The 53,244-nt window shown below is 68.0% G+C and carries 62 protein-coding genes (2 of these 62 only partly in view); 15 read left to right on the top strand and 47 right to left on the bottom strand.

The window, feature by feature from the left end:
* The 11 genes from AC07PU_RS16570 to AC07PU_RS16520 form a co-directional block, all read right to left on the bottom strand.
* On the bottom strand, positions 1 to 212 hold the 5' end (the start) of the coding sequence (locus tag AC07PU_RS16570) for an ROK family protein (protein ID WP_057593974.1). It extends 958 nt beyond the left edge of the window; the window shows 212 of its 1,170 coding nt (coding positions 1-212); its start codon is at positions 210 to 212; its stop codon lies off the left edge, out of view.
* A gap of 253 nt (positions 213 to 465) precedes the next feature.
* Entirely contained in the window at positions 466 to 885 is a 420-nt protein-coding gene (locus tag AC07PU_RS16565; RefSeq protein ID WP_057593975.1) for a F0F1 ATP synthase subunit epsilon, read from the bottom strand.
* A 12-nt stretch (positions 886 to 897) separates the two neighbouring features.
* Complete coding sequence (gene atpD / locus AC07PU_RS16560) at positions 898 to 2,298, bottom strand: F0F1 ATP synthase subunit beta (RefSeq protein WP_093350318.1); 1,401 nt, start codon at positions 2,296 to 2,298, stop codon at positions 898 to 900.
* A gap of 153 nt (positions 2,299 to 2,451) precedes the next feature.
* Positions 2,452 to 2,859: a hypothetical protein gene (locus tag AC07PU_RS16555; RefSeq protein ID WP_093350315.1), complete on the bottom strand. Its 408-nt coding sequence runs from the start codon at positions 2,857 to 2,859 to the stop codon at positions 2,452 to 2,454.
* An 89-nt stretch (positions 2,860 to 2,948) separates the two neighbouring features.
* On the bottom strand, positions 2,949 to 3,824 hold the full coding sequence (gene atpG, locus AC07PU_RS16550) for a F0F1 ATP synthase subunit gamma (protein WP_057593978.1): 876 nt from the start codon (positions 3,822 to 3,824) through the stop codon (positions 2,949 to 2,951).
* 21 nt (positions 3,825 to 3,845) lie between these two features.
* The gene (gene atpA / locus AC07PU_RS16545) at positions 3,846 to 5,399 is read right to left on the bottom strand and encodes a F0F1 ATP synthase subunit alpha (protein ID WP_093350313.1); all 1,554 of its coding nucleotides are present in this window, start codon (positions 5,397 to 5,399) and stop codon (positions 3,846 to 3,848) included.
* A 50-nt stretch (positions 5,400 to 5,449) separates the two neighbouring features.
* A complete protein-coding gene (locus AC07PU_RS16540) occupies positions 5,450 to 5,980 on the bottom strand; it encodes a F0F1 ATP synthase subunit delta (protein WP_093350310.1) in 531 nt (176 codons plus the stop codon).
* Between the two features lie 7 nt (positions 5,981 to 5,987).
* On the bottom strand, positions 5,988 to 6,458 hold the full coding sequence (locus AC07PU_RS16535; RefSeq protein ID WP_093350307.1) for a F0F1 ATP synthase subunit B: 471 nt from the start codon (positions 6,456 to 6,458) through the stop codon (positions 5,988 to 5,990).
* A 34-nt stretch (positions 6,459 to 6,492) separates the two neighbouring features.
* Positions 6,493 to 6,756, bottom strand: a complete 264-nt coding sequence (gene atpE / locus AC07PU_RS16530; protein WP_057593982.1) for a F0F1 ATP synthase subunit C — start codon at positions 6,754 to 6,756, stop codon at positions 6,493 to 6,495.
* 61 nt (positions 6,757 to 6,817) lie between these two features.
* A complete protein-coding gene (gene atpB, locus AC07PU_RS16525; RefSeq protein WP_093350304.1) occupies positions 6,818 to 7,714 on the bottom strand; it encodes a F0F1 ATP synthase subunit A in 897 nt (298 codons plus the stop codon).
* Between the two features lie 24 nt (positions 7,715 to 7,738).
* A complete protein-coding gene (locus AC07PU_RS16520) occupies positions 7,739 to 8,212 on the bottom strand; it encodes an ATP synthase subunit I (RefSeq protein ID WP_093350299.1) in 474 nt (157 codons plus the stop codon).
* 126 nt (positions 8,213 to 8,338) lie between these two features.
* Between AC07PU_RS16520 and AC07PU_RS16515 the strand changes: the two genes are divergently transcribed.
* The 12 genes from AC07PU_RS16515 (at position 8,339) to AC07PU_RS16460 (ending at position 20,784) form a co-directional block, all read left to right on the top strand.
* On the top strand, positions 8,339 to 9,235 hold the full coding sequence (locus tag AC07PU_RS16515) for a D-amino acid aminotransferase (RefSeq protein ID WP_490876460.1): 897 nt from the start codon (positions 8,339 to 8,341) through the stop codon (positions 9,233 to 9,235).
* The gene (locus AC07PU_RS16510) at positions 9,232 to 9,558 is read left to right on the top strand and encodes a YbeD family protein (RefSeq protein ID WP_093350292.1); all 327 of its coding nucleotides are present in this window, start codon (positions 9,232 to 9,234) and stop codon (positions 9,556 to 9,558) included. The genes AC07PU_RS16515 and AC07PU_RS16510 overlap by 4 nt, the downstream gene beginning before the upstream one ends.
* A 13-nt stretch (positions 9,559 to 9,571) precedes the next feature.
* The gene (locus tag AC07PU_RS16505) at positions 9,572 to 10,804 is read left to right on the top strand and encodes an MBL fold metallo-hydrolase (RefSeq protein WP_495318833.1); all 1,233 of its coding nucleotides are present in this window, start codon (positions 9,572 to 9,574) and stop codon (positions 10,802 to 10,804) included.
* Entirely contained in the window at positions 10,801 to 11,496 is a 696-nt protein-coding gene (lipB, locus tag AC07PU_RS16500) for a lipoyl(octanoyl) transferase LipB (RefSeq protein ID WP_495318831.1), read from the top strand. The genes AC07PU_RS16505 and lipB overlap by 4 nt, the downstream gene beginning before the upstream one ends.
* Positions 11,497 to 11,507: 11 nt before the next feature.
* Complete coding sequence (gene lipA, locus AC07PU_RS16495; protein ID WP_093350284.1) at positions 11,508 to 12,491, top strand: lipoyl synthase; 984 nt, start codon at positions 11,508 to 11,510, stop codon at positions 12,489 to 12,491.
* 178 nt (positions 12,492 to 12,669) lie between these two features.
* Positions 12,670 to 14,202: a class I adenylate-forming enzyme family protein gene (locus tag AC07PU_RS16490; protein WP_495318928.1), complete on the top strand. Its 1,533-nt coding sequence runs from the start codon at positions 12,670 to 12,672 to the stop codon at positions 14,200 to 14,202.
* A gap of 37 nt (positions 14,203 to 14,239) precedes the next feature.
* Positions 14,240 to 15,700, top strand: a complete 1,461-nt coding sequence (locus tag AC07PU_RS16485) for a sensor histidine kinase (protein WP_495318828.1) — start codon at positions 14,240 to 14,242, stop codon at positions 15,698 to 15,700.
* Positions 15,685 to 17,043, top strand: a complete 1,359-nt coding sequence (locus AC07PU_RS16480) for a sigma-54-dependent transcriptional regulator (RefSeq protein ID WP_495318826.1) — start codon at positions 15,685 to 15,687, stop codon at positions 17,041 to 17,043. Before AC07PU_RS16485 ends, AC07PU_RS16480 begins: the two co-directional genes overlap by 16 nt.
* Before the next feature lie 147 nt (positions 17,044 to 17,190).
* Complete coding sequence (locus tag AC07PU_RS16475; RefSeq protein WP_495318824.1) at positions 17,191 to 17,934, top strand: hypothetical protein; 744 nt, start codon at positions 17,191 to 17,193, stop codon at positions 17,932 to 17,934.
* 19 nt (positions 17,935 to 17,953) lie between these two features.
* Positions 17,954 to 19,195, top strand: a complete 1,242-nt coding sequence (locus AC07PU_RS16470) for an MFS transporter (RefSeq protein ID WP_495318822.1) — start codon at positions 17,954 to 17,956, stop codon at positions 19,193 to 19,195.
* A complete protein-coding gene (locus AC07PU_RS16465; protein ID WP_495318821.1) occupies positions 19,192 to 20,343 on the top strand; it encodes an SLC13 family permease in 1,152 nt (383 codons plus the stop codon). Before AC07PU_RS16470 ends, AC07PU_RS16465 begins: the two co-directional genes overlap by 4 nt.
* Positions 20,344 to 20,460: 117 nt before the next feature.
* Positions 20,461 to 20,784, top strand: a complete 324-nt coding sequence (locus tag AC07PU_RS16460; protein ID WP_093350265.1) for a hypothetical protein — start codon at positions 20,461 to 20,463, stop codon at positions 20,782 to 20,784.
* A gap of 79 nt (positions 20,785 to 20,863) precedes the next feature.
* Here AC07PU_RS16460 and AC07PU_RS16455 read toward each other — a convergent pair whose 3' ends face one another.
* The 16 genes from AC07PU_RS16455 to AC07PU_RS16380 all read right to left on the bottom strand — a co-directional run bounded on the left by AC07PU_RS16455 (position 20,864) and on the right by AC07PU_RS16380 (position 36,194).
* On the bottom strand, positions 20,864 to 21,919 hold the full coding sequence (locus AC07PU_RS16455) for a fimbrial protein (RefSeq protein ID WP_093350262.1): 1,056 nt from the start codon (positions 21,917 to 21,919) through the stop codon (positions 20,864 to 20,866).
* Positions 21,916 to 24,714: a fimbria/pilus outer membrane usher protein gene (locus tag AC07PU_RS16450; RefSeq protein WP_495318818.1), complete on the bottom strand. Its 2,799-nt coding sequence runs from the start codon at positions 24,712 to 24,714 to the stop codon at positions 21,916 to 21,918. Before AC07PU_RS16450 ends, AC07PU_RS16455 begins: the two co-directional genes overlap by 4 nt.
* 19 nt (positions 24,715 to 24,733) lie before the next feature.
* The gene (locus AC07PU_RS16445) at positions 24,734 to 25,459 is read right to left on the bottom strand and encodes a fimbrial biogenesis chaperone (protein ID WP_296777851.1); all 726 of its coding nucleotides are present in this window, start codon (positions 25,457 to 25,459) and stop codon (positions 24,734 to 24,736) included.
* 253 nt (positions 25,460 to 25,712) lie between these two features.
* A complete protein-coding gene (locus tag AC07PU_RS16440; RefSeq protein WP_093350252.1) occupies positions 25,713 to 26,249 on the bottom strand; it encodes a fimbrial protein in 537 nt (178 codons plus the stop codon).
* 199 nt (positions 26,250 to 26,448) lie between these two features.
* Complete coding sequence (locus AC07PU_RS16435) at positions 26,449 to 27,498, bottom strand: NADP-dependent oxidoreductase (protein WP_093350249.1); 1,050 nt, start codon at positions 27,496 to 27,498, stop codon at positions 26,449 to 26,451.
* Between the two features lie 119 nt (positions 27,499 to 27,617).
* On the bottom strand, positions 27,618 to 29,024 hold the full coding sequence (locus AC07PU_RS16430; protein ID WP_296777850.1) for a HAMP domain-containing sensor histidine kinase: 1,407 nt from the start codon (positions 29,022 to 29,024) through the stop codon (positions 27,618 to 27,620).
* Positions 29,021 to 29,716 (bottom strand): response regulator transcription factor, encoded by a 696-nt coding sequence (locus AC07PU_RS16425; protein WP_093350245.1) that lies wholly within the window; start codon positions 29,714 to 29,716, stop codon positions 29,021 to 29,023. Before AC07PU_RS16425 ends, AC07PU_RS16430 begins: the two co-directional genes overlap by 4 nt.
* Positions 29,717 to 29,754: 38 nt before the next feature.
* Positions 29,755 to 30,150, bottom strand: coding sequence for a hypothetical protein (locus AC07PU_RS16420; protein ID WP_256222825.1), 396 nt, complete (start codon positions 30,148 to 30,150; stop codon positions 29,755 to 29,757).
* Entirely contained in the window at positions 30,147 to 30,620 is a 474-nt protein-coding gene (locus AC07PU_RS16415; protein WP_495318813.1) for a DUF4260 domain-containing protein, read from the bottom strand. Before AC07PU_RS16415 ends, AC07PU_RS16420 begins: the two co-directional genes overlap by 4 nt.
* Positions 30,621 to 30,703: 83 nt before the next feature.
* Entirely contained in the window at positions 30,704 to 31,168 is a 465-nt protein-coding gene (locus AC07PU_RS16410; protein WP_093350236.1) for a Spy/CpxP family protein refolding chaperone, read from the bottom strand.
* Positions 31,169 to 31,345: 177 nt separating this feature from the next.
* Positions 31,346 to 31,714 (bottom strand): DUF4148 domain-containing protein, encoded by a 369-nt coding sequence (locus AC07PU_RS16405; protein ID WP_495318811.1) that lies wholly within the window; start codon positions 31,712 to 31,714, stop codon positions 31,346 to 31,348.
* Positions 31,715 to 31,837: 123 nt separating this feature from the next.
* On the bottom strand, positions 31,838 to 33,634 hold the full coding sequence (ptsP, locus tag AC07PU_RS16400; protein WP_093350231.1) for a phosphoenolpyruvate--protein phosphotransferase: 1,797 nt from the start codon (positions 33,632 to 33,634) through the stop codon (positions 31,838 to 31,840).
* Between the two features lie 12 nt (positions 33,635 to 33,646).
* On the bottom strand, positions 33,647 to 33,916 hold the full coding sequence (locus AC07PU_RS16395) for an HPr family phosphocarrier protein (RefSeq protein ID WP_209546125.1): 270 nt from the start codon (positions 33,914 to 33,916) through the stop codon (positions 33,647 to 33,649).
* Entirely contained in the window at positions 33,885 to 34,340 is a 456-nt protein-coding gene (locus AC07PU_RS16390) for a PTS sugar transporter subunit IIA (RefSeq protein WP_093350228.1), read from the bottom strand. The genes AC07PU_RS16395 and AC07PU_RS16390 overlap by 32 nt, the downstream gene beginning before the upstream one ends.
* Entirely contained in the window at positions 34,337 to 35,587 is a 1,251-nt protein-coding gene (locus AC07PU_RS16385; RefSeq protein ID WP_495318807.1) for an MFS transporter, read from the bottom strand. The genes AC07PU_RS16390 and AC07PU_RS16385 overlap by 4 nt, the downstream gene beginning before the upstream one ends.
* A 43-nt stretch (positions 35,588 to 35,630) precedes the next feature.
* Positions 35,631 to 36,194, bottom strand: coding sequence for a hypothetical protein (locus AC07PU_RS16380; RefSeq protein WP_208510584.1), 564 nt, complete (start codon positions 36,192 to 36,194; stop codon positions 35,631 to 35,633).
* 103 nt (positions 36,195 to 36,297) lie between these two features.
* Here AC07PU_RS16380 and AC07PU_RS16375 point away from each other — a divergent pair, with 103 nt between their 5' ends.
* Positions 36,298 to 36,795: a TlpA family protein disulfide reductase gene (locus tag AC07PU_RS16375; RefSeq protein ID WP_208510583.1), complete on the top strand. Its 498-nt coding sequence runs from the start codon at positions 36,298 to 36,300 to the stop codon at positions 36,793 to 36,795.
* Between the two features lie 75 nt (positions 36,796 to 36,870).
* On the opposite strand, the gene AC07PU_RS16370 is transcribed toward AC07PU_RS16375, so the two are convergent.
* Entirely contained in the window at positions 36,871 to 37,317 is a 447-nt protein-coding gene (locus AC07PU_RS16370) for a c-type cytochrome (RefSeq protein WP_208510582.1), read from the bottom strand.
* 168 nt (positions 37,318 to 37,485) lie between these two features.
* Between AC07PU_RS16370 and AC07PU_RS16365 the strand changes: the two genes are divergently transcribed.
* Together AC07PU_RS16365 and AC07PU_RS16360 are read left to right on the top strand one after the other, a co-directional pair.
* Complete coding sequence (locus tag AC07PU_RS16365; protein ID WP_495318803.1) at positions 37,486 to 38,193, top strand: cytochrome b/b6 domain-containing protein; 708 nt, start codon at positions 37,486 to 37,488, stop codon at positions 38,191 to 38,193.
* Entirely contained in the window at positions 38,190 to 38,777 is a 588-nt protein-coding gene (locus tag AC07PU_RS16360) for a GNAT family N-acetyltransferase (protein WP_208510580.1), read from the top strand. Before AC07PU_RS16365 ends, AC07PU_RS16360 begins: the two co-directional genes overlap by 4 nt.
* A 46-nt stretch (positions 38,778 to 38,823) precedes the next feature.
* Here the strand turns inward: AC07PU_RS16360 and AC07PU_RS16355 are convergent, their stop codons facing one another.
* From AC07PU_RS16355 to AC07PU_RS16265, 19 genes are all read right to left on the bottom strand, one after another.
* A complete protein-coding gene (locus tag AC07PU_RS16355; protein ID WP_495318801.1) occupies positions 38,824 to 39,330 on the bottom strand; it encodes a peroxiredoxin in 507 nt (168 codons plus the stop codon).
* A 97-nt stretch (positions 39,331 to 39,427) separates the two neighbouring features.
* On the bottom strand, positions 39,428 to 39,697 hold the full coding sequence (rpsQ, locus tag AC07PU_RS16350) for a 30S ribosomal protein S17 (protein WP_015867662.1): 270 nt from the start codon (positions 39,695 to 39,697) through the stop codon (positions 39,428 to 39,430).
* A gap of 9 nt (positions 39,698 to 39,706) precedes the next feature.
* Positions 39,707 to 39,958, bottom strand: coding sequence for a 50S ribosomal protein L29 (rpmC, locus tag AC07PU_RS16345; RefSeq protein WP_371268850.1), 252 nt, complete (start codon positions 39,956 to 39,958; stop codon positions 39,707 to 39,709).
* 13 nt (positions 39,959 to 39,971) lie between these two features.
* Positions 39,972 to 40,388, bottom strand: a complete 417-nt coding sequence (gene rplP, locus AC07PU_RS16340) for a 50S ribosomal protein L16 (protein ID WP_057596155.1) — start codon at positions 40,386 to 40,388, stop codon at positions 39,972 to 39,974.
* A gap of 66 nt (positions 40,389 to 40,454) precedes the next feature.
* Positions 40,455 to 41,366 (bottom strand): 30S ribosomal protein S3, encoded by a 912-nt coding sequence (gene rpsC, locus AC07PU_RS16335; protein WP_057596153.1) that lies wholly within the window; start codon positions 41,364 to 41,366, stop codon positions 40,455 to 40,457.
* Between the two features lie 15 nt (positions 41,367 to 41,381).
* Positions 41,382 to 41,714, bottom strand: a complete 333-nt coding sequence (gene rplV, locus AC07PU_RS16330) for a 50S ribosomal protein L22 (RefSeq protein ID WP_007838134.1) — start codon at positions 41,712 to 41,714, stop codon at positions 41,382 to 41,384.
* Between the two features lie 9 nt (positions 41,715 to 41,723).
* Positions 41,724 to 42,002, bottom strand: coding sequence for a 30S ribosomal protein S19 (gene rpsS / locus AC07PU_RS16325; protein ID WP_007838132.1), 279 nt, complete (start codon positions 42,000 to 42,002; stop codon positions 41,724 to 41,726).
* 10 nt (positions 42,003 to 42,012) lie between these two features.
* On the bottom strand, positions 42,013 to 42,837 hold the full coding sequence (rplB, locus tag AC07PU_RS16320) for a 50S ribosomal protein L2 (RefSeq protein ID WP_057596151.1): 825 nt from the start codon (positions 42,835 to 42,837) through the stop codon (positions 42,013 to 42,015).
* Positions 42,838 to 42,839: 2 nt separating this feature from the next.
* On the bottom strand, positions 42,840 to 43,175 hold the full coding sequence (gene rplW, locus AC07PU_RS16315) for a 50S ribosomal protein L23 (RefSeq protein ID WP_057596149.1): 336 nt from the start codon (positions 43,173 to 43,175) through the stop codon (positions 42,840 to 42,842).
* On the bottom strand, positions 43,172 to 43,792 hold the full coding sequence (gene rplD, locus AC07PU_RS16310) for a 50S ribosomal protein L4 (protein ID WP_093218836.1): 621 nt from the start codon (positions 43,790 to 43,792) through the stop codon (positions 43,172 to 43,174). The genes rplW and rplD overlap by 4 nt, the downstream gene beginning before the upstream one ends.
* Entirely contained in the window at positions 43,792 to 44,472 is a 681-nt protein-coding gene (rplC, locus tag AC07PU_RS16305; RefSeq protein WP_057596145.1) for a 50S ribosomal protein L3, read from the bottom strand. The genes rplD and rplC overlap by 1 nt, the downstream gene beginning before the upstream one ends.
* A gap of 246 nt (positions 44,473 to 44,718) precedes the next feature.
* Positions 44,719 to 45,252: a hypothetical protein gene (locus AC07PU_RS16300; RefSeq protein WP_495318795.1), complete on the bottom strand. Its 534-nt coding sequence runs from the start codon at positions 45,250 to 45,252 to the stop codon at positions 44,719 to 44,721.
* 14 nt (positions 45,253 to 45,266) lie between these two features.
* Entirely contained in the window at positions 45,267 to 46,841 is a 1,575-nt protein-coding gene (locus AC07PU_RS16295; protein WP_495318793.1) for a hypothetical protein, read from the bottom strand.
* Positions 46,842 to 47,005: 164 nt separating this feature from the next.
* Positions 47,006 to 47,320 carry a 30S ribosomal protein S10 gene (gene rpsJ, locus AC07PU_RS16290; protein WP_057596142.1) on the bottom strand — a complete coding sequence of 105 codons (315 nt, stop codon included), beginning with the start codon at positions 47,318 to 47,320 and terminating at the stop codon, positions 47,006 to 47,008.
* 21 nt (positions 47,321 to 47,341) lie between these two features.
* Positions 47,342 to 48,535, bottom strand: a complete 1,194-nt coding sequence (gene tuf, locus AC07PU_RS16285; RefSeq protein WP_093356177.1) for an elongation factor Tu — start codon at positions 48,533 to 48,535, stop codon at positions 47,342 to 47,344.
* Between the two features lie 142 nt (positions 48,536 to 48,677).
* Positions 48,678 to 50,777, bottom strand: a complete 2,100-nt coding sequence (fusA, locus tag AC07PU_RS16280) for an elongation factor G (protein ID WP_093355336.1) — start codon at positions 50,775 to 50,777, stop codon at positions 48,678 to 48,680.
* A gap of 96 nt (positions 50,778 to 50,873) precedes the next feature.
* On the bottom strand, positions 50,874 to 51,347 hold the full coding sequence (gene rpsG, locus AC07PU_RS16275; RefSeq protein WP_007829591.1) for a 30S ribosomal protein S7: 474 nt from the start codon (positions 51,345 to 51,347) through the stop codon (positions 50,874 to 50,876).
* A 155-nt stretch (positions 51,348 to 51,502) separates the two neighbouring features.
* On the bottom strand, positions 51,503 to 51,880 hold the full coding sequence (gene rpsL, locus AC07PU_RS16270) for a 30S ribosomal protein S12 (protein WP_057597516.1): 378 nt from the start codon (positions 51,878 to 51,880) through the stop codon (positions 51,503 to 51,505).
* 240 nt (positions 51,881 to 52,120) lie between these two features.
* Positions 52,121 to 53,244, bottom strand: the 3' portion of a protein-coding gene (locus AC07PU_RS16265; protein ID WP_093355333.1) for a D-alanyl-D-alanine carboxypeptidase family protein. 46 nt of this gene lie beyond the right edge of the window; 1,124 of the gene's 1,170 nt are visible here — the last part of the coding sequence; the start codon falls outside the window, past its right edge; it ends in the stop codon at positions 52,121 to 52,123.

The raw sequence follows: 53,244 nt of genomic DNA, 5'->3' as shown, positions 1-53,244 counted from the left end.
ACGCCCACGAGCACGCCGAGGTCGGCATGGAGCTGGAGGTTTTCGGGGCGGCGCCCGCCCGAGGAGCGCTGCAGGCCGGCTTCGGCCAGCAGGCCCTGCTCGAGCAGCCCGGCGATCAGCGCATTGGCCTTGCTCTTGGAGAAGCCGAGCTCCTCGGCCATGGCATGGCGCGAACCGCCGGCCGACCAGAAGGTGGTCTCCAGCAAACGCATTTCGTCCGCAGTGATGCCGCTCCAGGGTGCCACGCGCGCTTGTCTCCGGTTCTTTGTGGTGACCCGGCGGCATCGAGGCCGGCGGGCGAAGGCGAATACTAGGAGCAGGGCTTCAGCCAGACAAGGCTGAACTTCGACCATATTCAGATCGAAGACGGCTGGATTCGGCCTTGAAGACCAGGCCTCGCGCCGAGCCGGGGCGAAAAAAAGCCGCCTCGGTGGGCGGCCTTCGGAAGCAGCAAGCCGCGCGGGCTTACTTCTTCTGGCGGTACTTGCGCAGCGCTGCGATCTGCGCGGCCATCACGGCCAGTTCCGATTGCGCCATCGCGATGTCGATGTCGCTCTTGGCGTTCTTCAGCGCTTCCTCGGCGGCGGCCTTGGCCTGGTTGGCCTTCTCGTCGTCGAGGTCCTTGCCGCGGATCGCGGTGTCCGACAGCACGGTCACGGCGTTCGGCTGCACTTCGAGGATGCCGCCGGCGACGAAGACGAATTCCTCGTTGCCGTCGGCCGTTTCGATGCGCACGGCGCCGGGGCGGATGCGCGTGATCAGCGGGGTGTGGCGCGGATAGATGCCGAGCTCACCGGCTTCACCGGGCAGCGCGACGAACCTGGCTTCGCCCGAGAAGATCGACTCTTCCGCGCTGACCACGTCCACATGAATGGTGCCTGCCATGGTGACTCCTTCTTAAGCGACCTTCTTGGCCTTCTCGAACGCTTCGTCGATGCCGCCCACCATGTAGAACGCTTGTTCCGGCAGGTGGTCGGCTTCGCCGTTCACGATCATCTTGAAGCCACGGATGGTTTCCGACAGCGGCACGTACTTGCCGGGCGAGCCCGTGAACACTTCGGCCACGTGGAAGGGCTGCGACAGGAAACGCTGGATCTTGCGGGCGCGGGCCACGGCGAGCTTGTCGTCGGGCGCCAGTTCGTCCATGCCCAGGATCGCGATGATGTCGCGCAGTTCCTTGTAGCGCTGCAGCGTGCCTTGCACCGAGCGGGCCACGTTGTAGTGCTCTTCGCCGACCACGTTCGGGTCGAGCTGGCGCGAGGTCGAGTCCAGCGGGTCCACGGCGGGGTAGATACCGAGCGAAGCGATGTCGCGCGACAGCACCACGGTCGAGTCCAAGTGGGCGAAGGTGGTGGCGGGCGACGGGTCGGTCAAGTCGTCGGCAGGGACGTACACGGCCTGGATCGAGGTGATCGAGCCGACCTTGGTCGACGTGATCCGCTCTTGCAGGCGGCCCATTTCCTCGGCCAGCGTCGGCTGGTAGCCCACGGCGGAAGGCATGCGGCCCAGCAGTGCCGACACTTCGGTACCGGCCAGCGTGTAGCGGTAGATGTTGTCGACGAAGAACAGAACGTCACGGCCTTCGTCGCGGAACGACTCGGCGATGGTCAGGCCGGTCAGCGCCACGCGCAGACGGTTGCCCGGGGGTTCGTTCATCTGGCCGTAGACCATCGACACCTTCGAGTTCGGCAGGTCGTCGAGGTCCACCACCTTGGCGTCCGACATTTCGTGATAGAAGTCGTTGCCTTCGCGGGTACGTTCACCCACGCCGGCGAACACCGACAGACCCGAGTGGGCCTTCGCGATGTTGTTGATGAGTTCCATCATGTTCACGGTCTTGCCCACGCCGGCGCCGCCGAACAGGCCCACCTTGCCGCCCTTGGCGAACGGGCACACCAGGTCGATCACCTTGATGCCGGTTTCGAGCAGGTCCTGCGAAGGCGACAGTTCGTCGTACGCGGGGGCCTTGCGGTGGATGGGAGCGGTCAGCTCCTGGCTGACAGGACCGCGCTCGTCGATGGGCGCGCCCAGCACGTCCATGATGCGGCCGAGGGTGGCCTTGCCGACCGGCACCGTGATGGGTGCGCCGGTGTTGGTCACGATGAGGCCGCGGCGCAGGCCGTCCGACGAGCCCAGCGCAATCGTGCGCACCACGCCATCACCGAGCTGTTGTTGCACTTCGAGGGTCAGCGCGCTGCCTTCGAACTTCAAGGCGTCGTACACCTTGGGCATCTGGTCACGCGGGAACTCCACGTCGACCACGGCGCCGATACATTGGACAATTTTTCCTTCAGCCATGGCGTTTCCTTCTGGATGGATTCTCAATAAATTTGCGACAGGTTCTTGCAGAAGCGTCCTGGTGCCAATGCGGGCCGCTTTTGCAAGAATGCCGGCCGGGCCGGCATCCTCGAGGTCAATGACGATGCGTTCGGATTTCTGCGCTCGTCGTGCTCAGCACTTCATCGCCGTGGCTTGCGCGGCGAAAGCGTCCGACGCAGCCTTGCAGGCCTGGCCCAGGGCGGCCTTGTCGGCACCCATCGAAGCCCAGGTCGCCTTGGTCTGATCGAGGCTGGCCTTCATCGCATCGGCGGCGGCACCGCTTTGCGAGCTGACGCAGGCGCTGACCTTCGTCAGGTAGTCGTTGCACTCTTGCGGCAGGTCGGCGGCCGAGGCCGTCGGTGCTGCTGCAGCCGGTGCCGAAGCAGGCGCTGCCGGTGCCGCGGCGGGAGCCGAAGCAGCGGGAGCAGGCGCCGGAGCCGGTGCGGCCGCCGGAGCGGGCGCGGGTGCCGGTGCCTCTTCCTTCTTGGAACAGGCGGTCAGAGCGGCAGCCACGGCCACCAGAGCGAGAAATTTCTTCATTGAATCGAGTCCCCTTTTTTCTGAGCTGGGCCGTTGTCACCGGTCCGCGTACGGACCCGTGGGCAATGTGGCCCTGTGCATTGCCTCGATCAGACGCCCGCCGCTGCGGCCGCGCCCGACACGATTTCCGAAAGCTCCTTCGTGATGCCGGCCTGACGGGTCTTGTTGTAGACCAGCTTCAGCTCGCTGATCACGTTGCCCGCGTTGTCGGTGGCGGCCTTCATCGCGACCATGCGCGCCGATTGCTCGGACGCCATGTTCTCGGCCACGGCCTGATAGACCAGCGATTCCACGTAGCGCACCAGCAGCTCGTCGATGACGCTCTGCGCATCGGGCTCGTAGATGTAGTCCCATGCGTGCTGGCCGCTCTCGACCTGCAGCGTCTCGGAAGCGAGCGGCAGCAGCTGCTCGACCACCGATTCCTGGCGCATCGTGTTGATGAACTTCGTGTAGCACAGGTACACGGCGCTCAGCTTGCCCTCGGCGTACGCGTCGAGCAGGACCTTGACCGGGCCGATCAGCTTGTCGAGGTGCGGCGTGTCACCCAGCTGGGTGACATGCGACACCACGCGGGCGCCGATCCGGTTGAGGAAGCCCAGGCCCTTGTTGCCGATGGCGACCGCCTCGACCGCGTTGCCGGCCGACTGCTGCTCGCGCAGCTTGGCGGTCACGGCGCGCAGCACGTTGGTGTTCATGCCGCCGCACAGACCCTTGTCGGTCGTGACGACGATGAAGCCCGCGGCCTTGGCCTCGTTCTCCTTCATGAACGCGTGCGTGTACTCCGGATTCGCCTGGCCGAGGTTGGCCGCGATGTTACGGATCTTCTCGCTGTAGGGGCGGGCGGCGCGCATGCGTTCCTGCGCCTTGCGCATCTTCGACGCGGCCACCATTTCCATGGCCTTGGTGATCTTCTTGGTGTTCTCCACCGATTTGATCTTGCCGCGGATTTCCTTACCAGCTGCCATGAGGATTCCTTTGGGGGTCGATCAGGCGAACGACTTCTTGAACGAGGTGATCGCCGCGTGCAGTTCGGCTTCCGAGTCCTTGTCGATCGCCTTGGCCTGTTCGATCTTGTCGAGCAGGGCCGCGTGGCTGGTCTTGAGGAACTGGTGCAGGCCGTGCTCGAAGGCCAGGACCTTCTTGACGTCGAGATCGTCCATGAAGCCCTTGTTGACCGCGAACAGCGACGCGCTCATCAGCGAGATGGACAGCGGGCTGTACTGGGCCTGCTTCAGCAGTTCGGTCACGCGGGCACCGCGGTCGAGCTGCTTGCGGGTGGCTTCGTCGAGGTCGGAAGCGAACTGCGCGAACGCAGCCAGTTCACGGTACTGCGCGAGGTCGGTACGGATACCGCCCGACAGGCCCTTGATCGCCTTGGTCTGTGCCGACGAACCCACGCGCGACACCGAGATACCGGCGTTGATGGCGGGGCGGATGCCGGCGTTGAACAGGCTGGTTTCCAGGAAGATCTGGCCGTCGGTGATCGAGATCACGTTGGTCGGCACGAAGGCGGACACGTCGCCGGCCTGCGTTTCGATGATCGGCAGCGCGGTCAGCGAACCGGTCTTGCCCTTGACTTCACCCTTGGTGAAGGCTTCGACGTAGTCGGCGTTCACGCGGGCCGCGCGCTCGAGCAGGCGGCTGTGGAGATAGAACACGTCGCCGGGGTAGGCTTCGCGGCCCGGCGGGCGGCGCAGCAGCAGCGACACCTGGCGGTAGGCCACGGCCTGCTTCGACAGGTCGTCATAGACGATCAGGGCGTCCTGGCCGCGGTCGCGGAAGTATTCGCCCATCGTGCAGCCCGAGTAGGCCGACACGTACTGCATGGCGGCCGATTCCGACGCCGATGCGGCCACCACGATGGTGTAGTCCATCGCGCCAGCTTGTTCGAGGGAGCGCACCACGTTCTTGATCGACGAAGCCTTCTGGCCGATCGCGACGTAGACGCAGGTCATGTTCTGACCCTTCTGGTTGATGATCGCGTCGATCGCCACGGCGGTCTTGCCGGTCTGGCGGTCGCCGATGATCAGCTCGCGCTGGCCACGGCCGACGGGCACCATCGAGTCGATCGACTTGAGGCCGGTCTGCATCGGCTGGTCGACAGACTTCCGTGCGATCACGCCCGGTGCGACCTTCTCGATCACGTCGGTCATCTTGGCGTTGATCGGACCCTTGCCGTCGATCGGCTGGCCCAGCGCGTTGACCACGCGGCCGATGAGCTCGGGGCCCACCGGCACTTCCAGGATGCGGCCCGTGCACTTGACGGTGTCGCCTTCCGAGATGTGCTCGTACTCGCCCAGAATCACGGCGCCGACGGAATCGCGCTCGAGGTTCAGCGCCAGGCCGTACGACGGAACGCCGTCGGCCGTGGGCGGGAACTCGAGCATTTCGCCCTGCATCGCGTCCGACAGGCCGTGCACGCGCACGATGCCGTCGGTCACCGACACCACGGTGCCCTGGTTACGGATATCTGCGCTGACGCCAAGCCCTTCGATGCGGCTCTTGATCAGCTCGGAAATTTCTGCGGGATTGAGTTGCATGACTCTTTCCTTCTTTCAATAAATAGGGCTTACCGCGGCGACAGACCGCCTCAGGCGGTGAGCGCAGCTTTCATTTGTTCGAGCCGGGCCTTGACGGACATGTCGAGCACCTCGTCGCCGACCACGGCACGGATGCCGCCGATCAGTTCGGGGTCGATCGCGACGCTCGTCTTGAGCTTGCGACCGAAGCGGCGCACGAGCGCCGCCTCGATGTCCTGCAGCGCGGCGCCTTCGATCGGGAAGGCGCTGTAGATCACCGCATCGGACGAACCGCTGCTGGCGTTCTTGAGGGCACGGAACTGGACCGCCACCTCGGGAACGGCCGCGAGGCGGCCGTTGTCGAGGACGGTGCGAAGGAAGTTCGTGCCGAGGTCCGGCAGCGGCTGGGACAGCAGGCCGGCGACCAGGCCGACGACCTGCTCGGGCGCGACCTTGGGATTGGCCGCGAACTGCAGCAGCTGCGGGTTCCCGACGACGGCGGCCAGCTGGTCGATCCAGCCGGTGGTGGCATCGAGGTTGCCGGCACTGGCCTGGAACAGCGCTTCAGCGTAGGGACGGGCAATGGTCGCGAGTTCGGCCATGTCGTCCTCAGAGCTCGGTCTTCAGGCGCTGGAGCAGGTCGGCATGGACGCCGGCATCGACTTCCTTGCGGAGAATCTGCTCGGCACCCTTGACGGCCAGCGCGGCAACCTGCTCGCGCAGGGCTTCACGGGCACGCACGGTCTGCTGCTCGGCCTCGTCGCGGGCAGCCGCGACGATCTTGTTGGCCTCTTCGTTCGCACGGCCCTTGGCTTCTTCGATGATCTGCTGGGCGCGGCGCTCGGCGTCGGCCAGACGGCTGGCGGTCTCGGTGCGAGAAGCCGACAGTTCCTGTTCGACGCGCTGGTTGGCGGACTGCAGTTCGGCCTTGGCCTTGTCGGCGGCCGCCAGGCCCGCGGCGATCTTTTGTGCCCGGTCATCCAAAGCCTTCGCGATCGGCGGCCACACGAATCTCATCGTGAACAGCACGAGCAACAGGAAGACGATGGCCTGAACGAACAGGGTCGCGTTGATACTCACGGCAACACCTTTCTAGAGTGGCGTTGAAACCGGATTACTTCGGCAGGGCGGACAGGAAGGGGTTGGCGAACGCGAACAGCAGGGCGATGGCCACGCCGATCAGGAAGGCCGCGTCGATCAGACCGGCCAAGATGAACATCTTGGTCTGCAGGTCGTTCATCAGTTCGGGCTGACGGGCCGACGATTCCAGAAACTTGCCACCCATCAGGGCGATACCGATCGATGCACCGATAGCGCCGAGACCGACGATCAGACCACAGGCGAGAGCAACGAGACCGAGAACGTTGGATGCTTCCATGATGACTCCTTAGATTTAACTGGATGAATGCAAAAGAAAAAGAACGAAAGGGAACCGAGCCTCAGTGGGCCTCATGAGCCTGGCCCAGATAAATGAGCGTCAGCATCATGAAAATGAATGCCTGGAGCGTGATCACCAGAATGTGGAAGATCGCCCAGACAGTACCGGCAATGACGTGGCCCACTGGCAACAGCACTCCCGAGAACGACGCAGCCATCGCGCCGCCCATGAGCGCGATCAGCATGAAAACGAGTTCGCCCGCGTACATGTTGCCGAACAGCCGCATGCCATGCGACACGGTCTTGGCCACGTACTCGATGATCTGCATCAGCAGGTTGACGATGCCGAGGATCACGGCAAACGCGGGGTTCTTGCTGGTGCCGAACGGCGCGGTCACCAGTTCGTGCGCCCAGCCGCCGACGCCCTTGATCTTGATGCTGTAGAGCAGGCACAGCAGCAGCACGGAGGTCGACAGGCCCAGCGTGGTGGACAGGTCGGCCGTGGGCACGGCGCGCATGTACGCATGATGCGGATCGTGGCCGGCAACTTCATGCAGCTTCGCCCAGATGGCCGGCAGCAGATCCACCGGCAGCATGTCCATGGCGTTGAGCAGGAAGATCCAGACGAACACCGTGAGCGCGAGCGGCGCAATGAACTTGCGGCTCTTGGCGTTGTGGATGTTGGCCTTGGTCTGGTTGTCGACCATCTCGACCAGAATCTCGACCGCGGCCTGGAAGCGGCCCGGCACGCCCGACGAGGCCTTGCGCGCGGCCAGCCAGAGCACGAAGCAGCCCAGTGCGCCGATGATCAGCGCATAGAGGACGGAGTCGAGATTGATGATGTTGAAGTCGACGATCGACTTCTGCACCACGGGATTGAGACTCCAGTCGACCTGCCAATGCTGGAGGTGATGAACGATGTACTCACTCGCAGTCGGTGCGTGTCCTTCGGCGGCCATCTTCAGCGTCTCTTTTTTAAACAGTCAAATCCGGTTCAACAACCTGGGCCGCACCACGAGCGCGATCCAGTACGTCTTCAGGGCGGCGATCACGCCAGCGACCAGCGCCAGCCAGTTCAGCCCTCCGACCAGCCACGGTGCCGCGACCAGCATGGCCACGGTCAGCACGATCTTGATCGACTCCCACACAAAAAACCTCAGCATGGCAGCGGACTGTGACACTGCTCCCGTTCCGCGCCGTACGCCTCGAACGAACAGCGCCGCCGGTACAGCCACCGCCATCGCTCCGTAGAGCGCCGACACGGCGGCGGACGACAGTCCAGTCCACACCCATGCAACTCCCGCCACGATCACTCCCAAGGCCACTTGGGCCCCGATCACCCACCAGGGCGACAGTTCGGGATTTTGCTCGCGCAGCCGCTGCGCCTCTTCGGGCGTGAGCGGCTCGAAATCAGAGATTTCGGCCTCGGGTTCAGCTTCAGGGGTCTTGGTTGTCATTTGGAATGCGACCCCTTGCCTACCGCGAATTCTACAAAGCCTCTGATTATAAGGACAAACCCGCGCCGATCCTGACATCTTGGGCGCACAAGCGACACCTTCGGCCCGGCGCTCATAATTTGCGCCATGCAATCCCTGCCCGCCACCCTGTGCCATCTCGATGGCGAATACCTTCCGCTGCGCGACGCGAAGATCAGCGTCCTGGACCGCGGCTTCATCTTCGGCGACGGCATCTACGAAGTGATCCCGGCTTACGACGGCCACCTGTTCTGCCTCGACGAACACCTGGCCCGGCTCGAGCGCTCGCTCGCCGAGGTCCGCATCCCGAACCCGCACACGCGCGAGGGCTGGCGTGCGCTGGCCGGGCGGCTGGTGGCCTCGGCGGCCGGCGAAGCCAGCGTTTCGGTCTACATCCAGGTCACGCGCGGGGTGGCGCCGCGCGACCACGCGATGGTCCAGGGCATCGTGCCCACCGTCTTCGCGATGGTCAACACCCTCATCCTGCCCGGCGAGGCGGCGCGCACGGACGGCGTGCGATGCGTGACGGCCGACGAGTTCCGTTGGGCCAAGGCGCACATCAAGAGCACCAGCCTGCTGGGCGCGGTGATCGCGCGCCAGATCGGCGTCGACGCGGGCGCGACCGAGACCGTGATGTTCCGCGACGACTGGCTCAGCGAGGCCGCCTCGAGCAACGTCTGGGTGGTCAAGGACGGCACCGTGCTCGGCCCGCCGCGCGACAACCTGGTGCTGACCGGCATCCGCTACGGCTTGCTCGAGCGCCTGTGCGCCGAGCACGGCATCCCGTTCGCGCTGCGGCGCATCGCGCGCGACGAGGTGTTCGCGGCCGACGAGCTGATGATCTCCTCGGCCACCAAGGAGGTGCTGCCCGTGACGCAGCTCGACGACCGACCCATTGGCAATGGCCGACCCGGCCCCATCTACCAGAGCTTGTACGCGGCCTACCAGGAGGCCAAGCGACGCAACGCACAGGCGCAGCAGCCGCCACGAGGAGTATCCGCATGAGCACCGAACGTCCCGACACGCCCGCACCGGCCGCCGACGCAGCCGACGCCGTCACCGATCCGCGCAAGGATTCGCTGATCGAGTACCCCTCGCAGTTCCCGATCAAGGTGATGGGCGCGAAGGTCGACGGCTTCGTGCACGCGATCACCCAGATCGCCGAGCGCTTCGACCCGAGCTTCGACGCCACCACCGTCGAGCTGCGCGACAGCAAGGCCGGCAACTACCTCGGCGTGACGATCACCGTGACCGCCACCAGCCGCGAGCAGCTCGACGACATCTACCGCGCCCTGTCCTCGCACCCGATGGTCAAGGTCGTGCTCTGAGCACGGGCGAGCGATGCCGCATTCCGCGCTGACACGCTGGCGGCACCTCGCGGCCGCGCTGTGCGCGGGCGGTCTGGCGGTGGCCTGCTCCACCGCCCCCAATCCCTATTACGACGCGAGCCGCCCGCATCACCGCAGCGACGGCTTCCAGGACAACTACGTCGAGTTCCAGCCCAAGAACTTCTTCATCGACGTGCTGGTGCGCTGGCAGATCCCGTCGTGGTTCAAGGGCCTGCCGAAGGCGCCCGAGGCGCCGCCGCCGGTGGTTAAGCCCGAGCTCGCGCTGCTGCGCGCCAACGCCACGGCGCAGCCGATGCGCCCCACCGCCACCTTCATCGGCCATGCCACCGTGCTGGTGCAGCTGCCGACCGCGAACGGCGGCCTCAACCTGCTGACCGACCCGGTGTTCGGCGAGCGCGCCTCGCCGGTGTCCTTCGCGGGCCCGAAGCGCTTCCAGCCGCCAGGCCTGGCGCTGGCCGAGCTGCCGCGCATCGACCTGGTGCTGATCAGCCACAACCACTACGACCACCTGGACGAGGCCAGCGTGAAGGCGCTCGCGGCGCAGGCCGGCGGATCGCCGCTGTTCGTGGTGCCGCTGGGCATCGCGCCCTGGCTGGCCGAGCACGGCATCGCCAACGCGGTCGAGCTCGACTGGTGGGACAGCCTCGAGCTGCCGGCCGGCGCAAGCCCCGGCAGCGCCCCGCCGCAGGCTTCGCAGGTGCGGATCCAGCGCAACGGCGCGGGCCTCGCGGCCACGACGGACGCCACCCAGGTCTTCCTCACGCCCGCCCAGCACTGGAGCGCGCGCGGCCTCGGCGACCGGCTGAAGACGCTGTGGGGCGGTTTCGCCGTGCTGTCGCCGAAGCTGCAGCTCTTCTATTCGGGCGACACCGGCTACTCGCGCGACTTCGCCGACATCCAGGCCCGCTTCGCGTCGCGCCAGGGTCCGGCCCAGGGCGGGGGCTTCGACCTCGCGCTGCTGCCCGTGGGCGCCTACGAGCCGCGCTGGTTCATGAAGGACCAGCACGTGAATCCCGAGGAGAGCGTGCGCATCCACCGCGAGCTCGGCGCCAAGCGCAGCCTGGGCGTGCACTGGGGCACCTTCGCGCTGACCGACGAGGCGCTCGACCAGCCGCCGCGCGACCTCGCCGCCGCGCGCCAGGCCCAAGGCGTGGCCGCCGACGATTTCTTCACGCTCGCCATCGGCGAGACCCGCACCCTGCCCGAGCGGCAGACCCCACGATGAGCACCGACACCGCAGCGCCCCCCATCGCCCTCGACCGGCAAGGCCGCGTCGACTACGCCGCCACCTTCGCCGCGATGAAGCAGTTCACGCTGGAACGCACGCCGGATACGCCCGACGCGCTATGGATTTGCGAGCACGCGCCAGTCTTCACGCAGGGCATCGCGGGCCGCCAGGACCACATCCTCAACCCCGGCGAGATTCCCGTGGTGCAGACCGACCGCGGCGGCCAGGTCACCTTCCACGGCCCGGGCCAGGTGGTGGCCTATCCGCTGATCGATCTGCGCCGCGCGGGCTACTTCGTCAAGGAATACGTCTACCGGCTCGAGGAGGCGGTGCTGCGCACGCTGTCGCATTTCGGCGTCACCGGCCACCGCGTGGCGGGCGCGCCCGGTATCTACGTGCGCCTGGACGACCCGATCTCGCACGCCGCCCTCACCGGCCCGCGGCCCGAGCACGACCCGTTCCGCGGCCTCGGCAAGATCGCCGCGCTGGGCATCAAGGTCAGCCGCCACGCCACTTACCACGGCGTGGCGCTCAACGTCGACATGGACCTCGAACCCTTCTCGCGGATCAACCCTTGCGGCTACGCCGGGCTGCAAACGGTCGACCTTTCTACAATCGGCGTCCAATCCACATGGGAAGAAGCCGCCGCCGTGCTGGGCCGCAAGCTCGGTACTTTCCTGGCGCCTTGACGAGAACTCCAATGAGCACCACCGAAGTCGTCCGCGACGCCCAGAGCGCCGAAACCTACAACCCGCTGGCCAAGCAGAAGGCCGCGGCCAAGCTCTCGCGCATCCCCGTCAAGGTGATCCAGCAGGGCGAGGTGCTCAAGAAGCCCGAGTGGATCCGCGTCAAGGCCGGCAGCCCGACCACGCGCTTCTACGAGATCAAGCAGATCCTGCGCGAGAGCAACCTGCACACGGTCTGCGAGGAAGCTTCGTGCCCCAACATCGGCGAATGCTTCGGCAACGGCACCGCCACCTTCATGATCATGGGCGACAAGTGCACGCGGCGCTGCCCCTTCTGCGACGTGGGCCATGGCCGCCCCGATCCGCTCGACAAGGACGAGCCGCTCAACCTCGCGAAGACCATCGCCAAGCTGCGCCTGAAGTACGTGGTGATCACCAGCGTCGACCGCGACGACCTGCGCGACGGCGGCAGCCAGCACTTCGTCGACTGCATCAGGAACATCCGCGAGCTCTCGCCGATGACGCAGATCGAGATCCTGGTGCCCGATTTCCGCGGCCGCGACGACCGCGCGCTCGAGATCCTCAAGGCCGCGCCGCCCGACGTGATGAACCACAACCTCGAGACCGCGCCGCGCCTGTACAAGGAAGCGCGCCCGGGCAGCGACTACCAGTTCAGCCTCAACCTGCTGAAGAAGTTCAAGGCGCTGCACCCCGAGGTGCCGACCAAGAGCGGCATCATGGTCGGCCTCGGCGAGACCGACGAGGAGATCCTGCAGGTCATGCGCGACATGCGCGCGCACGACATCGACATGCTGACCATCGGCCAATACCTGTCGCCGTCGGGCTCGCACCTGCCGGTACGCCGCTACGTGCATCCCGACACCTTCAAGATGTTCGAGGAAGAGGCCTACAAGATGGGCTTCTCGCACGCGGCCGTGGGCGCGATGGTGCGCTCGAGCTATCACGCGGACCAGCAGGCGCACGCGGCCGGCGTCTGAGCCGCGCGAGCCCCCTGCAACGAGCGGCCTTCGGGCCGCTTTTTTCATGGCGCGGCCCGTCGCCTCGGGCTCACCGGGCGCCGGGCATCTTCGCTATCCTGCAAGACCGGCAACGACCGAGGATCCGACCTTGCAGCAACCCGCTTCCGCTTCTTCCGACGCTTCCTTTCAGGCCCTGATGGAACGCGACTTCGGCGTGATCGCCGACCTGATCCGCTTCCACGCGCAGAACACCCCCGAGCGCCCCGCGCTCGCCGACGCCGCGCAGCAGCTCGACTACCGTGCGCTCGACGCGCTGATGGACCGCATCGCCGCCAGCCTGCAGCGCGACGGCCTGCGCGCCGGCGACGCGATCGCGGTCTGCGCCGCCTCCTCGGTGAACTACGCGGCCGTGTTCCTCGGCGCGCTGCGCGCGGGCGTGGCGGTGGCGCCGCTGGCCCCGGGCTCCACGCCGGCCAGCCTGGCGCGCATGATCTCGGACGCCGATGCGCGCCTCCTCTTCGCCGACGCGGGCGCGGCCGAGGTGATCGGCCCGGCGCAGCCCGGCGGCATCGCGCGCGTGGCGCTCGACGGCTCGGCCATCGGCCGCTCGCTGGCCGACTGGCTCGCGCCCGAGGGCGCCACGCCCGAGCCCGCCGACGTGCAGCCCGGCACGGCCTTCAACATCATCTATTCCTCGGGCACCACCGGCGAGCCCAAGGGCATCGTGCAGGGCCACGGCATGCGCTGGGCCCATGTGCAGCGCGGCGCCAAGTACGAGTACGACAGCCACACCGTCACGCTGCTGTCGACGCCTCTCTATTCCAACACCACGCTGGTCGTGTTCTTCCCCACGCTGGCCTTCGGCGGTTGCGTGGTGCTGATGCCCAAGTTCGACGCGCTCGGCTACCTGCAGCTGGCCGAACGGCATCGCGTGACCCACACCATGCTGGTGCCGGTGCAGTACCAGCGGCTGATGGCGCATCCGCGCTTCGACGCGCACGACCTCTCGGCCTACCGCTTCAAGTTCAGCACCAGCGCGCCCTTCAATGCCGCGCTCAAGGCCGACGTGCTCGCGCGCTGGCCCGGCGGGCTGATCGAGTTCTACGGCATGACCGAGGGCGGCGGCACCTGCATCCTCGAGGCCCACCTGCATCCGACCAAGCTGCACACCGTGGGCCAGCCGGCACCGGGCAGCGACATCCGGCTGATCGACGAGGAAGGCCGCGAGCTGCCGGCCGGCGACACCGAGGTGGCCGGCGAGGTGGTCGGCCACTCGGCCGGCATGATGACCGGCTACCACCGCCAGCCCGAGAAGACGCGCGAGGCCGAGTGGTTCGACGCGACGGGCAAGCGCTTCATCCGCACCGGCGACGTGGGCCGCTTCGACGCCGACGGCTTCCTCACGCTGTTCGACCGCAAGAAGGACATGATCATCAGCGGCGGCTTCAACATCTACCCGAGCGACCTCGAGGCGGTGCTGCGCTGCCATGCGGCCGTGGCCGACGTGGCGGTGGTCGGCGTGCCCTCCGAGCAATGGGGCGAGACGCCGATGGCCTTCGTGGTGCGCCGCGAGGGCGATGCCACCGCCGCCGAGGCGCTGCTGCAGTGGGCCAATGCCCAGGTCGGCAAGACGCAGCGGCTCGCGGGCCTGGCGCTGATCGACGAGCTGCCGCGCAGCGCGATCGGCAAGGTGCTCAAGCGCGAGCTGCGAGAACGCGTCCGCGGCTGACGCGCCGCGCGCCGAAGACCGGGCAGGATCGCGGCAGATGAAATCGCTGCGCGGTCAACTGGTCTTCTTCTGGGTGCTGCTGCTCGGCATGTGCGCCGCGCTCGCGGTCGTGATGTTCACGCTCTATCGCAGCAGCGCGGGCGCCCAGGTGGCGGCCGGGCGCGCCGCCACCGAGCAGTCCTGCCGCGCGATCGCGGCGCGCTACGCCAAATCGATCGCCGCGCCCGCGCCGCCACGGCCCGAGGTCGACCTGCTGCGCGTGCTGCTGCAACTGGTGCTGATCGAGGCGCCGCAGGTCGAGGGCGGCGTCTGGCATGCGGTCGACGGCCCGCTGGCCTACGCCTATCCGACCTACGAGGGCAGCGGCGTCAAGCGCGACGTGCCCGCGGCCGAGCAGCCGCTGATCGCCCAGCTGGCGCAGCTCGCGGCGCGCACCCGCCAGCCGCAGACCGACGTGGTGCGCGGCAGCCGCGAGGCGCTGATCGTCTCGGCCTGCCCGCTGCCCGCGCCGGCCGACGACCTCGCCGCCTGGACCATGACGCGCACCAGCGGCGGCGCGCTCGCGGCCCAGGACAGCCTGCGCACCGGGCTCGGCGTGCTGCTGTTGCTGGTGCTGGCCTCGGGCCTGTGGCTGGGCTCGATCCTGCTGCGCGGGCTGCGCCATGTGCAGCGCCTCGAGAGCCGGCTGGCGCAGGCCGATGCCGACGGCGACGCCATGCCCGAGCTGCCGCGCACCGGCGTGCGCGAGCTCGACCGCATCGTCGACGGCTTCAACCGCTACCGGCTGCGCTTCGAGGAGGCGCGTGCCCACCTGCGCGCGGCCGCGCAGCAGCGCAGCCGCGACCAGCGGCTGGCCGCCCTGGGCCGCATGACGGGCGGCATCGCGCACGAGATCCGCAACCCCATCGCCACCATGCGGCTGAAGGCCGAGAACGCGCTGGCCGCCTCGCCCGAACGGCAAGGCCCGGCGCTGCAGGCCATCGTCGGCCAGATCGACCGGCTCGACGGGCTGGTGCAGAGCCTGCTCGCGCTGGTGCAGCCCGTGACGCTGGCCCCGGTGCCGGTGCCGCTCGCGCGCTGGCTCGAGGAGCGGCTGGCGGCCGCGGCGCCGAAGGCCGAGGCCGCGGGCGTGCGGCTCGTACTGCGGCACGAGGCGCCCGACAGCGCCGTGTTCGACCCCGTGCACCTGGCGCGCGCCATCGACAACCTGCTCGACAACGCCGTGCGCCATGCGCCGCGCGGCGGCGAGGTCGTGCTCGCGGCGGTGCAGCCCGATGCGCGCACCCTCGCGCTGCGCGTCGACGACGACGGCGCGGGCGTGCCCGAGTCGCTGCAGGCCAGCCTGTTCGAGCCCTTCGCCACCGGCCGCGCCGACGGCACCGGCCTGGGCCTGGCGCTGGCGCGCGAGGTGGCGCTGGCGCATGGCGGCGAGCTGCGCCACCTGCCGCTGGCGCCGGGCACCCGTTTCGAACTGGAGCTTCCATGGCGCACCTCCTGATCGTCGACGACGACGATGCCTTCCGCGACACGCTGGCCGAAACCCTCGAAGGCCTGGGCCACGGCGTGACGGCCGTGGCCGGCGGCGCCGAGGCCCTCGAGGCGCTCGCGCACACGCGCTTCGACGCCGTGTTCCTCGACCACCGCATGCCCGGCATGGAAGGCCTGCAGACGCTCTCGGCGCTGCGCGCCCGCGCGGGCCGGCTGCCGCCGGTGATCGTGCTGACCGCGTTCTCGAGCGCGGGCAACACCATCGAGGCGATGCGCCTGGGCGCCTTCGACCACCTGGCCAAGCCGATCGGCCGCGAGGAGGTGCGCGAGGTGCTCGAGCGCGCGCTGCAGCAGCGCACGGCAGCCGCGCCCTCGGCCGCTCCCGACGACGCGGGCGACGCCGAGCTGATCGGGCCGAGCGAGGCCATGCGCGAGGTGCACAAGCGCATCGGCCTGGCGGCCGCCAGCGCGATGCCGGTGCTGGTGCTCGGCGAGACGGGCACCGGCAAGGAGATGGTGGCGCGCGCGCTGCACCGCCATTCGGCGCGCGCCGGCGGGCCCTTCGTGGCCATCAACTGCTCGGCCATTCCGAAGGAGCTGCTCGAGAGCGAGCTGTTCGGCCATGTGCGCGGCGCCTTCACGGGCGCCACCGGCGAGCGGCTCGGCTGCTTCCGCGCGGCCGACGGCGGCGTGCTGCTGCTCGACGAGATCGGCGACATGGCGCTCGACGTGCAGGCCAAGATGCTGCGCGCGCTGCAGGAGGGCGAGGTCACGCCGCTGGGCGGGCACCGCACGGTGAAGGTCGACGTGCGCGTGGTCGCCGCGACCCATCGCGACCTGCGCGTAGCCGTGCGCGAGGGGCGCTTTCGCGAGGACCTGCTGTACCGGCTCGACGTGCTGTCGATCCGACTGCCGCCGCTGCGCGAGCGGCTGGCCGACATCATCCCGCTGGCCGAGCACTTCCTGCGCCGCGCGGTCCCGCGCGATGCGACCGAGCCGCCGAAATCGCTGTCGGCCGAGGCGGCCCGGCGCCTGCTCGGCCACCCCTGGCCCGGCAACGTGCGCGAGCTGCGCAATGCGATGGAACGCTGCCAGGCGCTGGTGCGGCACCGCGTGATCGGCGACGCCGACCTGGCCGCCGCGCTGGGCGCAGCGCCGGCCGCCGATGCCGCGCCGGCGCTGCCCGCGGACTGGCTCGAGGGCGAGCTGCCGGTGGCCGTCGAAAGGCTGGAGCGGCTGCTGATCGCGCATGCGCTCGCGCAGACGCAGGGCAACCGGGCCGAAGCAGCGCGGCGACTCGGCATCCACCGCCAACTGCTCTATCGCAAGCTGACGCAGTACGGCCTCGAATGACGCGGTGTCCGGAAAGCGGACGCCCGCTGTCTCCGGATCATCCGGACGCCGCCGCGGCGACGCCCGCAAGTCGTTGATTTCAAAGGGTTCCGGTGCTGGCACGTTGCGTGAGATGTCTTCGGGACATCCACCCGCAAGGAGCCTCCCATGACAGTCCGCACCCCTTTCATCGCCGCCGCCTTCCTGCTCGCGGGCAGCACGGCCTTCGCCCAGTTGCCGCCTCCGCCGCCCGGCGCCCCGCTGCCCCCGGGCGCCGCAGCCGCGGCCGCCGCGCCCGAGGCCGGCACGGTCGTCACCGGCCGCGTGCAGCGCTTCCTGCTCAACCCCGGCGGCGAGGCCGATGGCCTGCTGCTGGCCGACGGCACTCAGGTCGCGTTTCCGCCGCACCTGTCGGCCGACGCGATGCAGCTGCTGCAGCCCGGCGACACGGTGCAGGTCGGCGGCTGGCGCGCGCCCGGCGTGCCGGTGCTGCGCATGCGCTCGCTCGAAGCCAACGGCCGCAGCCTGGTCGACACCCCGCCCGCGCCCGGCATGGCGCCGCCGCGGCCGCCGCGCGAACCGGGCGCGCTCGATGCGCTGAGTGCGCAGGGCCGCATCGACCGCCTGCTCTACACCGACCGCGGCGACGTGCGCGGCGTGCTGCTGGCCGACCAGACCATCGTGCGCTTCCCGCCGCACGTGGGCGCGATGTACCGCGACCAACTGAAGCCGGGTGCCGAGCTCCATGCGCGCGGCTGGGGCACGCGCGGCGCGCAGGGCACGGTGCTCGAGGCCACCGGCCTGGGCCCGACGGCGGACACGGTGGCCGAGGTGCTGCGCGGTCCGCGTCCGGGCGCGGGTCCTGACGCAGGCCCGGGTCCGCGCCCCGCTCCGCGCGGCCCGGCGTCCTGAGCTCCGGCCTCGTCCCGCCATGACGACCGCGCCCTCCCGCCGCAGCCTGCGCGCCCTCGATGCGCTGGCCTTCTTCGCGCCCGACATCCAGGGCGGCGTCGGCCCCTTCCTGGTGGTCTTCATGGCCGGCTCCTTGGCCTGGGATCCGCAGCGCATCGGCAGCGTGATGTTCGTCTCGGCGCTGGTCGGGCTGGCGGTGCAGGCACCGGCCGGCGCGCTGATCGACAGCGTGCGCCGCAAGCCGCGCTGGATCGCGGGCGCGGTCGCGCTGATTGCGCTGTGCCTGGTGGCGATGGCCCAGTGGCCGCTCTACGGCACCATCCTCGCGGGCCAGTCGCTGATCGGCGCCGCGGGCACGCTGGTCGCGCCCGCCCTCGCGGCCACCAGTCTCGGCATGGTGGGCCGCGCCGGCCTCGACGCGCGCATCGGCCGCAACGCCGCGATCACCGCGGCCGGCACGGTGCTGTGGGCGCTGGGCACCGGCTGGGTCGGCCATGCCTTCGGCCCGCGCGCGATGTTCTTCTACGCGGTGGCGATGGCGCTGCCGACCATCGCGGCGGCGCTGCTGATCCGCGACCGCGACGTCGATCCACGGCTGGCACGCGGCGCCGATGCGCTGCCCGATGCCGCGCCCGGCACCGTCCGCTGGCACGACCGCCGCCTCGTCGTGCTGCTGGCCTGCGCCTTCCTGTTCCACCTCGCCAATGCCGCGATGCTGACGCTGGTGGCGCAGAAGGTCGGCTCGCGCACCGGCGCCGCGGCCACGCTGTGGCTGTCGGCCGGCGTGATCGTCACGCAGCTGGTGACCATCCCGATCGCGATGGCGGTCGGACGCTGGGCGCCGCGGCTCGCGCGCAAGCCGGTGTTCCTGGTCGGCTTCGCGGTGCTGCCGGTGCGCGGGCTGCTCTACCTGCTGGCCGACAGCCCCGCCGCGCTGCTCGCGCTGCAGGTGCTCGACGGCATCGGCGCCGGCATCTTCGGCGTGATGCTGACGCTGATGATCGGCGACCTCACGCGTGGCAGCGGCCGCTTCAACTTCGCGCTCGGCCTGGGCGCGGCCTGCGTCGGGCTGGGCGCGGCGCTCAGCAACCTGCTGGCGGGCAGCATCGCGCACGCGGCCGGCTACGGCACCGCCTTCGTCGTGCTCGCGGCCATCGCCGCGGCGGCGCTCGCGCTGTTCGCGCTCGCCATGCCCGAAACTCGGGGGCGGGAAGCGCGTGCCGCGCACGCTTCCGCCGCCCTGACCACCGCCGCTCCATGACCAAAGACACCGCGTCCGCCCTGCCCCCCGCCACCGCCGCCGCGGACACCGCATCGCCCCACGAGGGCGGCGGCAACGGCCTGCTCTGGGTGCTGGTGGCGGTGGCCGTGCTGTTCGCCTTCGTGCGGCCGCGCGCGCCGCTCGACTGGCTGAAGCTGATCGACTGGCAGACCGTGGGCGCGCTCGCGGGCCTGCTCGCGATCACGCAGGGCGTGGAGAAGAGCGGCGTGCTGCAGTCGGCCGCGCAGCGCCTGCTGGCGCGCACCACCAACCTGCGCCAGCTCGCGCTGCTGCTCGTCGCCAGCGCGGCGGTGCTGTCGGCGCTGGTCACCAATGACGTCAGCCTGTTCCTGCTGGTGCCGCTCACGCGCGTGCTCGCCACCCAGGCGCACCTGCCGCTGGCGCGGCTGGTGGTGCTGGAGGCGCTGGCGGTCAACGCGGGCTCGGCGCTCACGCCCATCGGCAATCCGCAGAACCTCTACCTGTGGCACCGCAGCGGCGAGAGCTTCGCGGGCTTCATGGGCATGATGGCGCCGACCGTGGGCGTGATGCTGTTCTGGCTGTTCGCCGCCGTCTGGCTGCTCGTGCCGCGCACCGCGATCGCGCTCAAGCCGGCGGCCGAGAGCGCGCCGGTGCAGCCGCGGCTGCTGGCGCTGTCGGGCCTGCTGTTCGTGGGCTTCGTGGTCGCGCTCGACCGGCACTGGCTGGCCGCGGGCCTGGCGGTCGTGTTCGGCGCCTACCTGCTGTTCCAGCGCCGCGTGCTGCGCGACGTCGACTGGGCACTGCTCGCGATCATCGCGCTGATGTTCGTCGACCTGCGGCAGCTCGCCGAGCTGCCCTTCATCGCCGCGCTGATGACGCAATGGCCGATCGCCGAGGGCTGGCGCGCCTACCTGGCGGCGATCGTGAGCTCGCAGTTCATCAGCAACGTGCCGGCCACCATCCTGCTCGACCGCTACGTGCACGACCTGCCGGCGCTGGCCGCCGGCGTGAGCGTGGGCGGCTTCGGCTGCGTGCTGGGCTCGCTCGCCAACCTGATCGCGCTGCGGCTCGCGAAGCTGCCCGACGGGCTGCGCGAGTTCCATCGCCTGAGCGTGCCCTTCCTCTTGGTGTGCGCGGCCTCGGCGCTGCTGCTGCGGCTCGGGTGACGGCGGCGGGGGCGCGCGACCTCGAACGCGTGCGCGTTGAGCAACATCGCCCGTGTCCGACGAGCGCGCGCGCTTTTTGTGGCTAGAGTGGAGACTCCCGAAGAAAGGAGTCATGGCATGGACAAGAAGAACAACAGCGAGGATTTCGAGATCACCCCCAAGCTCGTGTTCGACATGAACCTGGCGCTGTACCTCGACCTGGTCGCGGCGCTGGAGGGCGCGGGCGCCGTCACCTACCGCCAGATGGCGGCGCGCGTGCTCAACATCAGCATGGATGCGCGCGCCGACGGGGAGCTCGGCCTCTCGACCGCGCTGGAGGGCATCGCACAAGGCTTCGCGGGCCACGGCGACGGACTGTCGATCGAGCTGCTGAAGGCCGCGCGCGGGTTGCGCGAGGATGACGCGATGGGCGACATCCCGATGCGGCCGGACGTGGACTGAACGCGAAGCGGCGACGGCCGCTCGCCGGGCCGGGTGCTCACCGGGCCAGCGCATCCATCTTGCGGATCGCCTTGCCCAGTTACTTGTAGTCCAGCGTGAAGGTCGCCATGCCGTTGGCCTGCCCCGGCGTCACGGTGTTGCCGGTCTGGAAATAGCGCGCGGTATAGGGCAGCACGTAGTCGCCGTCCTTCGACGGTCCCACCAGCGCGTCGTCGCCGTACTTCACCGGCACCTTCTGGCCATCGATGATCTGGATACCCACGCCGGTGGCGGTGGCCGAGCCGCTGGCCTGGCTGATGCGCAGCACGCCTGCGTCGCCGGCTGGATCGGGCGTGGCGTCCATGCGCAGGTAGACGGTGTTCTGCGTGCCGACTCCGGCGTTGCACTTGAGGCGGATGTTGAAGTTGCGCTCCGCCGCGGTCGTGCCCCGGCCCTTGAAGTCGCTCTGCGGCACCTTGCCGAACACCACCGGAATGTTCTTCGAGCCCGTGTCCACGAGGCAGCTGGGCGTGACGATGGTGATGGCGTCGCCGTCGACGCGGGTGGTCACGGCCGAGCCGCCCCGGTCGCCGGAATAGGTGGTGTAGATACCGCTGACCAGCGGGCCGCTGCCGGTGACGGGGGCGATCTTGTAGAGCTCGACCACGAAGTCCGCGTTGGTCGCGAACGATCCGAACGTGGTGGTGGTCGACAAGGTGTGCGGGTAGTACACGTCGGGCGGGTTGCCCCCCGTGGCCCGTCGCAGCAGGCGGATGCCGATGCCCGCCACGTTGGTGGCGAAGACTTTTTCCTTCCCCGACCACTCCGCGCCCACCGCCGCGGAATTGATGACGCCGAACAGGGTGCCACCGCCGGAGCAGGTGAATGGCGTGTTGTTCGAACCCGCCTGGTAGATGGGAAAGGTCTTGGCCGTGGTGATGAGGCTGCCCACGGGCAGGTCCGGGCTGACGACGATGCGTCCCATCACCATGTTGATGTTCTTCGGGACGTAGCCGCCCGCGGTGTTCAGCGAGCACAGGGCACTCGCCTCCTGCGCGGCCACCAGCAGCACGAGCCCGGCGATCAGCGAGGCGCCGCGGCGCAGCGGGGAGGAGAAGAACGCCTTCATCGCGCCCGACGGATTGCTGCGGTTCATTCCGCTCCCTTCTTCTTTGCTCGCGGCGCGAACAGCGCCGCACTGTCGACCGCGCTGCCGATGCACTGCCCCGTGAATTCGCGGATCGGCGGCGGATTGGCGTCCTCGGGCAGGGTGTAGGCCACCGTGCACTGGTCGTTCGCGCCCTGCCCCCAGCGCACCGTGAGGCTGCCGCTCTGGCCCGCGCCGGTCACGAAGGCCTGGCCGTCGGGGCCGACGATGCCGACCTCCTGGCCCGCCTCGTTCTCGATCTTCGAACCCAGCGGCAGCACGCGGCCCTTCGCGTCGCTCAGCGTCATCAGCAGGCGGAAGCCCACCGAGGTCTCGAACTTCGCGACCACCACGGCGCCGCGCGTGGGCACCACTTCCATTGCCGCGTTCTTCACCTCGACGGTGTCGCCGAGGTCGCCGGTGCGCAGCGCGAGGCGGTTGAGCCGGTACGGGCTCAGGTTCGGGATGACCGCATTGCCCGCGCTGTCGGTCGCCACGCCCGGCTGCGATTCGAAGCCCACGCCACCGGCCTTGGGCGCCTGCACCAGCGCGATGGTCTCGCCCAGCGGCTGCGACAGGGTGACGCCGCCGCCGTGCGCGAGCAGGCCGCCCGACATGCCGAAGGTGGTCTGGCCGTAGCCCTTGCCCTGCGAGTGGCCGACATCGAAGCGGCCCACGGGCGACAGGTAGCTCGCGCTGGCGCTGCCGCTCGAGCCCTGGCCGTCGGCGTTCGAGTGGCCCGCGGTGACGTTGTAGTTGAGCCGGCTGTCCTCGAAAGCGCTGCCGTAGACGCTGGCCTGCTGGTTGAGGCGCCCGTCGTTGTCGCGGCTCACGGTGTACTGCGCGCTGGCGCGCGTGTCGCCCAGCGGGATGCTGACCATCACCATGAGCTGCCGGCTGACCGGACGGATCGAGCCGGTGCTGAAGCTGTTGATGCCGCCGTTGTTGGTGCTGTAGTTGTAGAAGACGCTGTAGCCGAGCTGCTTGTAGCTGCCCGAGTAGCCGATCTGCACCAGCCGGTCCTTGGCGGGCGTGCCCCAGTAGGTCTGCTGGCGCGCCGAGGCGAACACCGAGCCCCAGCTGCCGATCTGCTGCGAGAGTTCGAAGCGCAGCTCGTTGCGGCGGCTGTTGAAGTTGTCGGGCAACAGCAGGCCCTGCATCTGCGCCGCTTCCTGGAAGGTGCGGTAGCCGCTGGTCGAGTAGCGGTAGCCGGCCACGCGGAAGTTGGTGCCCGAATCGACGAAGGCCTTCGAATAGAGGAAGCGCAGCGACTGGCCGTTGTAGGTCTTGTCGAAGCGATCGACGGTGCGCGCGGCCGAGAGGTCGAACGAGACGGCGCCGAAGGCGCGCATGTTCTTGCCCAGGCCCACCAGGCCCGACTGGTACTTGCGCGCGGCGATCAGGCCGCCGTACACCGAGTACTCGTCGGGCAGGCCGCGCGCCAGGGTGGCCTGCAGGAACACCGGCTCGGCCGGCACCTGGCTCGGCAGCAGCGGGTTGGTGTTCACGTTGTCGTAGCCGTTGCGGTACTTGCCCACGGTGGCCGAGTAGCGCCAGGTGCCCTCGCGCAGCAAGGTGGGCACGGCCGAGAAGGCCTGGGTGTACTTGGTCTGGCGGCCGTCGGCCTCGGTGATCGTGACCTCGAGGTCGCCGCTCGAGGCGGTGGGATACAGGTCGTCGAGCACGAAGGGCCCGGGCGCCACGAAGGTGCTGTAGACGATGTAGCCGTTCTGCCGCACGGTGACGCGCGCATTGGTCTGGGCGATGCCGCGGATCGTGGGCGCGTAGCCCTGCAGGCTGTCGGGCAGCATCGCGTCGTCGGAGGACACCTGCACGCCGCGGAACGGCAGGCTGTCGAAGAAGTTGCCGGGCGTGTTGCCGTCGCCGATCAGCAGCTGGCCGTTGATCGAGGCCAGGTCGCGCTGCGCATAGCTGGTGACGCCCTGCCAGCGGCTTCGGCCATCGAGGCCGCGGTTGTAGGTCGAGTAGTGGCGAAAGCGCCAGTCGCCCATGTTGAAGCCCGCCCGCACGCCCGCGAAGAAGGTGTTGCGCTGGAGCGTGTTGCGGTTGCGGTTGAACGGATCGGCGGCGTCGAAGACGTTGAGCTGCGGGTTGGTCAGCGGGGTGTCGTTGCGGTAGTTGCTGCCGCTGAAGCGCGAGTAGTTGAGCTGGTAGTCCAGCATGAAGGCGGTGATGCCCTTGTCCCACTTCTCGGGGCCCACGGCGCCGCGCGCGCTGCGCTTGAGCGCGGCCTGCGGAATGCTCAGGAACAGGCGCTGGCGCCCGGCGTCGTAGCTGAGCTTCGACTCGGGGATGGCGTTGACGAGGTCGATGCAGGCCTCGTCGGCGGCAGCGGCGATCGACGGGAACACCGCGACGTTCACGCCCCAGGTGTCGAGCAGGCCGCGCGTGAGGCAGGCCACCGCGTCGTTCGTGCCTTCCTTGTCCTCGAAGCGGACCTCGCTCTGGCCCACGCCGCGCTCGTTGAGCGAGACGTCGACGGTGTACTTGCCCGCGAGCACGCGGTTGCCGAACGAGAACAGCGAGAGGTCGGCATTGGGCTGGTCGCCGCCGATGCCGAGGAACTCCTCGTTGAAGCTCGAGGCGGCGAGCTGCTGCTTCTGCGCGACCGGCGGCTTCTGGGGCGCGGGCGCCTGCTCCTGCACCGGCGCGCCCTGCGCACCGTGCGTGCCGAGGGCCGCGAGCACCGCGGCGCACAGGCTCAGGCGGAACGGCGCGCGCAGGGCGCCGCCGGCCACCGGCGCGCGCCGGGTCGCTGAAAGGGACGGGATGCGGCGGCGCATGGCTTTTCGCCCTCGCGCCTCAGCGCTTCGCGCCGTCGGCTGCGACAGGAGCGAGCTCGGCCTTCACGGCCACCGGCGCATCGCCCGCGGGCACGCGCACCAGTTCCTCGGGCGTTTCGCCGCCGTAGTCGTTGAGCGTGGTGAAGTTGACCTGGATCGCCTGCGGCGCCTTCACCGCGGTCAGCGGATACACCGACTCGCCGAAGGGCGGCACCATGTCGGCGTTGATGTCCTGCTGGCCGCCGTTGATCTTCAGACCCGTGAAGGTCACGTGGTACGGCGTCGGGTTGCCGATCCTGAGCACCGCGCCCTGCGCGCCGCCGGCCACCGCCCACTGCAGCTGGCTGCGGGCCTCCTCGGACTTGCCGCCCAGGCTGGCGGGCCGGTAGAACAGCTTGATGCGGCTGCGCACCGCGATCTGCAGCACGTTCTCGTCCTTGGAGCGCTCGGGGATCTCCTTCACGTTGAGCCAGAACACCGTTTCGCGGTCGGCGGGCAGCTCGCCCGCCACGCGCATGATGCGCAGGATGTTCTCCATGCCGGGGTCCAGCCGCGACAGCGGCGGCGTGACCAGCATCGGGGTCTTGTTCTTGCCTTCGCCGGCGTCGATCCAGGCCTGGACCACGTAGGGCGAAGTGCCGGTGTTCTTCACCGGAATCGAGGCTTCGCGGTCCTTCTCGCCCAGGATGACGCGCGTGCCGCCGAGCATCACGCCCGCCGCGGCCGGCCATTGAAGGCAGAGCATCGCCACGATGCCCAGGGTCCAACGAATTCGATTCTTGCTGCACATACGACGGGTTCCTCGGTACGGCGGACGCTGGCGTCCAGGCGTACCCCAGCACGGCGGCGCACGCGGCGCACCGGCGGAAAAAAGACGGGTGATGGAAAAACCGGCCGATGCGGCGCGCCCACGCGAGGTCGCCGCGCCGCGTCGGTCCGGTGCGGAATCCAGCGGGCGCCTGGCGCAATGGACAGGGGCCGGATTCCGCGAAGGCGGCTTACTTGTAGTTGACCGTGAACTGGGCCGTGGAGTTGGCCGGACCGACCGTCACGGTGTCCTTGGTCGACACGTACACGGCCTGGAACTTCAGGGCGTTGTCGCCCTGGCCCAGAACGTATTGCGCCGATTCCGAGCCGAGCGGAATCTTGGTGGCAGCGGAATCACCCAGCTCGATGGCCACGCCCGAAGCGGTGGTCACGCCGACCTGGCCGGCATTCGCCAGGCGCAGGTTGGTGGCGTCGTCGAGGTCGGGCGTGCCGGTGAACGACACGGTCGCGCCCTTGGCGGTGGCGCCGCAGCCGAGCAGGTCGATGGTGAACTTCGACGGCGTGGCCTTCTTGCCCTTGCCGCCGTCGAGCACCGTGCGAGCGACCTTGCCCAGCGGCACGGTCATGTTCTGGCTGTTCGGCGAGATCGAGCAAGGTGCATCGACGATTTCGCCCGTGAAGTTGATGGTGCCGTCGGCAGCCATCGCGCCTTGCGACAGCGCAGCGGCGACAGCGGCCAGCGCCGCCAGCTTGAAGAATTTACGCATCTGAATTCCCTGGGATTGTTAACAAAAAGAACTACTTGCCTTGACAAGGCAGAGCGCAGTCTATTAACCAATTCCTAGGAGAAGAAGACGTTTTCGACTCAGTTGACAGTGGTTGACATTGTTAATTCAATGTTTGTGAACTAAACCCATTTGCAAACTTTTCGATACGAAAGTTTTGCCAAATACTACCGAGCTGACATCACTCGGTCGCCACCTGCAGCACCAATTTGCCGAAGTTGGCGCCGCTGAAGAGCCGGTTCAAGGCCTCGGGGAAGGTGTCGAGGCCCTGCACGATGTCTTCCTTGCTCTTCATGCGCCCATCCTTCAGGTAACCCGCCAGTTCGGCGATGGCCACGGGATAGCGGTCGGCGTAGTCGAACACCACGATGCCTTCCATGCGCGCCCGGTTCACCAGCAGGCTCAGGTAGTTGCGGGGGCCGGCCGCCGGCATGCTGTTGGCGTTGTTGTACTGGCTGATGGCGCCGCAGATGATGATGCGGGCCTTGCGCGCGATGCGCGCGAGCACGAGGTCGAGGATCTCGCCGCCGACGTTGTCGAAGTAGATGTCCACGCCCTTGGGGCAGTGCTGCTTGAGGCCGTCGCGCACCGCGGCGGCGCCGGCCTTGTAGTCGATGCAGGCATCGAAGCCCAGCTCCTTGACCACCCAGTCGCACTTGGCCTCGCCGCCCGCGATGCCGACCACGCGGCAGCCCTTGATCTTCGCGAGCTGGCCCACGGTCTGGCCGACCGCGCCGGCGGCGCCCGAGATCACGACGGTCTCGCCGGCCTTGGGCTGGCCCACGTCCATCAGGCCGAAGTAGCCGGTCATGCCGGGCATGCCCAGCACGTTGAGCCACTGGGTGATGCTGCCCACGCGCAGGTCGATCTTCACCAGGCCGTTGCGCTTGATCTCCTCCTGCGGGATCAGCATGTATTCCTGCACGTTGAGCGTGCCGTAGACGGTGTCGCCGACCGCGAACTGCGGGTTCTTCGAGGCGATGACGCGGCCGATGCCGCCGGCGCGCATCACGGCGCCGATCTCGACCGGCGGGATGTAGCTCTTGGCATCGTTGAGCCAGCCGCGCATGGCCGGGTCGAGCGACAGCGACAGCGTCTTGACCAGCACGCCGCCCTCGGCCGGCTCGGCCACGGGCTCGCTGCCGAAGCTCCAGTGCTCGCGCGTGGCGGCGGCCTCGGGACGCTTGGCGAGGCGGACCTGGTGGTTGACGAGTGCGGTGGTGTCGGTCATGAAGCGTCTCCTGGAGATGGGGCCGCGCCCCGGGGTGTGGCTGAGCGGCGCATGCTAGCCGCGCCGCGCGGGGCCGCGCGTAGCGCAGGCGACAGCCCGCCCTCCCCGCTCGGACCGCGTCAGCCCAGGCGCACCACGATCTGCAGGCCCGGCGACGCGTTGCGCACGCGCAGGCTGCCGCCATGCGCCTCGGCGATCAGCCGGCACAGGTACATGCCCAGGCCGACGCCGCCGGTGGCGCGCTGGCGCGCGCCGTCGGTGCGGTAGAAGGCCTCGGTCAGCCGCTCGAGCTGCGCCTCGTCCACGCCCGGACCGAAGTCGCGCACCTCGATCTCCACGCCCTGCGCCTGGCCCTCGAGCACCGCGCGCACCGACACGCTGGGCGGACGCGGCGCCTCGGTGCTGTAGCGCAGCGCGTTGTCCAGCAGGTTGCGCACCAGCAGGCGGATGCGCATGCGGTCGACCGAATGCGCCGGCAGGCCCTCGGCCAGGTCGAGGTGGACCTCGCGCGCGGCCGGCATCTCGGCCACGGTCTCGCGCACCAGCGCCGCGAGATCGATGCGCTCGCGCTGCAGCGCCGCATGCGGGCTCGCGAGCCGTTCGCTCTCGAGCAGGTCGCTGATCAGGTCGCGCATCTCGTTGAGGTCGCGCAGCAGCGCTTCGCGCTCGGCCCGGCCCTCGGCCGTGGCCGGCAGCAGCTCGGCATTGAGCCGCGCGCGCGTGAGCGGCGAGCGCAGCTCGTGGCTCAGCGCCAGCAGCAGCCCGCGCTTGGCATCGAGCATGGCCTGGATGTCGTGGGCCATGGTGTTGATGTGCTCCGCGAGATCGCCGATGTCGTCGTTGCGCCGCACCGGGATCGGCCGCTCGAAGTCGCCGCGGCCGAAGCGCTGCGCGCCGTCGCGGATGTCGATCAGCGGCCGCAGCAGCCGGCTCACGTAGGCATAGCCCAGCACCACGAGCAGCAGCAGCAGGCTCAGCGTGGCCCAGCCGGCCGCGCGCGGCGCGATCTGCCACAGCCGCGGCGCCCAGCCGAAGATCACGCGGTGGCCGTCGGCCGTGGGCCGGATGAACCACTTGTCGTTCCACATCGATTCGTCGTGGTCGCGCATCCAGCCGCCGCGCGTGCCGTGCTCGCCGGGGTTCGAGTCCCAGTTGACCGTCGGCCCGACGATGCGGATGGTGATCGGCAGGCGGTCGACCAGCGCCTGCGCGCGCGACACGTCGGGCGGCGTGCCGAGCTCGGCCACCAGCCGGTCGGCGTAGTCGACCAGCATCGGCTGCGCGGCCTCGGCCCAGCCGGTGGAGAAGGACTTCTTCATGCCCGCGAGGAACACGCCGGTCATGACCACCGCGAGCAGCACGAACATCATCACCAGCCGGATGCGCAGCGAGCGACGCCAGCGGCGCTTGCCCTGCACCTTCTCGTGCCACTGCGCATGCCACTGCCGGTGCAGCTCGTCGCGGCGGCAGGCGAAGGCATGCCACGCGCCCTCGCGATCGCGGCGTTCCCTGCGGCGGAAGTTCATGAAGAAGGCTCGCCGCGTGCCACGGCCAGCGCGTAGCCCGCGTTGCGCAGCGTCTTGATGCAGTCCAGCGGTTCGAGCTTCTTGCGCAGGCGGCTCACCACGATGTCGACCGCGCGCGTGTAGAGCTCGGCCTCGTGGCCGCGCAGCCGGTTGAGAATGTCGTCGCGGCTGAACACCTTGCCGGGCTCGGCCGCCAGCAGCGCCAGCAGCTCGAACTCGGTGCCGGTGAGGTCGACGCGCTCGCCCTGGCGCAGCACCAGGCGCCGGTCGAGGTCGATCGCCAGGCCGTCGAACACGCGCTGCTGCGACGAGGCGGCCGCGGGCGGTGCGACGCGCTGGCGCCGCAGGATGGTCTGCACGCGCGCCACGAGTTCGCGCGGCTCGAAGGGCTTGGGCACGTAGTCGTCGGCGCCGAGCTCGAGGCCGACCACGCGGTCCATCACCTCGCCGCGCGCGGTCAGCATCACGATCGGGATGTCGCTCTCCTTGCGGATCTCGCGGCACAGCGCGAAGCCGTCCATCTCGGGCAGCATGACATCGAGGATGGCGGCATCGAAGCTCTCGGCGCGCAGCCGCGCCAGGCCTTCGCTGGGCCGCACCGCGCTCTCGAGCGTGCAGCCGAAGCGCGCGAAGTAGCTCGCCAGCGGCGCGCCGAGGTGTTCGTCGTCGTCGATCAGCAGGATGCGCGGCATGGGCGGATTGTGCCTTCTGGCCATGAGCTGGCTGATGATCAACCCGCCCGGCATCGCACCGCCACGACGAGGCCGGCCGCGAGCGCGGCGAGCAGGACCAGGTGATACGCGACGTCGGGCACGGTCTGCGGCCCGATGCCGATCGCGATGGTGAACAGGCCGACCAGCGTGCCGAGCAGCGCGAAGCCCTGGGCGCGGATCGCGAACCAGCGCGTCCAGGCCGGGCGCAGCCAGCTCGCGACCGCCGCGCCCACCAGCACCAGCGCGATCACGGCCTCGGCCGTGCGTGCCTGCGCATGCGCGAAGCCGGGGATCAGCCGGCCCGCGTGCACGGCCGAGGCGGTGCCGAGCGCGAGCGCCTCGGCCAGCAGCCAGGTGCGCGCCACGGCGGGGCGCAGCACGGGCCGCACGACATCGTCGGGACGCGCGCTCACCAGGGGTCCTGCCTTCCGACGCGGCCCAGGTGCGTGAAGCCGAAGCCCGCTTCGTACTTGAGGCCGAAGCCCAGCGCGCGATCGAACGCGATGTGCGCGGCCCAGATCAGCGCCAGCGGCAGCGCGAAGGGCAACGCCACCAGCAGGCCCAGCGCGCCGATGCCCAGCGGCACCAGGTACGAGTGCGCGAGGTTGTAGACCCGCGCGCCGATGCGCGGCCCCGCCAGGTAGCCGAGCATCGACAGGTCGGGCAGCAGGAACAGCAGCGCGAACAGGCCCCAGCCGCCGCCGGTGCGGTCGTAGGCGATCAGCGCGCCCGCCAGCACGGCCAGCGCCTCGAGCCGCAGCGTGGTGCGCACGCCGCCGGTCGCGGCGCCTTCCTGCATCTCGGTCGCGGCATCGCTCGCGCGGCGCGCGGCCTGGCGCCGCAGCGCGATCAGGTCGCCCAGGTTCGGTTCGATGGTCTTCATGGTGTGCTCGCATCAGGTGGAGGGCGCCGGGCCCCGAAAGAAACGGAAGGCGGCCCCGGCCGAGGGACGGGGCCGCCGGTGCATCAGCCTTGGCGGCTCCAGCGGCGTCCGCCGCGCTCCATGAACTCGCGCACCTTCTGCTGCTGCGCGGGGTTCAGGTGGTCGAAGAAGTCGGCCGCCGCGGCGATGATCTCGGGGCTGCCGTTGCGCAGCGCCGCGGTCTTCTCGTCGACCAGGCGCGTGGCGCCGGCCTGGTCGAGCTTGTTGCCCGCGAACAGGGCGCGGAACTGCGAACGCGGATCGCCCGAGCCGTCGGCGCCGCGCAGGGCCTGGCGCTGCGCCTGCAGCTTCTCGGCCAGCACGGTGAGCTTCTGCTTCTGCGACGCATCGAGGTCGAGCTTGCTGCCCACGCGCTCGACCATCTTGGCGCGGAACTCGGCGCTGTCGCCGTTCCAGCCGTGGCGATGGCCGGCGCAGCCGGCGACGCTGCCGGCCACCACGGCGAGCCCGGCAAAACCGAAGAGCGTGCGTTTGATCCAGTGTTTCATGACGGGTCCTTGTGTGTGTTGGAGGAGGAAGCTCGATGGTGCTTTCGGGCCGCCTTCGCGTCCTTTCACCGCGGTATCGGCGTGTTTCGTTTTATTGCGACGCGAGGCCGGAGGGCCGAAACGAAAAAGCGACGCCGATGCGTCGCTTGTTTCCGGGGGCGCGCAGGGCCGCTTCGCTCAGAGCTTGCTGGCGTCGCGCAAGGCGGCGGCGCGTGCGTCCACCGGGTTCTGCAGCGTCGAGATCACCTTGCTGTTGACGCGCGAACCCGAGCTCACGTTCTGGTCGGGCGCGGCCGCGGTACGCACGGCCTCGGCGGCCACGCTGGCACGGTCGGTCGAGCGCGCCACGGTCTCGGGACCGCGCGAGCCGCGCGTCACGTTCTGGTTCGGTGCCGCGGCGGTGCGCACGGCTTCCTCGTTGATCTCGGCGCGGGTCTTGGCCGACACGGCCTGGTGCACGCCGTCATAGCTTTCGGCCTTGGCGCCCGCGGCGGCGAGCATGGCGAAGGAGGCGACGGCGACAGCCTGGGTCAGGGAGAGCTTCATGGATCGGGCCTTTCAGGGTTGGTGAAGAGAAGGCCTGATCGTGCTTGCCGGCGCGCGGCAAGTCCTTTCGCCGCGGTTTCGGCGTGTTTCGTTTTATTGCGGCGGGCTTGAAGCGCGCGGCGCTCAGCCCGCGAGCATGGCGGCGGGATCGTCCGAGTCGACCACCGAGCGCGCCCAGGCCTCGAGCTTGCTCGTGTCGGCGCGCAGCACCTCCTGCTTGACCGCGAGGATGCGCGAGGGATGCATCGAGAAGCTGCGCAGCCCCAGGCCCAGCAGCAGCCGCGTGAAGGCCACGTCGCCCGCCATCTCGCCGCACACCGCCACGGCCTTGCCCTGGCGCCGGCACTCGGCGATGGTGTCGGCCACCAGCTTCAGCACCGCCGGATGGGCCGGGTCGTAGAGGTGCGCCACCGACTCGTCGGCGCGATCGATCGCCAGCGTGTACTGGATCAGGTCGTTGGTGCCGATCGAGAGGAAGTCGAAGTGCTTCAGGAAGGTGCGCAGCGTGAGCGCCGCGGCCGGGATCTCGATCATGGCGCCGAGCTTCACGTGGCCGTGCACCGCACCGCGGTTGTCGAGCTCGGTGCGCGCGAGCGCGATCAGCGCCAGCGTCTGGCGGATCTCGCTCGCGTGCGCGAGCATCGGGATCAGCAGGTGGATCTCGCCGTGCGCGGCCGCGCGCAGGATGGCGCGCAACTGCGTGAGGAACATCGCGGGATCGGCCAGGCTCCAGCGGATGGCGCGCAGGCCGAGCGCGGGATTCAGGTGCTCCTGCTTGTTGGCGGACTTGTTGTCCAGCGGCTTGTCGGCGCCCACGTCGATGGTGCGGATGGTGACCGGCATGCCCTGCATGCCCTCGACCGCGCGCTTGTAGGCCTGGTACTGCTCCTCCTCGTTGGGCAGCCGCGTCTGGCGCGCCGACGACTCGCGGCCCATGAACAGGAACTCGCTGCGGAACAGGCCCACGCCGACCGCGCCGGCCTTCATCGCGCCCACCGTGTCCTCGGGCATCTCGATGTTGGCGAGCAGCTCGACACGCTGGCCGTCGAGCGTGACGGCCGGCTTGTGGCGCAGCCGCGCGAGGCGCCCACGCTCGAGGTCGCCCTGGCGCTGCTTGAAGCCGTACTCGGCCAGGATGATCGGCGAGGGATCGATGATCATCACGCCGGCATCGCCGTCGATGATGACCCAGTCGTCCTGCCGCACCAGCTGGCTCGCGGTGCGCGCGCCGACCACCGCCGGCACGTCCATGCTGCGCGCCACGATCGCGGTGTGCGAGGTGCGCCCGCCGACGTCGGTGACGAAGCCGGCGAACACGCTCTTCTTGAACTGCAGCATGTCGGCCGGCGAGAGATCGTGCGCGATCAGCACCAGCGGCACGTCGATGCCGTCGCCCGCGGTGAGGTCGTCGTCCTCGTCGGACGAGGCGCGCTTGCGCCGCGGCGGGCTCGGCGCCAGCACCGCGGCCGTGCCCTTCATGCGATGCAGCAGCCGCTCCACCACCTGCTCGAGGTCGGCCTTGCGCTCGCGCAGGTACTCGTCCTCCATCTCGTCGAACTGGCGCGCGATGACCTCGAGCTGCGTGGTCAGCGCCCATTCGGCGTTGTAGAGCCTCTCGCTGATCCAGTGCTTGACGCCGCCGCTCAGGGCCTCGTCCTGCAGCAGCATCTGGTGCACCTCGAGCAGCGCCGCGAGCTCGTGCGGCGCGTCGTTCGGGCCCATCTGCGCGACGTTGGTCTGCAGCTTGGCCAGCTCCTCGGCCACGGCGTTGCGCGCGGTGCGCACGCGATCGATCTCGGTCTCGATCTCCTCGGGCTTGATGAAGTAGTGGGCCACGTCGATGCGGCTCGACACCACCAGCACCGCGCGGCCGATGGCGATGCCACGGGCGACGGGAAGGCCGTGGACTGCGAAGGTCATGCGCGGTGGTCCTTATTCGCCTTCGCCGAACTTGTCGTCCATCAACTGGACGATGGCATTGAGGGCTTCTTCCTCCTGCGGGCCGTTGGTCTCGAGCTCGACGGTCGAGCCGAGCCCGGCGGCCAGCATCATCACGCCCATGATGCTCTTGGCGTTGATGCGGCGGTCGCCGCGCGAGAGCCACACCTCGCAGGGAAAGCTGCCTGCGAGCTTGGTCAGCTTGGCCGATGCGCGTGCATGCAGTCCCAGCTTATTGCTGATGGTCACGGATTTCTTGATCACTGTGCTTTCTCTTGGCCTGGTTCTGCGGTGCCGCCACCGCCACTTGCATCACGCCCGCGGTGCCGCCGGCGATGGCGCGCTGCACGAGCACGTCGAGCGGCTCGTGCCGGTAGGTCACGGCACGCAGCAGCATCGGAAGATTGACGCCCGCCACGAGCCGCGAGCGAACGCCGTCCACGAGCTTCTGCGCCACGTTGCAAGGCGTGGCGCCGAACACGTCGGCCAGCACCAGCACCTGCACGCGCGGCCCGTGGAGCTGCTGCGCGAGCGTGATGCGCGCGGCCGCCAGGGTTTCCTCGGGCGGCACGTTGGGCAGCACGTCGAGCGCGACGATGGCGTTCTCGCTGTCGGGAAACACATGCAGCGCGCACTTTCGCAACGCTTGTGCGAAAGGCGAATGGGCAATGATGAGGATGCTGTTCATGCGGCTCGGGGGACGGCGCGTCGATTATGCGGGGGCGCCCGGAGGAAGTAGATATACGACATAACGCAGCACCCCAGCAGGATGGCCATTGCGCCACGGAAAGCGTCCACGGTGTCGAGGCCGGCGCGCACGAACAGGTCGATCAGCAGGCCCACGCCCCACTGCACCACGAACACGCCGACGAAGATCACGAGGTTGTAGGCCGACAGCGCGCGGCCCGCGAGCGCCGGCGGCAGCGCCATCGCCACGGCCGGCTGGGCCAGCGTGACCACCGTGCAGAGGCACAGGAAAACCGCCCACGTTCCCGTGCCCGCACGCGGCCCCGCTATCAAAACAATAGCCATGAACAGCAGCGAGAACGGCAGGCCCCAGGCCATGAGCCGATCCGCCGCAATGCCGCGCTGCGCGAGCCTGGGATTGGCCACGCCCCAGAGCCAGTAGGTGGCGAGCAGCACCAGGCTGATGGCGAACAGCGCCTCGGCCGCGCGCAGCGGCGTGTAGCCCGACACCCGCGTGAGCCAGGGCACGGCCCACAGCGACTGCATCGCGATGAAGCCGCCGTAATGGAAGAAGCCGATCGGCGCGAGCTTGCGGAAGAAGGGATCGCGCCAGACGGCGGCGTAGCTGCCGCCTTCGTCGGGAGCCGCCACCGGCGCGGCGGGTGCCTGGCGCCACGAGGGCGCGACCCAGGCGATCAGCAGCATCGACACGATCACGCCCGCGCCCAGCAGCGAGAACAGCGCGCGCCAGCCGACCAGCGGCACCAGCCATTGCACCGGCAGCGTCGCGCCGACCAGCCCGAACGACCCGACCATCAGCATCCACGAATTGCTGCGCAGCTGCATCGCCGGCGAGAGCCAGCGCCGGTAGCCGGTGAGCGGCGCCATCAGGCAGGCGCTGACGCCCACGCCGGTGAGCACGCGCGCGGCCAGCAGCAGCGAGAAATGCGTGGCGACCGAGAACAGCAGGCAGCCGGCCACCGCCACGCCGAGAAAGGCCACCACCACGCGCTTGGGGCCGTGGCGGTCGAGCCAGGCGCCCATCGGCAGCTGCGTGAACGCAAAGCCGAGGAAGTAGCCGCCCGCGAGCAGGCCGAGGTCGCGCGACTCGAGGTCGAACTCGTCGGTGAGCGTGGGCGACAGGGTGGCCGTGATCGCGCGCACCAGGGTCGAGAGGAAGTACGCGAAGGCGAAGGCCAGGAAGACGCCGGCGACGCGGCGCCGGCCGCCGAGCGTGCCCTCGCTCATCGCGCGGCCGCCAGGAGCGCCGCGCCGAGGCCGCGGGGGCGGCTCATGGCAGCCGCAGGCCTTCGAAGAAGGTCTTGGCAGCCTCGTCCGACGATGGCCGGCCCAGCACCATCGCCTGGTAGAGCGAGACGGCGCCCGGCGGCGTCGAGCGGGTCTCGGTCTGGGCGAACCACAGCACCTGCAGCGGCTGGCCCGTGGGCGTGGCCGGCGCATCGAGCCGCAGCGGCGCGGGCGTGGCGGCGGCGCGCGGCACCGTGGCCGGCGCCTCGGTGGTGGCCGCGCCCTGCAGCTGCTCGCGCGTGGCGAGCTGCCAGGCACGCAGCCAGCTCTCGGCCTGGGCGGCGTCGGCGGCGGTGGCATGCGCGATCGCGAAGGTGGCGCCGCCGGCCTCGCAACCGGCCATGTCGACCTGCACCGATTCGGCGCCCAGCGGCTGCGCGCGGGTGGCGCGGTCGGCCTTGCAGGGCAGCAGCGCGACCAGGCCGGCCTCGGCCACCGGGACTTCGCGCCAGTTGAAGGTCGGGCTGCAGGCCGCGAGGACGAGGACCGCGGCGGCGGCGCAGGAGGCGCGCGCGCGACGGCGAAGACGGGAGGTGGGCTGCGGCATGGGGACCGGATTATCGATCCGCCGTTCCACGGGGACTGTCGCGCGCGCCAGCACGTTCGAACGTGCGGAACTAGAATCGCGCCGCCCCACTCAGTCAGCAGCCATGAAAAAGTACGTTATCGCAGCCGCCGTTGCCGTCGCCCTGGCCACCGGCGTGGGGGTGTACCTCGGCTCGGGCACCACCGCGGCGCCCGCCTCGACCTTCGTGCTGCTCGACGGCACCAGGAAGAGCACCGAGGACCTCAAGGGCAAGGTCACGCTGGTCAACTTCTGGGCCACGAGCTGCGTGACCTGCGTCGGCGAGATGCCCAAGGTGATCGCCACCTACGACAAGTACAAGGCGCGCGGCTACGACACGCTGGCGGTGGCCATGAGCTACGACCCGCCGAGCTACGTCGTCAATTTCGCCGAAACCCGCAAGCTGCCGTTCAAGGTGGCGATCGACAACACCGGCAGCGTGGCGCAGGCCTGGGGCGACGTGAAGCTCACGCCGACCACCTACCTCGTGAACAAGCAGGGCCAGATCGTCAAGCGCTACGTGGGCGAGCCCGATTTCGCCGAACTGCACAAGCTGATCGAGAAGCTGCTGGCCGAGGCCTGAGCCCTCCCCCACCCATCAAAAAGGCGCTGCCCGTGACCGGGCAGCGCCTTTTTCGTTGGGGCAAGCGATGGCGGATCAGCGGTCGCGGAAGGTGTCGTGGCAGGCCTTGCAGCTCGCGGCGGTCGGGCCGAACTGGGCCTTGAGCGCATCGATGTTGCCGGCCTTGGCGGCCACCAGCAGCTTGCCGGTTTCGGCGATCAGCTTGTCCTGGTGCTCCTTGAACTTGGGCGCTTCCTTCCAGACCTCGGGCTTGGCCTTGCCGCCCTCGGTGCCGGCGCCGAAGCCGGCCCAGGGCAGCTTCGCCATGTCGGCCACCACCTCGGCATTGGCCGCGGCGGCGGCCGCGTCGTAGGGCGCGCGGCCGTTGGCCATGGCGCCCAGGCGGCCGAAATGCTGCGACATGACGAACAGCGCGCTCTGGCGGTACTTGATGGCGTCTTCAGGCTTCGCGAACTGGGCCGCGGCCGGCAGGGTGGTGGCGGCGCAGGCGGCGGCCAGCGCGAAGGTGGCGAGTCGGATCATCGTGGTCCTTCTGACATGTGGGAATCGTGGGTGATGCCGTCGGGCGCGGCACCTGCGCGGCAGTGTAGGGGCAGGCCGGTCGGCTCGCATAGCAACAACCCGATGGAACGGGCGGCTCGGACTTTGCTAATCTGCGCCTTCCGCAGCCATGCGCTCCCCCCACCTTCGATGACCGACTCCCCCGCGGCCGCGGCGTCCCGCCAGGCCACCCGAACGCGCGTCTGGGACCTGCCGACCCGGCTGTTCCACTGGGCCCTGGCCGCCGCCGTGATCGGGCTGATCGCCACCGGCCTCGGCGGCATCATGGAATGGCATTTCCGGCTCGGCTACACGTTGCTCGCGCTGCTGCTGTTCCGGCTGGTCTGGGGCTTCGTCGGCGGGCGCTGGTCGCGCTTCGCGGCCTTCGTCTATGCGCCGGGCTCGGTCCTCGCCTACCTGCGCGGCCGCGCCCATCCCGATCACCTGATCGGCCACACGCCGCTGGGCGCGCTGTCGGTGTTCGCGGTGCTCGCGATCCTGGCGCTGCAGGTGGCGACCGGCCTCGTGGCCGACGACGAGATCTCGGCCGCCGGGCCGCTCACGCGCTTCGTCTCGGGCGATCTCGTGAGCCTGGCTACGGGCTGGCACAGCACGCAAGGCAAGTGGATCGTGATCGCGCTCGCGAGCCTGCACGTGCTCGCGGTGCTGTTCTACGTGGTGGTGAAGCGCCACAGGATGGTCGCGCCGATGGTGTCGGGCGACAAGGACATCGCCGCCGCCGACCGTGCCGCGCCCGCCGCCGGCAGCCGCGACGACGCCGCGTCGCGTGGCTTCGCGCTGGTGCTCGCGCTGCTGTGCGCGGGCGTCGCGTACTGGGTTTCATCGTTGCGCGCATGAGCTCATCCGTCTCACGCCCCCTGCCGCTGTCGGACACGCCGGCCGTCGTGCTGCTCACGCCCGACGAGGCCCACGAACTCGAGGCCGCGCGCCTCATCTTCCGCGACTACGCCGCCTCGCTGGGCATCGATCTCGACTTCCAGAATTTCGACCAGGAACTGGCCGCGCTGCCGGGCGAATACGTCGAGCCGCGCGGCACGCTGCTGCTGGCGCTGGTCGATCCGGCGCACGTCAAGGACGAGGCAGGCCGCGCCACGCCCACGCTGGTGCGCGCCGATGGGCGGATCGCGCACGTGGCCGGCTGCTGCGCGCTGCGGCCGCTCGACAGCGCAGATTACGTGAATGCGGCGGAGATGAAGCGCCTGTACGTGCGCCCGGGCTTTCGCGGCCTGGGGCTGGGCCGCCAGCTCGCCGAGGCGATCCTCGACGCGGCGCGTGGCGCGGGCTACGGCTGCGTGCTGCTCGACACGCTCGACGAGATGGAGTCGGCGCGTGCCCTCTACGAGGACCTGGGCTTCGCCGAGGTGCCGCCCTTCTATCACAACCCCATTGCGGGGGCGCACTACCTGAAGGTGGACCTGTAGGCGAGGAACGGTCCGCGGGGCGGACCGTTCTCGTTGGACCTGCCGCTCAGCCCTTGGCTTGCGCCAGCAGCGTTTCGGCGTTGCTGACTTCGAACTTGCCCGGTGCCTCGACGTTGAGCGTCGCGACCTTGCCGTCCTTCACGAGCATCGAGTAGCGGTTGCTGCGCAGGCCCATGCCGCGGCCCGTGAGGTCCAGCGTGAGGCCCGTGGCCTTGGCGAAATCGGCGCTGCCGTCGGCCAGCATGCGCACCTTGGTGCCGGTCTTCTGGTCGCGCGCCCAGGCGCCCATCACGAAGGCGTCGTTCACGCTCACGCACCAGATCTCGTCCACGCCCGCGGCCTTGAAGTCGTCGAAGTGCTGCACGTAGCCCGGCACGTGCTTGGCCGAGCAGGTGGGCGTGAAGGCGCCCGGCAGCGCGAACAGAGCGATGGTCTTGCCAGCCGTTGCCTTGCTCACGTCGACGGGGTTCGGGCCGATGCTGCAGCCTTCGCCCTCGACTTCCGAGTACTCCTGCAGGGTGGCCGAGGGAAGGGTGTCGCCGACTTTGATCATTTGAAAGTGCTCCTGGAAAAAGAAAAACGGCCCACATTGTGGGCCGTTTCGCGATGGACTGCCGGCCACCTCGCGGGGCTGGCGAACCAGAGGGGGATCAGACCAGGACGGCCTTCTCGACCAGACGGGTCACGACCCAGTTCTTGGTCTTCGAGATCGGACGGCTTTCCGTGATCTCGATGGTGTCGCCCAGCTTGTACTCGCCCTTTTCGTCATGGGCGTGGTACTTGCTCGTCTTGGCCACGATCTTGCCGTAGAGCTCGTGCTTCACACGGCGCTCGACCAGCACGGTCACGGTCTTGGCACGCTTGTCGCTGACCACCTTGCCGATCAAGGTGCGCTTGAGGGATTTTTTAGCTTCCGTCATGTTCACTCCTTACTTGGCGGCTTGGGTTTCTTGCTGCTTCTGAGCAAGAACGGTCTTGGCGCGTGCGATGTCGCGACGCGTCACGCGCAGCGTCGAGGTGTTCGACAGCTGTTGCGTGGCTTTCTGCATGCGCAGGCCGAAATGGGCCTTCTGCAGATCCTTGATTTCGGCTTGCAGACCGGCGACGTCCTTCTCGCGCAGTGCTGTTGCCTTGCTCACCTTGGCCGGAGCCGCGGCTTCTTTCTTCTTACGTGTTGCCATGGATGTTCTCCTCTCAGGCGCCGAGCTGGCGCGAGACGAACGTCGTGCGCAGCGGCAGCTTGGCAGCGGCCAGGCGGAAGGCTTCGCGGGCGAGTTCTTCGGGCACGCCGACGATCTCGAACACGATCTTGCCGGGCTGGATCTCGGCGACGTAGTACTCGGGGTTGCCCTTGCCGTTACCCATCCGCACTTCTGCGGGCTTGGTCGAGATCGGCTTGTCGGGGAACACGCGGATCCAGATACGGCCACCGCGCTTCACGTGACGCGAAATCGCGCGGCGAGCGGCTTCGATCTGGCGCGCCGTGAGGCGGCCGCGGTCGGTGCATTTCAGACCGAAGTCACCGAAGGCCACCGAGTTGCCCCGGGTGGCGACGCCGGTGTTGCGGCCCTTTTGTTCCTTGCGGAACTTTCTGCGTGCAGGTTGCAGCATGTCTTGTTACTCCGTGAGGACTGCCCCGGGCTTCCTGTGCGAATGCACACCCGGGGCTGAGACCGATTACTCGGTCTTGGCACCGTCCGCTGCTGCAGCGGGCGCGGCTTTGCGGACGCGCTTAACGGCGGGTTTCGAGTCTGCACCGGCACCGCCGGTTGCTTCTGCGGGCTTGTCGCTGCCGTCGGCGGGAGCGGTGTTGCCACCGATCGGGCCACGGGCACCGGCACGCGGGCCGCCGCGGCGGTCACCGCCCGGACGGTCGCCACCAGGGCGGCCATCACGGCGCGGACCACGCGGACGACGCTCTTCCTCGGGACGCGGGGTCTCGACGGCGGGCAGGTCGTTGCGGCCCAGGGTGTCGCCCTTGTAGACCCACACCTTGACGCCGATGACGCCGTAGGTGGTCTTGGCTTCCGAGGTGCCGTAGTCGATGTCGGCGCGCAGCGTGTGAAGCGGCACGCGACCTTCGCGGTACCACTCGGTACGAGCGATTTCGATGCCGTTCAGGCGGCCAGCCGACATGATCTTGATGCCTTGGGCACCCAGACGCATGGCGTTCTGCATGGCGCGCTTCATGGCGCGGCGGAACATGATCCGCTTTTCGAGCTGCTGCGTGATGCTGTCGGCGATCAGCTGGGCATCGATTTCGGGCTTGCGCACTTCTTCGATGTTCACTGCCACCGGCACGCCGAGCTGGCGGCCCAGTTCGCGCTTGAGGTTCTCGATGTCTTCGCCCTTCTTGCCGATCACGACGCCCGGACGAGCCGAGTAGATCGTGATGCGGGCGTTCTTGGCGGGACGCTCGATCAGGACGCGCGACACCGAAGCGTTCTTCAGCTTCTTCTTCAGGTATTCGCGAACCTTGATGTCTTCGGCCAGCATGCCCGCGAAATCGCGGTCGCTGGCGTACCAGCGGCTGGACCAGTTACGGGTAACCGCCAGACGGAAGCCGGTCGGATGGATTTTCTGTCCCATATTTCTTCCAGGCTCTTAGTTGCCAACCGTCACGTACACATGGCACGTGGGCTTGCTGATGCGATTGCCGCGACCCTTGGCGCGCGCCGTGAAGCGCTTGAGCGTGGCGCCCTGTTCGACGTAGATGGTCTTGACCTTCAGCTCGTCGATGTCGGCACCGTCGTTGTGCTCCGCGTTGGCGATGGCCGACTCGAGCACCTTCTTGATGATCACAGCGGCCTTCTTCTGCGTGAATTGCAGAACGTTGAGCGCTTGATCGACCTTCTTGCCGCGGATCAGGTCGGCGACCAGACGGCCCTTGTCGACCGAGAGGCGGACACCGCGGAGGACTGCACGTGTTTCAGACATGGTCGTTCCTTACTTCTTCTGGACTTTCTTGTCCGCGGGGTGCCCCTTGAACGTGCGCGTGAGCGCAAATTCGCCGAGCTTGTGGCCGACCATCTGGTCGGTGATGTAGACAGGCACGTGCTGCTTGCCGTTGTGCACGGCAATGGTCAGGCCGATGAACTCGGGCAGGACCATCGAGCGGCGCGACCAGGTCTTGATCGGCTTCTTGTCCTTCGTCGTCACGGCCTTGTCGGCCTTGGCAACGAGGTGATGGTCAACAAACGGACCCTTTTTGAGAGAGCGAGTCATTTGCTATCCCTTACTTCTTGCGGCGCGACACGATGAAGACCTGCGTGCGCTTGTTGTTACGGGTACGGTAACCCTTGGTCAGGTTGCCCCACGGGTCGACAGGGTGACGGCCTTCGCCGGTCTTGCCTTCGCCACCACCGTGCGGGTGGTCGACCGGGTTCATCACCACGCCGCGAACGGTCGGGCGGATACCCATCCAACGCTTCACACCGGCCTTGCCGAGCTGGCGCAGGCTGTGTTCTTCGTTGGCCACTTCACCGATGGTCGCGCGGCACTCGATGTGAATGCGGCGGACTTCGCCCGAACGCATGCGGACCTGGGCGTAAACGCCTTCACGGGCCAGCAGCGTGGCCGAGGTACCGGCCGAGCGGGCGATCTGCGCGCCCTTGCCGGGCTGCAGTTCGATGCAGTGGATCGTCGAACCCACCGGAATGTTGCGGATCGGCAGTGTGTTGCCGGCGCGGATCGGAGCTTCCGAACCCGACAGCAGCGTTGCACCGGCTTCCAGACCGCGCGGGGCGATGATGTAGCGGCGCTCGCCGTCGGCGTAGCAGACCAGCGCGATGTGGGCGGTGCGGTTCGGGTCGTACTCGATGCGCTCGACCTTCGCCGGGATGCCGTCCTTGTTGCGACGGAAGTCCACCACGCGGTAGTGGTGCTTGTGACCGCCGCCCTTGTGACGGGTCGTGATGTGGCCGTTGTTGTTGCGGCCAGCCTTCTGGAACTGGGGTTCCAGCAGGGATGCGAGCGGAGCACCCTTGTACAGGTGGTCACGCGAAATCTTCACCGCGCCGCGTTGGCCCGGCGAAGTGGGTTTCATCTTGATGACGGCCATGATTAAGCGCCTTCCCCGACGAGGTTGAGCTCTTGACCGGCCTTCAGCGTGACGTAGGCCTTGCGAACATGGTCGCGGCGGCCGACGGACTTGCCGAAGCGCTTGGTCTTGCCCTTGATGTTGGCAACCGACACGCCCTTGACTTCGACCTTGAACATCAGTTCGACGGCGGCCTTGATCTCGGGCTTGGTGGCGTCTTGCAACACCTTGAAAGTGACAGCGTTCGACTTCTCGCCGACCATCGTGGCCTTTTCGGACACGATCGGGGCGACCAGCACGTTCATGAGACGGCCTTCGTCGAACTGACGTTGAGCAGGGGTGGGGTTCACGCGGCTCATGCGAACATCTCCTTGAGCTTGTCGACGGCACCCTTGGTGACCAGCACCTTCTTGTAGTGAACCAGCGACACCGGATCGGCGTAACGGGGTTCGACCACGAGGATGTTGACCAGATTGCGCGAGGCAAGGTACAGGTTTTCGTCGACTTCTTCGGCGATCACGAGCACGGACTCGAGATTCATTGCCTTGAAACGGGCTGCCAGCGGCTTCGTCTTGGGCGAATCCACGGTCAGCGAATCCACCACGGCCAGACGGCCTTCGCGAGCGAGCTGCGAGAAGATGGCGGCCATGCCGGCGCGGTACATCTTCTTGTTGATCTTCTGCGAGAAGTTTTCGTCAGGCATGTTCGGGAAGATCCGGCCACCCCCGCGCCACAGCGGCGAGGACGTCATACCGGCACGGGCGCGGCCCGTTCCCTTTTGCTTGAAAGGCTTCTTGGTCGAGTGCTTGACCTGTTCGCGGTCCTTCTGGGCGCGCGTGCCTTGGCGGGCGTTGGCCTGGAATGCGACGACGATCTGGTGCACCAGGTCTTCGTTGTAGTCACGGCCGAACACGGTTTCGGGGGCGTCGTACTTCGACGCGGCCTGACCTTGCTCGTTCAGGAGTTCGAGTTCCATTACTTCGCTCCTTCAGCCGCTTGCGGCTTGGCCTTGACGGCGGGACGCACGGTGACGAAGCCACCCTTCGAACCCGGGATCGCGCCCTTGATGAGCAACAGCTGACGCGCTTCGTCGATGCGGAACACCGAGAGGTTCTGCGTCGTGCGGGTGACGTCGCCGAGGTGGCCCGTCATGCGCTTGCCGGGGAACACGCGACCGGGGTCCTGTGCCATGCCGATCGAGCCGGGCACGTTGTGCGAACGGCTGTTACCGTGCGACGCGCGCTGCGAGCTCATGTTGTGGCGCTTGATCGTGCCGGCGTAGCCCTTGCCGATGGAGGTGCCTTGCACGTCCACCTTCTGGCCCACGGAGAACACGCTGCCGGCCGCGATCACGCCGCCAGCCTGGTGCTGACCTGCGGTATCTGCGGTGACGCGGAATTCCTGGATGATTTCGCCAGCTTCGACACCCGCCTTGGCGAGGTGACCGGCTTCCGGCTTGGTCACGCGCGATGCTTTGCGCGAACCGAACGTCACTTGCAGTGCGACGTAGCCATCGGTCTCTTGCGACTTGATCTGGGTCACGCGGTTGTTCGACACATCCACCACCGTGACAGGAACTGCATCCCCGTCATCGGTGAAGAGACGCATCATCCCCACCTTGCGGCCCAGCAACCCGAGGGAGTTGCTCAGACTCATGTGTTTTCTCCAAAAAATGGAAGCTTCTCCCGCCGCTGCCACTTCAATTGGCGACAGCGTTTGACCGAAGTCGTATGACCGACTCGCGGCAACGGGGGAAGGTTGATAAATCTCCGACCTGCACGTACCTTGCGGACGCAACAAGGGCAGAGCCAGCGATTATAGCCCGCGGTATGGGCGGGGCGCAAGCGCTGGAAAAGGGCCCCTTTCGGGGCGGTTGCAACGGCCCGCGAGGCCGTTTTCTGCCTATTTGGCGGGCATCGTGATGATGCTGTCGCCTTCCTTGGTGGTCTGGACGTCGCCCTGCGACTTCATCAGGGGCGCCGTCCCGGTCTGGATCGGGATCGAGATGGCGCTGCTCGCGCCGCCCTGGCTCACGAACACGTTCAGGTAGCGCAGCCCGTCCGACTCGCCGATGACCGAGACGGTCGCGGTGGAGCGCTGGCCGGCGGGCAGCGTGAGCGGATTGCCGTTTCGCAGCGTCAGGCCGGGGTCCGCGGTGAAACGCACCGACGCGCCCTGCGGATCGGTCACGTCGTCGAACTGCAGCACGACCGACGTGGCGCGGCCTGCCTGCGGCGTGCCATCGACGCGGTACTGCACCGCGACACCCGAGCCGTTGGATTTCTGCACGGCCGTGGTCATGGGCGCCGGCGCCACCTTGTGCTGCGAGCGCTTGGGCACGCGCGAGTCCGGCATGCCGTCGGCCCATGCCCAGGTCGTGAGCGCCGCCAGCAGGAGCGCCGCGACGGCGGTCCGTGTGTTCGAGCGAGTCGTCATGGCCATCATTCCCCTTACTGGATCGCGACGCTGATGCAGTTCGAGCCCGAACTGTTGAGATCGGTGACCGCCAGCACGTACTCGCCGGCCGGCAGGCTGACCTTGTTGCCCGACCTCGGGATCTGGCCGGCGCGGAACACGGCGAAATCCGGATTCACCAGCGGTGCGCTCGATGCCACCGACACCTGGTAGTCGCGCGTCGTGGGCGCCAGGAAGCGAAGGTAGGCATAGTTGCCCAGCTTGTTGCCGCCACCCGCGACCGTCGAGACGCAGGCATTGGCCAGTTGCCCCACCACGGCGCTGCCGTACAGGGGCAGCACGTTCGGCACGCTCGGCGCGCCACCGTTGTTGCCTTCGGCTTCGCCGAAAGAATCGTTGGCGTCGGCGCTGATGTTCTGCGCGCTCAGCAGACTTGCCAGGGCCGATGCATTGCCCGGCGCCACCGCATTGAAGGCCGCGGTGAACGGATGGATCGAGGTCACGGCGGCACTGCCCCTGAACTGCGCACTGGTCATCGCATCGTGGATCGGCTTGAAGCCCACCTGCTGGTTGAGATTCCAGAAGATCGAGTGGATCGAGCGCTCACGGAACCAGCCTGGATTGCTGGACGGCCCCGTCGCCAGGTTGATCGAGACGCTGACGTCGGAAGCGACCTGCGCTTCGCCGCGGGAATCGACATAGTTGCTGCGGCCGAGCGCGATGCCCGACCAGCCGTTGCCCCAGCCTTCGGAGAAGGCCACGCGGCGATCGAGGCGGTCACTGAGGTTGTGCGGCCCGCCGACCGAATCGTCGCGGCTGAAGGAAGACTGGTAGTAGTGCCCCCACTCGTGCGCGATCACCGGTGCATCGAACTCGTCGGTGTCCACGTCTTCCTTGCCGAGCACATAGATTTCGCGGCCGGTGCTGCGGTTGGTGAAGAAGGTGCTGCCGATCTGCCCCAGCGCGAGGCTGCCGCTGGTCGGCACGTTGTTCGGGCTCCAGAACACCTTCAGCGGCGGAAAGCTCGTCGCCGGCGCCACCGACAACACCTTCTGCATCGAGGTGTAGACCGTGTCGAGCACCGCGAACGGCGCCGACACGCGGCGCCCGGTGTAGCTCGAGCCGCCCCATCCCGAATCGGCGCGCAGATCGCGCGTCGTCGCACCCGAGCCCGTCGTGAAGGCCGCCGACTGCATCGAGTAGAGCGGCGTGTTGGCGCTGGTGTTGTCCCGCACGCTGACATCCCATGCCGCGGTCTGGATCTGGGCGCGGACGCGAACGACGATCGTGGCGTTCGCCGGCACCGACACCGAGTAGTTGCCGTTGGCATCGGTGGCCGTCACCGCGATCTGGTTCGACAAGGCATCGAGCACTTCGACGAAGGCCCCGCGCACCGGCTTCGCTGTAGTGGCCGAGTAGACCAGCGGCCCGCTGTTGTTGGGCACCGAGTCGTAGGTGGCCTTGCCGCTGAGCGTGACCCCACCGATTACCGGGGGCGGAAAACCGATCGGGATTCCACCGCCGCCGCCACCGCCGCCTCCACCGCAACCTGCGAGGAACGCCGCGGCAATCAGCGCCGAACCGATGCCAGAAAGAATCCTGTGGTTCATAGCTTGTGCTGCCCTCATTCAGCTCCCGGCCAAGGTCTGGACGGCCGGTGGTGGGCGAGGATGCCACAGACGACACGCAAATGACAAAGGCCCGTTCACATTTCTGTGAACGGGCCTCGAAGCGACACCGCGCTTGACGCGCGAGCGGGCTTGTTGCGTGCGGCTTACTGCAGCTTGATCTCGACGTCGACGCCGGCCGGCAGGTCGAGCTTCATCAGCGCGTCCACGGTCTTGTCGGTCGGGTCGACGATGTCCATCAGGCGTTGGTGCGTGCGGATTTCGAGCTGGTCGCGGCTGGTCTTGTTGACGTGCGGCGAGCGCAGGATGTCGAAACGCTTCAGGCGGGTCGGCAGGGGCACCGGGCCCTTGACGATCGCGCCGGTGCGCTTCGCGGTGTCAACGATCTCGGCGGCCGATTGGTCGATCAGCTTGTAGTCGAACGCCTTCAGGCGGATGCGGATTTTTTGCTTGGTTGCCATGGTGATTCCTTTGCGTTCGGCTTAGATGTCGAGGATCTTGGCCACGACGCCCGAACCCACGGTACGGCCGCCTTCGCGGATGGCGAAGCGCAGGCCTTCTTCCATCGCGATCGGGTTGATCAGCTTCACGGTGATGCTGACGTTGTCGCCAGGCATGACCATTTCCTTGTCCTTCGGCAGCTCGATCGCGCCGGTCACGTCCGTCGTGCGGAAGTAGAACTGCGGACGGTAGTTGTTGAAGAACGGCGTGTGACGGCCGCCTTCGTCCTTCGACAGCACGTACACCTCGGCGGTGAAGTGCGTGTGCGGCTTGATCGAGCCGGGCTTGCACAGCACTTGGCCGCGCTCGACTTCTTCGCGCTTCGTGCCGCGCAGCAGCACGCCCACGTTGTCGCCGGCCTGACCTTGGTCCAGCAGCTTGCGGAACATTTCCACGCCGGTGCAGGTGGTCTTGACCGTCGGACGGATGCCCACGATTTCGATTTCTTCACCGACCTTGATCACGCCGCGCTCGACAGCACCGGTCACCACCGTGCCGCGACCCGAGATCGAGAACACGTCTTCCACGGGCATCAGGAACGTGCCGTCCACGGCGCGCTCGGGCGTCGGGATGTACGTGTCCAGGGCTTCGGCCAGCTTCATGATCGCGCCTTCGCCGAGCTCGCCCTTGTCGCCTTCCAGGGCCAGCTTCGCCGAGCCGTGGATGATCGGGGTGTCGTCGCCGGGGAATTCGTACTTGTCGAGGAGTTCGCGAACTTCCATTTCGACCAGCTCGAGCAGTTCCTTGTCGTCGACCATGTCGCACTTGTTCAGGAACACGATGATGTAGCCCACGCCCACCTGGCGAGCCAGCAGGATGTGTTCACGCGTCTGGGGCATCGGGCCGTCGGCGGCCGAGCACACCAGGATCGCGCCGTCCATCTGGGCGGCGCCGGTGATCATGTTCTTCACGTAGTCGGCGTGGCCGGGGCAGTCGACGTGTGCGTAGTGGCGGTTGGCCGTTTCGTACTCGACGTGCGCGGTGTTGATCGTGATGCCGCGGGCCTTTTCTTCGGGCGCAGCGTCGATCTGGTCGTAGGCCTTCGCTTCGCCGCCGAACTTCGACGACAGCACCGTCGCGATCGCAGCCGTCAGCGTCGTCTTGCCATGGTCAACGTGACCGATCGTGCCCACGTTCACGTGCGGCTTCGTGCGGGTGAATTTACCTTTTGCCATTTTTCAATCCTTGAAAGAGCAGTCCCGTGTATTGGTTTTATGTCTGCATCCGATTGCTGGATCGCCTCGCACGGGAACAAGACGGCACCGGATCGCAGACAAGAAGGGCCGCGCACTGCGCGGCCCTGCATTCCTGAAACGCTTACTTCGCGCGGGCAGCCACGATGGCTTCGGCGACGTTACGCGGAGCTTCGGCGTAGTGCTTGAACTCCATCGTGTACGTGGCACGGCCTTGCGACATCGAGCGCAGCGTGGTCGAGTAGCCGAACATTTCCGACAGCGGCACTTCGGCCTTGATGGCCTTGCCGCCACCGACCATGTCGTCCATGCCCTGCACCATGCCGCGACGGGACGACAGGTCGCCCATCACGTTGCCGGCGTAGTCTTCGGGCGTTTCGACTTCCACGGCCATCATCGGCTCGAGGATCACGGGGTTGGCCTTGCGGGCACCTTCCTTGAAACCGAAGATCGCGGCCATCTTGAACGCCATTTCGTTCGAGTCCACGTCGTGGTACGAACCGAAGTGCAGCGTGACCTTGACGTCGACGACGGGGTAGCCCGCCAGCACGCCTTGCGTCAGCGCTTCCACGACGCCCTTTTCCACCGCGGGGATGTATTCGCGAGGAACCACACCGCCCTTGATGGCGTCGACGAACTCGAAGCCCTTGCCGGCTTCCTGGGGTTCGATCTTCAGCACGACGTGGCCGTACTGGCCCTTGCCGCCCGACTGGCGAACGAACTTGCCTTCGGCTTCTTCGACGGTCTTGCGGATCGTTTCGCGGTAGGCCACCTGCGGCTTGCCCACGTTGGCTTCCACGCCGAATTCGCGCTTCATGCGGTCCACGATGATTTCGAGGTGGAGCTCGCCCATGCCGGCGATGATGGTCTGGCCCGACTCTTCGTCCGTGCGAACGCGGAACGAGGGGTCTTCCTGAGCCAGGCGCTGCAGCGCGATGCCCATCTTTTCCTGGTCGGCCTTGGTCTTGGGCTCGACGGCCTGCGAGATCACCGATTCCGGGAACACCATGCGCTCGAGCGTCACGACTGCTTCGGGATCGCACAGCGTTTCGCCGGTGGTCACTTCCTTCAGGCCCACGCAGGCGGCGATGTCGCCGGCGCGGATTTCGCTGACTTCCTCGCGGTTGTTCGCGTGCATCTGCACGATACGGCCGATGCGTTCCTTCTTGCCGCGCACCGGGTTGTAGACGCTGTCGCCCTTGCTGAGCACGCCCGAATAAACGCGCACGAAGGTCAGCTGGCCCACGAACGGGTCGGTCATCAGCTTGAATGCCAGGGCCGAGAACTTCTCGTTGTCGTCCGCCTTGCGAACCACGGGCGCTTCGTCTTCGTCGAGGCCGTTGACCGGCGGAATGTCGGTCGGCGCCGGCATGTATTCGACGACGGCGTCGAGCATGGCCTGCACGCCCTTGTTCTTGAAGGCCGAGCCGCACAGCATCGGCTGGATTTCGCCGGCGATGGTGCGCTGGCGGATGGCCTTCTTGATTTCCTCTTCCGACAGCTCGCCGCCTTCGAGGTACTTGTTCATCAGCTCTTCGCTGGCTTCGGCAGCCGCTTCGACGAGCTTTTCGCGGTATTCGTTGCAGACATCGACCAGGTTGGCCGGGATGTCGCCGTACTGGAAGGTGACGCCCTTGTCTTCGTCCCAGATGATCGCCTTCATCTTCACGAGGTCGACGATGCCCTGGAAGTGCTCTTCGGCACCGATCGGGATCTGGATCACGACGGGGTTGGCCTTCAGGCGGTCGACCATCATCTGGCGCACGCGCAGGAAGTCGGCGCCGGTGCGGTCCATCTTGTTGACGAACGCGAGACGCGGAACCTTGTACTTGTTGGCCTGACGCCAGACGGTTTCCGACTGGGGCTGCACGCCGCCGACGGCGTCGTACACCATCACGGCGCCGTCCAGCACGCGCATCGAGCGCTCGACTTCAATGGTGAAGTCCACGTGGCCGGGGGTGTCGATGATGTTGATGCGGTGTTCTTCGAACTTGCCAGCCATGCCCTTCCAGAAGCAGGTGGTGGCAGCCGAGGTGATCGTGATGCCGCGCTCTTGCTCTTGCTCCATCCAGTCCATCGTGGCGGCACCGTCGTGCACTTCACCGATCTTGTGGTTCACACCGGTGTAGAACAGGATACGTTCCGTCGTCGTGGTCTTGCCAGCGTCGATGTGCGCGGAGATGCCGATGTTGCGGTAGCGCTCGATGGGGGTCTTGCGGGACATGATTTACTTTCGGGTTGAAATGCGTTGAGCGCTGGGCCCCGAGCACGGGCACAACGCCCGACACTCGACACCCAACGCCCAAGCGAAGTTTGATTCTTAGAAGCGGAAGTGGCTGAACGCCCGGTTGGCTTCTGCCATGCGGTGCACTTCGTCGCGCTTCTTCATCGCGCCGCCACGGCCTTCCGTGGCTTCCATCAGTTCGTTGGCCAGACGCAGGGCCATCGACTTCTCGCCGCGCTTGCGGGCGGCTTCCTTGATCCAGCGCATCGACAGGGCGAGGCGGCGGACGGGGCGGACTTCGACCGGCACTTGATAGTTCGCACCGCCAACGCGGCGCGACTTCACTTCGACCATCGGCTTCACGTTGTTGATGGCAACGGTGAACGCTTCGAGGGGGTCCTTGTCCGGGTTCTTCTTCTCGATGAAGTCGAGCGCGCCATAAATGATGCGCTCGGCAACAGCCTTCTTGCCGCCTTCCATGATCACGTTCATGAACTTCGACAGCTCGACATTGCCGTACTTGGGATCCGGCAGGATTTCACGTTTGGGGACTTCGCGACGACGTGGCATTTTCTTAACCTCTTTGCTTCAGTTGGCACCGTTTCCGGCACCGCGAGAGTCGACTCGGACTCTCACTTACTCGACCCAACTTCGGGTCACTACGCTCGAAATGCCCGCCAAGGCACTCGAACACCGATGAAACAACTACTGAAAGAAGAACCCGATCAGGCCTTCTTGGGGCGCTTCGCGCCGTACTTGGAACGCGACTGCTTGCGGTCTTTCACGCCTTGCAGGTCGAGCGAACCGCGCACGATGTGGTAACGCACACCGGGCAAGTCCTTGACACGACCGCCGCGAACCAGCACGACGCTGTGTTCCTGCAGGTTGTGGCCTTCGCCGCCGATGTAGGAAATGACTTCGAAGCCGTTGGTCAGGCGGACCTTGGCAACTTTACGAAGTGCCGAGTTCGGCTTCTTGGGGGTCGTGGTGTAGACCCGGGTGCAGACACCGCGACGTTGCGGCGAGTTCTGCATGGCAGGGCTCTTGGACTTGATCTTTTCGACCGTCCGGCCCTGACGCACCAGTTGATTGATGGTTGGCATGAATGAATTAGTCCCAAAACGAGAAATACCCCGGTGGTGCCTTGCGGCGCCCTGGTCGTGACCCAGGAACCGGGAGATGACGCAAACGTGAATCCCTTCGGAATTTTCCGAAAAGCCCACGAGTATAGCAGCGGGCTTGTGAAACGGCAAAGTCAGGCGGCTTGGGAGGCCTTCCGGCCTCTGCCGCCGGCCTGAAAACGCCGGATTGCCCAGCCTTTCAGGCCTCGCGGCCGATCCCTGTCACTTGATCCAGAGCCGCACCGCGTCCCAGGCGCGGCCCAGCATGCCGGCCTGTTCGACCGGCTCCAGCGCCACCAGCGGCACCTCGGCCACCGGCTGGTCGTCGAGCGTGACCTTGAGCGTGCCCACGGGCTGGTACTTGGTGAACGGCGCCACCAGCGGGTCGGGGCGCGCGATCTGGGTCTTGAGCTTGCTGGCCATGCCCGCGGGCACGGCGACCACGATCGGCTCGGGGCGGCCGAGCTTGAGCACGTTCTGCTTGCCCTTCCAGACCGCCGGCGTGGCCGCGGGCTGGCCGCCGTCGAACAGGCGCACGGCGTCGTAGGCGGTGTAGCCCCAGTTCAGCAGCTTCTGCGATTCGTTGGCGCGCACGGTTTCGCCCGAGGTGCCGAGCACGATCGACAGCAGGCGGCGGCCGCCGGTCAGGTTCGGGAAGTCGCGCTTGGCGGTGGCGATCATGCAGTAGCCGGCGGCTTCGGTATGGCCGGTCTTCAGGCCATCGACGGTCGGGTCGCGGAACAGCAGCAGGTTGCGGTTGGTGTCGTTGGTCGAGGGCGTGCCCGGGTAGCGGTACTTCTTGATCGCGTAGTACTTGGCTTCCTCTGGGAAGTCGCGCACCAGCCGGGTCGCCAGGATGCTGAGGTCGCGCGCGGTGGTGGTGTGGCCGGGCGCGGTCAGGCCCTCGGGGTTCTTGTAGGTGGTGTTCTTCATGCCCAGCACCTTGGCCTGGGCGTTCATCAGCTCGACGAAATGCTCGACCGTGCCGCCCACGCCCTCGGCCAGCGCCACGGTGGCGTCGTTGCCCGACTGGACGATCAGGCCCTTGATCAGGTCTTCGACCGGCACCTGCATCTTGGGGTCGATGAACATGCGCGAGCCCGGCATCTTCCAGGCGCGCGGGCTGACCGGCAGCGTCTGTGTCAGGGTGATCTTCTTGGCGCGCAGCGCGTCGAACACGATGTAGGCCGACATCAGCTTGGTCAGCGACGCGGGTTCGACCGGGCTGTCGATGTCCTTCTGCGCGAGGATCTGATTGGCCGTCACGTCGAGCAGCAGGTAACTGCGCGCGGCGATCTCGGGCGGCGCCGGCACCTGGGCGGCGGCGATCAGGCAGACGGAAGCGG

It is taken from the genome of Variovorax sp. GW821-FHT10D07, assembly GCF_059415325.1.
The sequence above is the reverse complement of the archived record's forward strand: the minus strand, read 5'-3'. Positions and strand labels throughout refer to the sequence as shown.

What these genes read in the sequence shown, in the direction of transcription:
- AC07PU_RS16380 (WP_208510584.1), bottom strand. Translation starts at nt 36,194, where the DNA reads ATGCCGCAGCCCACCTCCCGTCTTCGCCGTCGCGCGCGCGCCTCCTGC.
- rpsL (WP_057597516.1), bottom strand. Translation starts at nt 51,880, where the DNA reads ATGCCAACCATCAATCAACTGGTGCGTCAGGGCCGGACGGTCGAAAAG.
- rplD (WP_093218836.1), bottom strand. Translation starts at nt 43,792, where the DNA reads ATGGAACTCGAACTCCTGAACGAGCAAGGTCAGGCCGCGTCGAAGTAC.
- AC07PU_RS16375 (WP_208510583.1), top strand. Translation starts at nt 36,298, where the DNA reads ATGAAAAAGTACGTTATCGCAGCCGCCGTTGCCGTCGCCCTGGCCACC.
- rpsC (WP_057596153.1), bottom strand. Translation starts at nt 41,366, where the DNA reads ATGGGACAGAAAATCCATCCGACCGGCTTCCGTCTGGCGGTTACCCGT.
- AC07PU_RS16430 (WP_296777850.1), bottom strand. Translation starts at nt 29,024, where the DNA reads ATGAACTTCCGCCGCAGGGAACGCCGCGATCGCGAGGGCGCGTGGCAT.
- AC07PU_RS16355 (WP_495318801.1), bottom strand. Translation starts at nt 39,330, where the DNA reads ATGATCAAAGTCGGCGACACCCTTCCCTCGGCCACCCTGCAGGAGTAC.
- AC07PU_RS16365 (WP_495318803.1), top strand. Translation starts at nt 37,486, where the DNA reads ATGACCGACTCCCCCGCGGCCGCGGCGTCCCGCCAGGCCACCCGAACG.
- rpsQ (WP_015867662.1), bottom strand. Translation starts at nt 39,697, where the DNA reads ATGACGGAAGCTAAAAAATCCCTCAAGCGCACCTTGATCGGCAAGGTG.
- tuf (WP_093356177.1), bottom strand. Translation starts at nt 48,535, where the DNA reads ATGGCAAAAGGTAAATTCACCCGCACGAAGCCGCACGTGAACGTGGGC.
- atpB (WP_093350304.1), bottom strand. Translation starts at nt 7,714, where the DNA reads ATGGCCGCCGAAGGACACGCACCGACTGCGAGTGAGTACATCGTTCAT.
- AC07PU_RS16390 (WP_093350228.1), bottom strand. Translation starts at nt 34,340, where the DNA reads ATGAACAGCATCCTCATCATTGCCCATTCGCCTTTCGCACAAGCGTTG.
- fusA (WP_093355336.1), bottom strand. Translation starts at nt 50,777, where the DNA reads ATGTCCCGCAAGACCCCCATCGAGCGCTACCGCAACATCGGCATCTCC.
- AC07PU_RS16435 (WP_093350249.1), bottom strand. Translation starts at nt 27,498, where the DNA reads ATGACCGACACCACCGCACTCGTCAACCACCAGGTCCGCCTCGCCAAG.
- rpsG (WP_007829591.1), bottom strand. Translation starts at nt 51,347, where the DNA reads ATGCCACGTCGTCGCGAAGTCCCCAAACGTGAAATCCTGCCGGATCCC.
- AC07PU_RS16415 (WP_495318813.1), bottom strand. Translation starts at nt 30,620, where the DNA reads ATGAAGACCATCGAACCGAACCTGGGCGACCTGATCGCGCTGCGGCGC.
- AC07PU_RS16520 (WP_093350299.1), bottom strand. Translation starts at nt 8,212, where the DNA reads ATGACAACCAAGACCCCTGAAGCTGAACCCGAGGCCGAAATCTCTGAT.
- AC07PU_RS16360 (WP_208510580.1), top strand. Translation starts at nt 38,190, where the DNA reads ATGAGCTCATCCGTCTCACGCCCCCTGCCGCTGTCGGACACGCCGGCC.
- AC07PU_RS16480 (WP_495318826.1), top strand. Translation starts at nt 15,685, where the DNA reads ATGGCGCACCTCCTGATCGTCGACGACGACGATGCCTTCCGCGACACG.
- atpE (WP_057593982.1), bottom strand. Translation starts at nt 6,756, where the DNA reads ATGGAAGCATCCAACGTTCTCGGTCTCGTTGCTCTCGCCTGTGGTCTG.
- AC07PU_RS16295 (WP_495318793.1), bottom strand. Translation starts at nt 46,841, where the DNA reads ATGAACCACAGGATTCTTTCTGGCATCGGTTCGGCGCTGATTGCCGCG.
- AC07PU_RS16455 (WP_093350262.1), bottom strand. Translation starts at nt 21,919, where the DNA reads ATGAACCGCAGCAATCCGTCGGGCGCGATGAAGGCGTTCTTCTCCTCC.
- lipB (WP_495318831.1), top strand. Translation starts at nt 10,801, where the DNA reads ATGAGCACCGACACCGCAGCGCCCCCCATCGCCCTCGACCGGCAAGGC.
- rpsS (WP_007838132.1), bottom strand. Translation starts at nt 42,002, where the DNA reads ATGACTCGCTCTCTCAAAAAGGGTCCGTTTGTTGACCATCACCTCGTT.
- AC07PU_RS16470 (WP_495318822.1), top strand. Translation starts at nt 17,954, where the DNA reads ATGACGACCGCGCCCTCCCGCCGCAGCCTGCGCGCCCTCGATGCGCTG.
- AC07PU_RS16475 (WP_495318824.1), top strand. Translation starts at nt 17,191, where the DNA reads ATGACAGTCCGCACCCCTTTCATCGCCGCCGCCTTCCTGCTCGCGGGC.
- rplB (WP_057596151.1), bottom strand. Translation starts at nt 42,837, where the DNA reads ATGGCCGTCATCAAGATGAAACCCACTTCGCCGGGCCAACGCGGCGCG.
- AC07PU_RS16460 (WP_093350265.1), top strand. Translation starts at nt 20,461, where the DNA reads ATGGACAAGAAGAACAACAGCGAGGATTTCGAGATCACCCCCAAGCTC.
- AC07PU_RS16425 (WP_093350245.1), bottom strand. Translation starts at nt 29,716, where the DNA reads ATGCCGCGCATCCTGCTGATCGACGACGACGAACACCTCGGCGCGCCG.
- AC07PU_RS16490 (WP_495318928.1), top strand. Translation starts at nt 12,670, where the DNA reads ATGGAACGCGACTTCGGCGTGATCGCCGACCTGATCCGCTTCCACGCG.
- AC07PU_RS16505 (WP_495318833.1), top strand. Translation starts at nt 9,572, where the DNA reads ATGCCGCATTCCGCGCTGACACGCTGGCGGCACCTCGCGGCCGCGCTG.
- rplV (WP_007838134.1), bottom strand. Translation starts at nt 41,714, where the DNA reads ATGTCTGAAACACGTGCAGTCCTCCGCGGTGTCCGCCTCTCGGTCGAC.
- AC07PU_RS16440 (WP_093350252.1), bottom strand. Translation starts at nt 26,249, where the DNA reads ATGCGTAAATTCTTCAAGCTGGCGGCGCTGGCCGCTGTCGCCGCTGCG.
- AC07PU_RS16555 (WP_093350315.1), bottom strand. Translation starts at nt 2,859, where the DNA reads ATGAAGAAATTTCTCGCTCTGGTGGCCGTGGCTGCCGCTCTGACCGCC.
- AC07PU_RS16485 (WP_495318828.1), top strand. Translation starts at nt 14,240, where the DNA reads ATGAAATCGCTGCGCGGTCAACTGGTCTTCTTCTGGGTGCTGCTGCTC.
- atpD (WP_093350318.1), bottom strand. Translation starts at nt 2,298, where the DNA reads ATGGCTGAAGGAAAAATTGTCCAATGTATCGGCGCCGTGGTCGACGTG.
- AC07PU_RS16370 (WP_208510582.1), bottom strand. Translation starts at nt 37,317, where the DNA reads ATGATCCGACTCGCCACCTTCGCGCTGGCCGCCGCCTGCGCCGCCACC.
- AC07PU_RS16540 (WP_093350310.1), bottom strand. Translation starts at nt 5,980, where the DNA reads ATGGCCGAACTCGCGACCATTGCCCGTCCCTACGCTGAAGCGCTGTTC.
- ptsP (WP_093350231.1), bottom strand. Translation starts at nt 33,634, where the DNA reads ATGACCTTCGCAGTCCACGGCCTTCCCGTCGCCCGTGGCATCGCCATC.
- rpsJ (WP_057596142.1), bottom strand. Translation starts at nt 47,320, where the DNA reads ATGGCAACCAAGCAAAAAATCCGCATCCGCCTGAAGGCGTTCGACTAC.
- AC07PU_RS16465 (WP_495318821.1), top strand. Translation starts at nt 19,192, where the DNA reads ATGACCAAAGACACCGCGTCCGCCCTGCCCCCCGCCACCGCCGCCGCG.
- atpA (WP_093350313.1), bottom strand. Translation starts at nt 5,399, where the DNA reads ATGCAACTCAATCCCGCAGAAATTTCCGAGCTGATCAAGAGCCGCATC.
- atpG (WP_057593978.1), bottom strand. Translation starts at nt 3,824, where the DNA reads ATGGCAGCTGGTAAGGAAATCCGCGGCAAGATCAAATCGGTGGAGAAC.
- AC07PU_RS16450 (WP_495318818.1), bottom strand. Translation starts at nt 24,714, where the DNA reads ATGCGCCGCCGCATCCCGTCCCTTTCAGCGACCCGGCGCGCGCCGGTG.
- AC07PU_RS16410 (WP_093350236.1), bottom strand. Translation starts at nt 31,168, where the DNA reads ATGAAACACTGGATCAAACGCACGCTCTTCGGTTTTGCCGGGCTCGCC.
- AC07PU_RS16300 (WP_495318795.1), bottom strand. Translation starts at nt 45,252, where the DNA reads ATGACGACTCGCTCGAACACACGGACCGCCGTCGCGGCGCTCCTGCTG.
- rplW (WP_057596149.1), bottom strand. Translation starts at nt 43,175, where the DNA reads ATGAGCCGCGTGAACCCCACCCCTGCTCAACGTCAGTTCGACGAAGGC.
- AC07PU_RS16405 (WP_495318811.1), bottom strand. Translation starts at nt 31,714, where the DNA reads ATGAAGCTCTCCCTGACCCAGGCTGTCGCCGTCGCCTCCTTCGCCATG.
- AC07PU_RS16385 (WP_495318807.1), bottom strand. Translation starts at nt 35,587, where the DNA reads ATGAGCGAGGGCACGCTCGGCGGCCGGCGCCGCGTCGCCGGCGTCTTC.
- lipA (WP_093350284.1), top strand. Translation starts at nt 11,508, where the DNA reads ATGAGCACCACCGAAGTCGTCCGCGACGCCCAGAGCGCCGAAACCTAC.
- rplC (WP_057596145.1), bottom strand. Translation starts at nt 44,472, where the DNA reads ATGAGTCTGAGCAACTCCCTCGGGTTGCTGGGCCGCAAGGTGGGGATG.
- AC07PU_RS16565 (WP_057593975.1), bottom strand. Translation starts at nt 885, where the DNA reads ATGGCAGGCACCATTCATGTGGACGTGGTCAGCGCGGAAGAGTCGATC.
- AC07PU_RS16445 (WP_296777851.1), bottom strand. Translation starts at nt 25,459, where the DNA reads ATGCTCTGCCTTCAATGGCCGGCCGCGGCGGGCGTGATGCTCGGCGGC.
- rplP (WP_057596155.1), bottom strand. Translation starts at nt 40,388, where the DNA reads ATGCTGCAACCTGCACGCAGAAAGTTCCGCAAGGAACAAAAGGGCCGC.
- AC07PU_RS16510 (WP_093350292.1), top strand. Translation starts at nt 9,232, where the DNA reads ATGAGCACCGAACGTCCCGACACGCCCGCACCGGCCGCCGACGCAGCC.
- AC07PU_RS16515 (WP_490876460.1), top strand. Translation starts at nt 8,339, where the DNA reads ATGCAATCCCTGCCCGCCACCCTGTGCCATCTCGATGGCGAATACCTT.
- rpmC (WP_371268850.1), bottom strand. Translation starts at nt 39,958, where the DNA reads ATGGCAACACGTAAGAAGAAAGAAGCCGCGGCTCCGGCCAAGGTGAGC.